This window comes from Saccharopolyspora sp. SCSIO 74807 (assembly GCF_037023755.1).
Taxonomy (GTDB): domain Bacteria; phylum Actinomycetota; class Actinomycetes; order Mycobacteriales; family Pseudonocardiaceae; genus Saccharopolyspora_C; species Saccharopolyspora_C galaxeae.
In genome coordinates this window covers 622,501-680,171 of sequence record NZ_CP146100.1, presented here as the reverse complement: position 1 = coordinate 680,171, position 57,671 = coordinate 622,501, and the positions used below count along the sequence as shown (strand labels likewise).

Here is a 57,671-nt window from a genome sequence, read left to right as displayed (position 1 = left end):
GCAGGCCGAGCCCGGCGGGCAGCAGGGTGCCGTCGGTGATTCCGTCCGGTCCGGCGAACGGGATCTCGCCATCGGGTTCGGCTTCGTCCGTCCGGTCGCGGCGCAGCACGTGCGCGAGTGCCCGCGTCACCTCGGTCCCGTCCTGGTGCAGCACCACTTCCAGCACGCGCAGCCGCTTGCCCTCGCGCACCGTTCTGGTGTGCACGGCGACGCCGGTGCGCCGCGGAACCGGGCGGTGCAGATCGACGGTGAGACGTGCGAGGAACAGGTCCGGATCGGACAGTTCGCGCTGCACGGCGCGGGCGATCAAGCCTGCGACGGGGCCACCGCCGGTCAGTTCGCCCCACGGATTGCCCGCCGAGTCGGTGGGAAGGAACAGCTCGCCCGCGGGCCGGAAGAGGGTCTCGTCTTGCACGCCCGAATGCTACTTGCCGGTAGCTTACTTTGGGTAGGCGTGCTGCGTTCGGTCGTGCCGCTGCGAACCTTCGGCGGAATTTCGCCGATGTCCGTGTGATCCGATTCCGCGCGGGAGCGATTTAGTTGAACTTTCATGCTTAGCTGGCGGCGCCCACCGACCCGGGAGGAAAGCCGATGCACCGGTACCGCGACCTGACGACCCTGCTGGCCAGGCTGGTCGTCGGGGTGACCTTCGTGCTGCACGCCTACCAGAAGCTGGCGATCAACGGGATGTCCGGCGTCAGCGCCGGGTTCGAGCAGATGGGCATCCCGCTGCCCGCTGCCGCGGCCTGGTTCACCGCGCTGGTCGAGCTGCTCGGCGGGCTCGCGCTGATCCTCGGCGTGCTGCTGCCGGTCGCCGGTGTGCTGCTGGCTGCCGTGATGCTCGGCGCGCTGGTCACCGCGCACTCCGGGGCGTACTTCGCCACCGATGGCGGCTTCGAGTACGTGCTGGTGCTGGCGGCGGTGAGCCTCGCGCTCGGCTTCAGCGGCCCGAAATACACCCTGCAGGCGGCCTTCGCCGCGCGGAAGGACTCCGCGCCCGCAGCTGTCTGAGCGCGGCCAAGTCGCTGGGCGGCAGGGCGGGTCGCTGCGTCTGAAGGAGTTCGGAGTGCTGCGGCGGGCCGGTGGTCGACCGGCCCGCCGGTGTTCACAGCACCGCGCCGAGGTCCACAGTGGTCTTCTCGGTGGTGCGCCGCTGCGCGAGCTTGTCCGGGTCCGGGTTGCTGACCTGCACCAGCGAACTCCGCGCGGACAGCACGGCGAGCAGCCCGTCGTAGACCCCGCCGGGCAACGTCCACTCCAATGTGGACAGCACGCGGGAGTCCGGGCCGATGCCCAGGGCTTCGGCCCGCTCCGCGGCCACGCCCAGCACTTCGTCCACTGTGGACCCGACGAGCGCCGGAGCGCTGCCGGGAACCTGTTGGCGCGGGCTGAACTCGTCGCCGTGCACCCGGATGTCGCTGACGTAGTCCACGGCTCCTTGCGGCAGCTCGCGCACCGGGCCGCCGAGCGCGTCCAGGCCCACCACGGCGGTCACGTGCGCGCCCGCGCCGGACTCGGGCGCGGCGGCCGGGACGAACGCGACCTCGGCACCCGCCGGGTCGTCGACCACGTGCGCACCGCACCACCAGGAGCCGAGCAGCACTCCGAGGGTCTGCCAGTGCGCGGGCAGCGCCACCGAAACCGGCGTGCCCGGCTCCAGGTCGAGCTCGTCCACCAGCCAGTTCGCCGTCTTCGCCGCCCAGTTCGCGACCGTCGCGCGGGACAGCTCGACACGGGCTCCGGTGGCGTCGTCGTAGTGCGTGATCAGCGGGCGCGGGGAACCGGTTGCCAGCATGGGTGCGAGCAATGCTTGCGTGACGCTCATGCCGCGACCTTATGGCGTAGCCCGCCGCCCGCGGCGAAGGGGACCGAGCGTCCCACCGGCGCGAAGGCGCTCGTCACCGCGCGTACCGCGAGGAATGAAGGACCCGTTCGACCGGCCTATTGGCGCGAAGGAGCCCCTCGATCGGACCGCGCGGGAGGTGACGTCGGGGGTGAGCGACCCGATCGCTCGGTCTGTTGGGGCGAAGGAACCCCTGCCTCGGATCGGCTGCGGCTAGTTGATGCAGGGGATGCCGTCGGAGGTGATCGGGTCCTGGGCGGGTGGCGCAGGCTGGCGCCGGGCCGTGCCGTCCAGGTCCAGCGGGGCGTTCGCGGCGAAACCGGTCTTCGGCACCAGGCCCGCGATGAACGAACGCACCTGCGCGGGATCCACCTTGACCACGCTCTGCCCGTGCTCGTCCCTGCCGCCGGTGGAAGCGACCGGCAGCGTCACGAACCGCACGCCGCCGCCCGCCAAGCCCTGCATCTGCGCGGCGAACCCGGCCACGTCCCAGTTCTCGTCCAGCACCACCGAACGCCGCGCCGCGTCCTGCAATCCGGCCAGCTTCGCCGGATCGGTCAGCGTGCCGGTGGACAGCAGCTTGTTGGCCACCGCCGCCATGAAGACCTGCTGGCGCACGATCCGGTCCAGATCACCGCCCGGCAGGCCGTGCCGCTGCCGCACGAACGACAGCGCGTCGCCGCCGGAGATGGTCTGCCTGCCCGCGGCGAAGTCGGCGCCGGAGTCCTTGTCGCTGGTGGCTTGGTTCAGGCACACCTCGACGCCGCCGAGCGCGTCGGTCACCTCGTAGAAGCCGAGCAGGTTCACCTCGGCGTAGTGGTCCACGCGGACGCCGCTGAGCCGCTGCACGCTCTGCAGCAGCGCGCGCTGCCCGGCCAGCTGGGCCTGCCGCTCGGCCAGCGCCGAGTCGCGGCCTTCGATGGAATCCGCGGCGGCGCTCTTCGCCAGGCCGTACACCGCGTTGATCTTCTGGGTGCCGCCGCCGGGCATCGGCACCGAGGTGTCCCGCGGCAGCGAAACCGCCGTGGGCGGGCCGCCGTCGTGCGGGATCCGCATCAGGATCACGGTGTCGGTGTTGAGGCCGTTGGTGCTCTCCGTGCGCAGTTCGCGCAGCACGCTCAGCGGCAGCGGGTTGCCTTGCGCGTCGGTCCGGCTGTCGTTGCCGACCAGCAGGATGTCGGTCGCGCCGTCGTCGGCCGGGGGAGCTTCCGGCGTGTCGGCGAGTACGCGGGAGGTGCTGACGTCGGTGTCCAGGCGGTCCAGCGCGACCCAACCCGCAGCGGTGACCGCCAGGACTCCGGCGGAGATCAGCGCGACCAGCGTCCGGCCCGCGATCAGCCAGCCGCGGTGCTTGCGCGGGGCGGCAGCGGCGCGCTCGGATCCGCCCGCGTCGTCCGGTTCCGAGCCGTCCAGAACTGAGCTGTCGGCCGCCGCCGCGCCGTCCGATCCGGTGCTGCGCGACGCGGCGCTGGCCGATGCGGCGCTTTGCGATGTCGTGTCGTCCGATGCGGCGCTGCGCGATGCCGTGTCATCCGAAGCAGCGCTGCGCGATGCGGTGCCGCCCGATGCGTCGCCGGGCCAGACGGTGCCGGTCCAAACCGTGCCGTGCCACGCGGTGCGCCCCGATGCAGTGCCGTGCGAAGCCGGGTCGCCCGGGTCCGAGCCGCCACCCGCCGCGTCCGCAGCGCGCCCGTGGTCGGGTTGCGCGGCCCGCTGCTCGTCCGGTTCCCGCGAGTCGCCCGAGCCCGCGGTCGGCACGTCTTCCTCGGCCACGTTCCCTCCCCCTGGCGGCCTGCCACCGGGACCGGACCGGCGGCCCGCCCGCGCGGGTCCACCTTCCGGCCGACGCGCGCGATCAGCTTAACGCGGCGCGGAACCCGGTCAGTTCACGCAGGGGACGCCGCCCGCGTCGATCGGCGTGTCGCCGGAACCGGACTGCTGGGCGTGCAGCGGTGCCGCGGCGCGTTGCCCGCCGTCGAGCTGGACCTGCTTGTTCCCGGCGAACTGCTGCGCCCCGGGGCCTTGGTAGTCGCTGCCCACGTACACCTCGACGTTGCCGGACTGCAGGTTGCCGCTCGGTTGCAGCGGCAGTCCGCCGAGGGTGGCGGCGACCTGGCCGGCGGCGGCCTCGTCGCCCGGTGCGTGGTAGACGACCGACTTCGCCATCGAGTCCGAATTGGAGCTGCCGCCCTGGGTGAAGCCCGCTTCGCTGAGCGTGCTCAGCACCTGGCCCGCCAGACCGCTCTTGCCGGTGGCGTTGAAGACGTTCACGGTGGTGCCGCCGCGCTGCTTCTCGGCGGCCTGCTCGGCCTGCTCCTTGGCCGCGCGCTCCTGCGGCGGCAGCAGCAGCCCGTCCGCGAACTGCTTGACCTCGCGCGGGTTCGCGGTGACGTCCTCCGAACCGGACTCGCCCTCCAGCTCGATCGGGATCGTCTGGAAGCTGATGTCGCCGCCCGCGATGCCCTGCATCTGCTGGGCGAAGTCGACCACGTCCCAGCCCTTGTCCAGCACGACGGACTTCTTCAGCGCCTCCATCAGGCTGGTCAGCTTGGCCGGGTTGCTCAGCGTCCCGCTGGAGAGGATCTTGCGCGCCAGCCCGGACATGAACACCTGCTGGCGCACCACCCGGTCCAGGTCGCCGCGCGGCAACCCGTGCCGCTGCCGCACGAACGCCAGCGCGTCCGCGCCGGCGACGGTCTGCGGCCCGGCCTTGAACACCGCGCCGGAGTAGTCGCTGTCGTTGACCTCGTCCTTCAGGCAGACGTCGACACCGCCGACCGCCTGGGTGATCTCGTAGAAGCCGAGCAGGTTCACCTCGGCGTAGTGGTCGATGCTCACCCCGGAGAGGTCTTCCAGGGTCTTGATCAGGAACTTCTGGCCTTCGGCCTTGGACTGCAGTTCGAGCTGCTTCGGGTCGGTGACGCCGCTGGCCTGCAGCTTCTGCTTCGCGTCGGACTTGGCCCTGGGCAGCGCGGAGTTGAGCTTGTTCTCCCCGTACCCGTTGCCCATCTGCACCATGGTGTCGCGCGGGAAGGACATGGCGCTGGCGCGCCCGCCACCGTTCGGGATCCGGATCAGGATCATCGTGTCGGTGAGGTCGCCGCCTTCGTCGTCGGTGGTGCGCAGCGTCTTGAGGATCTCGTCCGGCAGCGGGTTGCCGTCGGCGTCGGTGCGGCTGTCGTTGCCGATCAGCAGGATGTCGGTGGCGCCGTCCGGTTCGCTCAGGCCGCCACCGATGACGTCGCTGCCGGAGAGGTTGCTGTTCAGATTTCGCAGGGTCGCCCATGCGTAGCCGGTGAATGCGAGCACCAGCACGGAAAGCAGGGCCACGAACGTCCGCCCGACGATCATGCCGTTGCGGCGGGCGTTGCGGCCGCGGTTCCAGGTGTCCTCGGGCGGCGGCGGAGCGGGCCGCTCCGGCCGCGGTTCGGGTCGTCGCTGCTGCTCGCCCGGCGGGCGCTGCTGCGCGCGGGCGGGCCGGTCGGCCGGTGCGGGGCGGTCCTGGGAGGGCTGGCGGGGTCCGCCGCCGGGTGCGGGACGTCCGGCGGGGCCGGAACCGGGGCGGGGCTGGCGCTGCGGTCCGCGCGGTGGGACGGGCCTGCCCGGTTGCCCTGGTGGGCCACCTGGCCGTCGCGACCGGTCGTCCACGCCGAATCCTCCTTGGGACTTCCTGCGAGCGTTACACCTCGCCGGGGTGATTTTTCGGCGAAGCCACCACGCAGGCTAACGGTGTTCCGCCGTCGGGGTTGCGAGCGGGCGGAATCGCCGCAGCCGCACGTACTTCGTAGTCGGAAGATCACTGCGAGTGGTTCGCCGCTTGCACTCCGCGTGTTGTTCGGCGGCGCGGACGCCGCTTTTCGCACTGCGTGGTCGGCGCTGACCACGCCCGGCCGACAGCGTGGCAGACTGCTTCCGGGCGACGTTCGGTCCCTGCCGATCCGCCCTGCGGCGGAAGGGAAATCCCCATGGAAGGTGGCATGCGAGTACTGATCACCGGTGGGGCCGGCTTCATCGGTTCGCACTACGCGCGGCAGCTGTTGCAAGGGGCCTATCCCGCGTTCGCGGACGCCGAAGTGGTGGTTCTGGACAAACTCACCTATGCGGGCAATCAGGAGAATCTGCGCCCGGTGGCGGAAAATCCGCGGCTGCGCTTCGTGCGCGGGGACATCTGCGACGCCGAGCTGGTCGCGGAGCTGATGACCGGGGTCGACGTGGTGGTGCACTTCGCCGCCGAGTCCCATGTGGACCGTTCGATCCTGGGCGCATCGGACTTCGTGCGGACCAACGTGGTCGGCACCGACACGCTGCTGCAGGCCGCGCTCGCGGCCGGGGTGGGCAAGTTCGTGCACGTCTCCACCGACGAGGTGTACGGCTCGATCGAGACCGGTTCGTGGCCGGAGGAGCACGCGCTGGAGCCGAATTCGCCGTACTCGGCGGCGAAGGCCGGCTCCGACCTGATGAGCCGGGCCTACTTCCGCACCCACGAGCTGCCGGTGTGCGTGACCAGGTGCTCGAACAACTACGGCCCGTACCAGTTCCCGGAGAAGCTGCTTCCGCTGTTCATCACGAACCTGCTGGACGGCCACCGGGTTCCGCTCTACGGCGACGGCGGCAACGTGCGCGACTGGCTGCACGTGGACGACCACTGCCGGGGCATCCAGCTGGTCGCCGAGTCCGGGCGGCCGGGCGAGGTCTACAACATCGGCGGCGGCACCGAGCTGACCAACCGGCGGCTGACCGAGCGGCTGCTGGAGGCGATGGGTCAGGACTTCTCGATGGTGCGCCCGGTCGACGACCGCAAGGGGCACGACCGGCGCTACTCGGTGGACCACACCAAGATCGCCGCCGAGCTCGGGTACCGGCCGCGGGTCGGCTTCGACGAGGGACTGGCCGAGACCATCCGCTGGTACCGGGAGAACCGGTCGTGGTGGGAGCCGTTGAAGCAGGTTCAGAAGTGAGCGCGAAGCGCCTCGCGCTGCTCGTGCCGGGCGGGCGTGGTCAGCTCGGACGGGAGCTGGCGCGTTCGGCGGTGCCGCTGGTGCACGCGCCGGGATCGGGCGAACTGGACCTGCGCGACGCCGCGGAGGTCGGCGACGCGGTCGGCTCGTTCGCCGAGACCGCGCTGGACAACGATCTGCGCCCGGTGGTGGTCAACGCCGCCGCCTACACCGCCGTGGACGCGGCCGAGAGCGACGCGGACGCGGCGCGGTCGATCAACGTGGACGGAGCCGCTGCGTTGGCCAGGGCCTGCGCGGCCCGCCGGGTTCCGCTGGTGCACATGTCCACCGATTACGTCTTCTCCGGCGATGCGGATGTGCCGTACGAACCGGACGATCCGGCCGAGCCGCGCACCGTTTACGGCCGCACGAAGCTGGATGGGGAGCGGGCCGTGCTGTCCGCGGGAGCCCGCGCCTGCGTGGTGCGAACCGCGTGGGTTTACGGCGCAGGCGGGCAGAACTTCGTGCGCACGATGTCCCGCCTGGAACGGGAGCGGGACTCGCTGTCCGTTGTGGACGATCAAGTCGGGGCGCCGACCTGGACCGGTGATCTGGCGGCGGGAGTGGTGCAGCTCGCCGGATCGTTCGCCGAGCGCCGCGACCCGCAGCGCCCGGTGCTGCATTGCACCAACGCCGGGCGGACCAGCTGGTTCTCCTTCGCCCGCGCGGTGTTCGCCGAACTCGGCGCCGACCCGGAGCGGGTGCAGCCGTGCTCGACGGAGGAATTTCCGCGGCCCGCGCCCAGACCGGCGCACTCGGTGCTGTCCGGGCGCGCATGGGCCGCGGCGGGTTTGACGCCGTTGCGAGACTGGCGATCGGCGCTCACCGCCGCCTTCGAGACCGACGGTGCTGCGCTGCGCCGTTGACGGCGTCCTTTTCCACTGTCCGCAGTGGACATCAAGGTGGCCGTGGCCGCGGGAGGAGTTCCCGCGGCCACGGCGCAGGTGGAGCTGATCAGCTCCGTCGGGTTCACAGCCCGAGGATGCCCAGCAGGCCGCCGTCCGAGCCGGAGTCACCGCTGCCGGAGTCCGAGCTCGAGCTGGTCTGCTGCGTCGCCGCCCCGTCCGGGCCGGCGACCGAGTGGCTCTCCTCGTAGGAGACCCGGCCGTCACCGTTGGAGTCGGCGCCCGCCGTGGTCTGGCTGGACTGCACACCTTCCGGACCCGCGACCGACTGGGTGCCCTCGAAGTCGGCGGCACCCGCGACCCCGGCGAACCCGAGCACCAGGGGGGCCGAAATCAGTCCGGCTGCGATTCCACGGTTCAGCTTGCGCATGAGAACTCACCTCTTCCGCTAGCTCGTTTCCTCGAATCCGTTCCGCTTTCAGGTACGGGACGAATCCGGTAGGTGACGAGACCGTCGATCGATCTCGCAGCCGGTACAACACGAGATCCCGTCGATCACTTCCAGGTTTTCCGGTGTGGAACCTCACAGGACGGACGGCGAGCGGCGGGGTTTGCGCCCACGAACCGATCGGGAACGCGGGAAAACTGTCGGTCAGCGGGTCACGGACGATCTTCTCGAGCTTGCCCGGGAGAATCCAGGCAGCAGTCGCCGAGGCATTCGCGCAACCGCAGCAGTCCGTCCCGCAGCCGCGTTTTCACCGTCGACGGCGGAATGCGCAGCTGCTCGGCCGCTTCGCGATAGCTCAGTCCCCGGTAGTAGGTGAGCAGCACCGCCTCGGACTGCAACGCGGTCAGCGCGGACAGGCAGCTGCGGACCTTCAGGTGCTCGCAGTGCGCCAGCACCGTCTCGGTCACCGAGTCGTAGGCGGTCTCCTGCGAGCCCGCCGCGAACCGGTCGTCGCGTTCCCGCACCGCACGCGCCGAGCGCAGCCGGTCCACCGAACGCCGGCGCGTCATGGTGCTCACCCAGCTTTGCGCGCTGCCGCGTTCCGGGCGGTAGCGCGGCGCGGTGCGCCAGACCTCGATGAGCACTTCCTGCGCGACCTCTTCGGCCTGCGCGTCGTCGTCGAGCAGTTCCCTGGCCAGCGTCCGCACCGGTCGCACCGTGCGGTCGTAGAAGGTATGGAACGCCCGGAGATCTCCGCTGCCGATCTTCACCAGCAGCTGCTCGGTGCTGACTTCCCGGTCGATCGGACACTCGTCCATCCGCCACCTCCCGTGCCTGGCAGATGCGCACCTGCCATCAGGGTTTCGGAGCCGGTGGCCGGGCGGATTGGTCAAAGATCTCAATTCTTCCACAAAGGATGAACAGGACGCGAAAACGGGGGCCACCGCAGCGGCGTCGCACCGCTGCCGATGACCCCCGTCGATTGCGTACCCGGCAGATCACCGGGTTAGTCCTGCGAGCGGCCTCAGCCGCCCGCCGGCGGGAACCTCGGACCGGTACCGCTGAGCGGCCCGAGGTCCCGTCGTTCGGCCGATTAGAGGCCGAGGCCGCCGGTGACGTCGTGCAGGCCGCCGCCCGCCTCTTCACCGACCGGGCCTTCGGCACCGGTCAGCGGCGCGGTCAGGTCGGTCATCCCGCCCGCGACGTCGCCGCCTGCAACGTCACCGCCGGCAACATCACCGACCGGCAGGCCGCCGGTGACGTCCTGCACGTCCGGGGCCACGCCACCGAGGTCCTGCAGGCCGCCGGTGACGTCGCCACCGGCGATGTCACCGACCTGGCCGGTCAGGCCGTCCAGCTGCCCGGCGACGTCGCCGCCCTGCACGCCGCCGACGGCGTCCTGCACGCCGCCGACCACGTCGGTGACGCCGTTGCCCGCGATGTTGCCCGCGTTCAGGTCACCGGCCACGCCGCTGATGTCACCGGTGTTCACGTCGCCGATGACCTCGTTGCCGTTGCCGTTCCCGTTGCCCACCGGGCTCTCGTTGCCGTTGCCGCCGTCTTCGGTGCGGGTCATCTCGGTGCTGTTGTTGCTGTCCTCGGTCGAGCTCGCCTCGCCGCGCAGCATCGAGTCCACGTCGCCGAGCGGGCCGAAGATGTCGGGGGTGGTCATGTCCAGCTCCATGTCGTCGGGGCCGTTCACCAGGAACGGCATCAGGTCGTGCGCATCGACTCCGGGGCCGTCGGCGGCGAGTTGGACCAGTGCCGGAGGCAGCGTCCGGAAGTACTCGTCGACGAGCTCGACCGGTGCGTGATCGAGTGCCAGCGAAGCCGCGTGCACGACATCGGCATTGCTCAGCTCCGCCAGTCCTGCCTGGTCCAGGTGGGCCCGCGGGTCCTCCTGGAACGACGCGCGATCGGCCGCGTCGGTCACGAGCCGGGACAGGAACTCGTGCACCGTCAACATCGCCGTCACGCCCTTCGCCGAGCAGGTGGGGAGGTGGCCGGAACGCTCCGGCGATCATCGGAATCCGGCCCGCACATCCACTCGGCGAACCGGTCTCGTTCGCCCGCCGGAATTCCGATCGCACCGCGACTCGCGCCACCAGCGCGTTCCCGCCACGACTCGAAGATTAGGCGCGGATCCGCGCGATCGGACATGGGGCCGATCCCCTAGCGCTCATTCGACTATTAGGGGGTCGGGCCGAATGATCTTCATCTGAGCAGCGGACGGCGCATTTCCCGAATCGATTGGTTTTGATCTTGTGCTGTTCCGCACTGCGTTCGCGGGTGTGGCGAAAACCAGCGGAGAAAATTCGGCGACCGGCCAATCGGAATGCCCGCGGGCTCCGAACGCGCCTATTCCGGAACTGCGGGGTTTTGTGTCGCCGAGCACGGGGAACCTTCCCACGGCCATCCGCGCCCGGAGGTCACGATGAGGAAAACCCGGTGCACCGGACGTGTTTCAGCGCGCGAGCTCGTAGGCGCGAAGCGTCGCGCGGGCGCAACCGCGCCAGGTGTAGCGGGCCGCGTGGGCGCGACGTGCGGCGGCCGCCCGGCGGTCCACCGGGCGGGACACGACGTCGTGCAGTGCCGCCCGCAGCGCGTCGACATCCCCGTACGGCACGAAATCCGCGTGCCCGCCGGTGATCTCCCGCAGTGCGGGCAGCTCCGCGCACACGACCGGAACGCCGCACGCCAGCGCCTCCAGCGCGGGCAGCCCGAACCCCTCGTCCCGGGACGGCAGCACCAACGCCCGCGCGCCGGCCACGACGCTGCGCAGCTCGCGTTCCGGCAGGTAGCCGGTGTGCAGCACCTTCGCTTCCGGCCGTTGCTCGCCGGGGCCCGCGAGCACCAGCGGCGGCAGGCTCGCCTCGTGCGCGCGCAGCAGCACGTCGAGTCCCTTGCGCGGGCCGTCCGTGCCGACGAACACCAAGTACTGCTGCGGCAATCCGAGCCGGTGCAGTTCGGGGCCGGGCGGTGCCGCCTCGAACCACTCGTTGTCCACGCCCAGCGGGGTCACCACGATCCTGCGCTCCGGCACGGAGAACCGTTCTTGCACGGCCTCGGCCACCGCGGCGCTCGGTGTGCAGACCACGGCCGCCCGGCGGGCGCAGGTGCGCACCAGATCGGCGAAGCCGGGCTCCGGAGCCTCTTCCGGCACGTCCAGGAACGCCAGGTCGTGCACGGTCAGCACGCCACCGGCGCGCACCGACGGCGGCAGCACGAAGTTGGTGCCGTGCACGACGTCGCCGCGCCCCGCGAGCAGTTCGATCGGCGGGAACGGAACCCGGCGCCACGACGCCCGCAGCGCTCGCGCGGGAACCGGGACGCCGCTCGCCCGCACCCCGGGCGGAACCGCGTCGCGCAGGGCGCGATGGCCGCGCGCGGTGAACCCGACCGCTCGAACGTCCACATCGGACATCCGGCCGAGCTCGCGGGTCAGCGCGGCCGCGTACCGGCCGATCCCGGTGCGCGGGCCGAGCAGCGGGGTGCCGTCCAGCAGCACCCGCAGCCGGGCACTCACCGCCCTCGCAACCGTTCGCCCGCGAGCCTGCGCAGCCGCCCGGCGGCGCGCTTGGCCACCTCGACCGGACCGCCCGCGTCGAGGTATCCCCGCAGCAGCGCCGCATCGCGGCGCACCGCCTGCAACCGGCTCGGCCGCGGCGTGCGGGTCAGCGGTGCGGCGGCCCGCAGCCGGTCGGCCGCCGGGCGCGGGTCGCGGCAGAACTCGGTCAGCGGCGCCAGCACCGACTCCCAGGTGAACCGCTCCCGCACCGCGGCGATCCGCTCGCGGCACGCCGCGGCGAACTCCGCGTCGTAGAGCACCCGCTGCAACGCCTCGGCCAGCGCGTCCGGGTCCTCGGCGGGCACCACCACGCCGAGCCCCTCGTGGCGCACCAGGTCCGCGAACGAGTCGCCGTCCGTGGTGACCACCGGCAGCCCCGCCCACAGGTAGTCCAGCACCCGGGTGCGGAAGGCGAACGTGGTCTCCACGTGCTCGAAGTGCGAAGTGACCCCGCAGTCGGCGTCGAGCAGGTAGTTCTGCCGCTCGCCGTAGGGCACCCAGGTCTCGTTGAAGAACACGTTCTTGCCGGTCAGCCCGAGGCTGCCGGCGAGGTGCCTGGTGCGCTCGGCCATCCCCATCTCCGGCACGTCCGGATTCGGGTGCTTCATGCCCAGGAAGAACAGCCGCACGTCGTGGTGGCGTTCGGCGAGGCGGTGCACCGCGTGCAGCAACGTCAGCGGGTCGAACCAGCTGTAGACACCGCCCGCCCACAGCACGACCTTGTCGTCGGCCCCGATGCCGGGCTGCGCGCCCTTGATCGCCGGCCCGGTGCGCCGCGGCGCCACCGGCGACAGGCCGAACGGCGCCACCTCCAGCAGCGAGCGCACCGTCGGGTCGGTGTCGTAGAGCCCGGGTGTGAGCCTGCCCAGCGAAGCGAGGTGGCCGAGCCAGAAGTGCCGCTGCCGCTGCGAGGCGCACAGGAAGAAATCACCGCGCCGCAGCTGGGAGTTCAGCACCTTCGTCACCCCGCGCAGATCGGCCGCGCGGCGCTCGTCGTCGGTGTCCCGGCCCTGTTCCAGCAGCTCCAGGTGCATCGGGTCGTAGATGTCGCAGACCACGATCTTGGTGGAGTCGACGTGCTTGAGCGCGGGCACCATCTCCAGCACGTGCCCTTGCAGCACCACGATGTCGGCCCACTCGACGTGCGCGGCGAGTTCCCGCGGTTTCGCCGCCACCACGGGAAAATCGGACTCCGGCGGGTCGACGTGCGGGTTCGCGCTGACCAGCCGCACCCGGTGTTCGCCGCTGAGCACCTCGGCCATGTGCCAGGCCCGGATCGCCGGACCGGCCATCCGCGCGGCCACCGAATCCCCGGTGAGCACCGCGATGTTGCGCGGGCGCCCGAACACCTCTTCCAACCCGAACACGTCCACCAGCACGTCGTGCGCGGCCAGGTAGCGCGGCAGCGGGTAGGCGGGCTCCATCGCCTTGCGCATCAACGGGACCAGGTCGGCGTCCGAACGCACCCGAGCCGCCTGCTCCACCTCGCGGGCCTGTTTGAGCTGCGGCAACAGCTCCACGAACCGGTCGATGGCGAGCATCCCCGCCAGCGCGTCCCGCGAGATCGGCACGTCGTCGGAGTGGTCCACCCCCTCCGGTCGCCGCGTCATCTCCAGCTGCTCCGGGTCGACCTCGCCGCGCGCAGTCGCCCTGCGCACCGCCAGCGCCATCGCCGCGGGCAACGCCTTCGCCAGCGTCTCTTCCGAGGCGTTCTTGTACAGCGCCGCCAGCGCGTTGCGTTCCAACAGGTAGTTCTCGCGCGCCGACGAGACCTCGCTCATCGACGCGTGGTGCCGGTGGTAGGCGACCGACCGCGGCTCGTACCGCACCCGCCAGCCGCGCAGGTTCAACCGCCAGCCCAGGTCGACGTCCTCGTAGAACATGAAGAACCGCTCGTCGAACCCGCCCAGCGCGGCGAACAGCTCCGCCCGCACGAACAGCGCCGAGCCGGTGCCGAACAGCACGTCGCGCGGGGCGTCGTGGCCGCCGTCGTCGAGCTCGCCCGCGTGCCGCTTGTAGCCCATGCCGAACCAGGTGAGCCCGGCGTCCACGAAATCGACGTGCTCGCCGGAGAAGTCGAGGACCTTGCTGGCCACCGCGCCCGCCGTCGGCTCCGCCCGCAGCGCCGAAACCGCCGCGCGCACCCAGTCGCGGTGCGGCCGCGCGTCGTTGTTCAGGAACGCCAGAACCTGCCCCGCGGCCTCCCGCGCAGCCAGGTTGCAGCCGCCCGCGAACCCGAGGTTCTCGCCGGACTCGATCAGCCGGACCTGCGGCTGCGCCTCCCGAATGCGCTGCGCACTGCCGTCACCGGAAGCGTTGTCGACGCAGAGCACCTGCAGCCGCTCAGCCGGGTAGTCCAGCTCGTCCCGCAACGCGCGCAGGCACTCGATCGAGTCCTGCGCACCGCGGTAGTTCACCACGACCACGGAAACGACCGGCAGGGCAGACGAATCGGACAGCTCAGCCACACCCCAAGCCTGCCCTACGCGGCGGGCGCACGTGCACAGCGCCCGCTGATCCCCGGTTTCTCCAGCGGTGTTTCTCCAGGAGTGAACGGACCGCTAGCCCGATCTATTGGGACCAGCGGTCCGTTCGCTCGCGCAGTCCGCTCACGATGCGCGGGTGTGTCGGCTGCGTGCCTGCACCAGCGCGCAAGCCGGGTTCCGCGAGGAGTGAACGGCCTGTTCGGCCAATCTATTCGGACCAGCGGTCCGTTCGCCCGGATCCGGGAGGCGGGTGTTCGCCCGACCACTTGGACCACACGGCGTGCCGCGCAGCGGCGGAGCCGTGTGCGCGGCGGGCGCGGAGCGCCGCGGGGGCAGTGGCAGCCACCTCAGCCAGTACGCGGAGCCGCAAGGCGACGCGGAAGTTCGGTGGAGTGCGGGGGAGTGGCGGAGCGCGGCGCGCGCGGGAGCGCGCGGGTAGCGCGCGGAGGCCGGCGCGGCTGAGCCGGTGCGACGCGGAGCGGAGCGGGAGCGCGCAGGTCACGGCCGCGAAGCGGAGAAGTTCGCGGGTCGCGATCGGGGCGGGAGCGCAGCGCAGCAGCGTGCGCAGGCGGTTGAGCTCGTTCCAGCGGTGGAACCGCGGCGAGCCGAGGCGAGAGCTGGCGCCGTGCAGGTGCGTGACGCGGGCTGCGGGAACCGACACGACGCGGCCTCCGGCGAGGCGGAGCCGCCACGACGTGTCGGTGTCCTCGTAGTAGCAGAAGAAGTTCGCCGGGACGCCGCCCACCGCCCGCACTCGCTCGGTCCGCAGCAGCGCCGCACCACCGCAGAACCCGAACACCTCGAACGCTGCGCCGGAACCGGTCTCACCCAGCTCGGAAGCGGATGCGCCGAGCCCGGTTTCGCCGGGTCCGCCCGCATCGGTGCCAGCTTCGAGGATTCCTTTCTCGCCGGTCTCGGCCGCGCCGGTTCGAGCAGCACCCGAGCCGTCTCGCGCCGCGTCGCATCGATGGGCCCCGCCGACTCTCCCGCCGGGCGCCTCGGCGAGATCCGCCCCGTGCCCATCCGCAGTGAGCCGCACCCCGACCGACTGCACCGCACCGTCCGGCGCCCGCAGCACCGAGGCGGCAGCCCACGCTCCGGAATCCGCGTCCAGCGCGTCCTCCAGCGCCGCGAGCCAACCGGGCTCGGGAACCGCATCGTCGTTGAGCCACGCGACGAACGGCGTGCTCACCTGCGCCAACGCGGCAGCGATACCTCCCGCGTACCCGCGATTCCGGGACAGCCGCAGCACTTCCGGCCGCGACGGGTGCCGTGCCAGCAATTCCGCGGTCCCGTCGGCCGACGCGTTGTCCACCACCAGAATCCGATGTGGACGGTCCTGGGCGGCCACCGCGTCCAGGCAGTCCGCCACGTGCGCCCGCCCGCGCCACGTGACGACTACGACGGTGCTGCGCAGGGTTCCCATCCGGCGGAGCCTAACCCGGCGGAAGCGCGATCTCCCGGTTCGGCACCATCGCCGCTGGTCCCGGCAAGAAGATCGAACCACTGCGGACTAGGGTGACCGCGTGCCCGAGCTGCTGGTGATCGCCGAGCAACTGCTCGCTCCCGTGCCCGGCGGAACCGGCCGCTACACGCGAGAACTGCTGCGCGCCCTCGCCGCCACGGCACCGGACGACTGGGAAGTGACCTCCGCGGTCAGCCGCACAGCACATCCCGGCAGCGCCGCGGTCGACGGCGTGCACGGCCCGAAAGTCCTGCCACTGCCCCGAAAAGCGTTGATCGGAGGCTGGGAGCGCGGCTTGCCGTGGTGGCCCGGCGGCGACTCGGTCCACGCGATGACCCCGCTCGCCCCGCCGCGCAGGCGCGGCCGCGGACTCGTGGTCACCGTGCACGACACCGTCCCCTGGACCCACCCCGAGACGCTGACCCCGCGCGGCGTCCGCTGGCATCGCCGCGCGGTGCGCCGCGCCGCCGCGCAAGCCGACGCGCTGATCGTGCCCACCGAAGCGGTCGCCGCCGACCTCGCGGGCAGGGTGCCGACTCGCGCGGAGATCCACGTGGCAGGCGAGGGGATCGCGCCAGCACTGCTCACCGAGCCCGAGCCGGACTGCTCGCGGGTGCTGGCCGCGACCTTGCCACCGCGCTACATCCTCGCGATCGGCACGATCGAACCCCGCAAGGGCCACGAGCACCTGGCGCGCGCCCTGGCCCAGCCGGAGGCGCCGGACGTGCCGCTGGTCGTCGTCGGTGAGCAGGGCTGGGGCGGTGTCGACCTGCCCCGCATCGCCGAACACCACGGGTTGCCGCCCGAACGCATCCGGCTGCTGCGCGGAGTCGACGACGCGGAACTCGGCATCCTCATCCGCCGCGCCGCCGCGGTGGCCATGCCCAGCCTCGCCGAAGGTTTCGGCCTGCCGGTGCTGGAGGCGATGGCGCTCGGCGTGCCGGTCGCGCATTCCGACGACCCCGCGCTGGTCGAAGTCGCCGGCGGCGCCGGGATCGCGGCGCCACCGGGCGATCCCGCCGCGTTGGCTCGTGCGCTGCGCAGCGCCGTCGATGACGAGCCGTTGCGCGCCGAACTCATCGCGGCCGGGCGCCGCCGAGCCGCCGAGTTCGACTGGTACCGCACCGCCCGCGCCGTCTGGCGAGCCCACCTGCACCGCTGAAGCAGAGACGCGCTCAAGATTTGCGGAACCGGCCACGATCGCCTCCGGCGCCCCCGTACGCTGCACGCTGTGCAACGAGGTGAGCCGCATCTGCTCATCGACGCCACCGCCGTCCCCGCCGACCGCGGTGGCGTCGGTCGCTACGTGGATTCGCTGCTGGCCGCGCTCGACCAGGACGGCGCCCGGGTCAGCGTCGTCTGCCAGCCCCGGGACGCCGGGCTCTACGCCCGCATCGCCCCGAACTCGCGGGTGGTGCCCGCCGCCGAAGCCGTCGCCACCCGCACCGCGCGGCTGACCTGGGAGCAGACCACGTTGCCGCGGCTGGTGCGCAGGCTCGGCGCCGACGTGCTGCATTCGCCGCACTACACCACGCCGCTGGCGAATCCGGCCGCGTCCGTGGTGACGCTGCACGACGCCACCTTCTTCACCGGTGCCGCACTGCACTCCCCGGTCAAGGCCCGGTTCTTCCGCACCTGGACGAAAACCGCGCTGCGCCGCGCCACGCTGTGCGTGGTGCCCAGCGAAGCCACCGCCACCGGGCTCGCCCGCAGCGCCGGAGCGGACCGCCGCGCCATGCACGTCATGCACCACGGCGTGGACCCGGAGTTCTTCCACCCGCCGTCACCGGCCGAGATCCGCGCGGTGCGCGACCGGTTCAGCCTGCGCGACCAGCCCTACGTGGCGTTCCTCGGCGCGCTGGAGCCGCGCAAGAACGTGCCCGCGCTGATCCGCGGGTTCACCCTCGCCGCCCGCGGTCGCGCCGACGATCCGGCGCTGGTGCTGGCCGGGCAACCCGGCTGGGACGTGCGGGTGGAGCGGGCGCTGGAGGCCGTGCCGCACCGCATCCGGGTGATCCGCGCCGGGTACGTGCCGTTCGCCGAGTTACCCGGATTCCTCGGCGGCGCGCACGTCCTCGCCTATCCCAGCATCGGCGAGGGCTTCGGCCTGCCCGTGCTGGAAGCGATGGCTTGCGGCGCCGCGGTGCTGACCACGCGGCGGCTGAGCCTGCCCGAGGTCGGCGGTGACGCGGTCGCCTACTGCGGGATCCGCGCCGCCGACGTGGCCGCCGGGCTCACCGAACTGCTCGACGACCCCGCCCGCCGATCCGCGCTGTCGACCGCCGCGCAACGCCGCGCCAAGGACTTCACCTGGGCTTCCTGCGCCACTCAGCACCGCGAGGCGTACGCCCGCGCGCATCACCTGCACCGCCGCCGGAGCTGATCGCGGCGAAAACCGGTTGCCGTGCTCGCTACGGTCGAAGCACGACCACCGCCGGACATCGAGGTACTGACGTGCTCCTTTGAGGCCGCGCAACGCGGGCGCGCGAACGCGCCGCCCATGGCCCGGAAGTCGCATCCCCGGGCCGCGTCACCAGTCGCGACCTCGACGGGAGCCCGCATGTCCGGATCCATCGTCTGCTCCGATCTCACCTTCGCCTGGCCGGACGGCGGTTTCGCGTTCGACCACCTCGACGTCGTGCTCGGCGCCGGGCGCACCGGCCTGATCGGGTCGAACGGCTCGGGCAAGTCCACCTTGCTGCGGCTGATCGCGGGCGAACTGCGACCCACCTCCGGAACCGTCAGCGCGCACGGGGAACTCGCTTACCTGCCGCAGGACCTGATCCTGGACTCCGAGAGCCGTGTCGACGAGGTTCTCGGGGTGGCGCAGGTCCGGCGAGCGATCGCGGCCATCGAAAGCGGCGATCCCCGCGAAGAGCACTTCGCGATCGTGGGCGAGCGGTGGGACGTCGAGCAGCGGACCCGCGGGACCCTCGACCAGCTCGGCCTCCGACAGGTACCGCTGGACGCGCACGTGGGCGCGTGCTCCGGCGGTGAGCTGGTGCTGCTCGGGCTGGCCGCGCAATTCCTGCGCGAGCCCGACGTGCTGCTGCTCGACGAACCGACCAACAACCTCGATCAGCGGGCGAGGGCAATCGCGCACCAGGCGATCGCCTCCTACGACGGCGTGCTGCTGATCGCCTCGCACGATCGCGAGCTGTTGCAGCGGATGGACCGCATGGCCGAACTCCGCGACGGCGCGCTCACCTGCTACGGCGGCAACCTCACCGACTACGAGCAGGCCGTGGCCGCCGATCAGGAAGCCGCCGAGCGCAGCGTGCGCGCGGCCGAGCAGGACCTCAAGCGCCAGCGCCGCGAGCTGGCCGAAGCGAGGATCAAGCTGGACCGCAGGCAGCGCTACGGCCGCAAGCGCTGGGAGACCAAGCGGGAACCCAAGGTCCGGATGCGCAAACGGGCCGAGGACGCGGAAATCGCGGCGGGCAAGTACCGCAACATGCACGACGACAAGGTGCGCCAGGCCCGGGAACGGCTCGAAGCCGCCGAGGAAGCGGTCCGCGACGACGACGAGATCCGGATCGACCTCCCGGCGACGGAGGTGCCCGCGCGCAAGGAGGTCCTGCGGCTCACCGGCGTGCTGCTGCGCAACGGTCCGCTGGTGAACTGGGAGGTGCGCGGACCGGAACGGATCGCGCTGGTCGGCGCCAACGGCGCGGGCAAGACCACGCTGCTGCGAACCATCATGGGCGAGCTGGAACCGGACGCGGGCGAGGTCCGCACGCTCGTACCGGCGCGATACCTGCCGCAGCGCCTCGACGTGCTCGACGAGCGGATGTCGGCCGTGGACAACGTCGTGCAGGCCGCGCCGTCGGCCACACCCAACGCGATCCGCGCGCAGCTCGCCCGCTTCCTGCTGCGCGGGGCGGACGCCGATCGGCCGGTCGGCAGGCTCTCCGGCGGAGAGCGCTTCCGGGCGGCGCTGGCCACGTTGCTGCTGGCCGAACCGGCACCGCGGTTGTTGCTGCTCGACGAACCGACCAACAACCTGGACGCGGCCAGCGTGCGGCAACTCGCGCAGGCCATGGAGTCCTACGCCGGCGCGTTGATCGTCGCCGGGCACGACGCCGAATTCCTGCGCGAGATCGGAACCACCACCCGGATGCGGCTCGACGACGAACTCCGGCGGTGCTGAGGGGCGTCAGCCCACCCCGGACCGTGTTCGGCAGAATGGGCCGCCGTGACCGCCTCCCGCAGCTACGGCGACGAGATCGCCGTCGTGATCGTGACCTACTCGCCCGGTGAGACGCTGGAGCGCAACCTCGACTCGATCAAAGCGGCGACCACCCGCCAGGCGCAGGTGGTGCTCGCCGACAACGGTTCGACCGACGGCATCCCGGAACGCGCCGCCGAAGCGCGTCCCGAGGTCCGGTTCGTGCCGACCGGGGCGAACCTCGGCTACGGCGGGGCCGCGAACCGCGGCGCGGCGGAACTCGGCGACGAAGTCGGCTGGGTCGTGATCAGCAACGCGGACGTGGAATGGCAGCCCGGTGCGCTGGACGAGCTGCTGGCCGCGGCCGACCGCTGGCCCCGCGGCGGCGCGTTCGGCCCGTTGATCAACGAGCCGGACGGCAGCGTCTACCCGTCGGCGCGGCTGCTGCCCTCGCTGGGCCGCGGCGCCGGGCACGCCGCGTTCAGCAGGGTCTGGCCGGACAACCCGTGGACCCGCGCCTACCGGCAGTCGGAGTCCGGGATCCGCGAGCGCAAGGCGGGCTGGTTGTCCGGATCGTGCCTGCTGCTGCGCCGCGAAGCGTTCGACAGCGTCGACGGATTCGATCCGCGCTACTTCATGTACTTCGAGGACGTCGACCTCGGCGACCGGCTCGGCGGCAAGGGCTGGCTGAACATCTACGTGCCCAGCGCCCGGATCACGCACATCGGCGGGCACGCCACGTCCCGCAATCCCGGGCCGATGCTCACCGAGCACCACCGCAGCGCCTACCGCTACCTCGCCGACCGGCACCGGGGAGCGGCATGGGCGCCGCTGCGGATCGGGCTGCGCGGCGCGCTCGCGGCGCGCGCCCGGTTGGAAGTCCGCGCGGCCGAACGCGAGAACTAGGTTCTGTTTGAAAAGCGGCGGCAGCCGCTTGCGGCGTCCGAGGACTCAGCCGGACCACCGGCGGGTTCTCAGACGTCTTCTGGCGAGGAAAGCTCGGACGCCGAGTAGGGAAGCTACTTCAGGATGAGATCCCGGAGCCGGAAGGCGTCTGAGGTTCCGCTACCCGACCCGCTACGCAAACCATTTCCTAAACGCTCCTAGGGGCCGCGGCCCGGGCGTCAGTACTGGTTGTGCTGCGCCGCCTGCGAACCCAGCGGGCCGAACTGCCCCGCGGGCCGCTGCGCCTGGTACGGGTTCGGCGGGAGTTGCTGGCCGAGCTGGTCCTGGCCGTACTCCTCGACCGGCCAGCCGTACTGCTCGGACTGCTGCCCGCCGCGCTGCTGCCCGTACTGGCCGCCCTGCTGTTGGCCGCCCTGCTGCGGACTGCCCTGTTGCTGGCCGTACTGCTGCTGACTGCTCTGCTGCTGCCCGTACTGCTGCGACGTGCCCTGCGGACGCTCCGGGCGCCCCAACGTCCGCGTGGCGTTCGGGTCGTGACCGGCACGGTCCGCGGCGTCCACCACATCGCGCGGGATCCGCACCGTGTTCGAGGCGTCCATCGGCGACGTGGCGCTGTCCGGCGTGACGACGAACCTGCCCCGTGCCCGCGCACGAGCAAGTGTTTCGTCGGCTCGGTCCCGCGGGTCCATAGCGGTGCCTCTCCATGCTTTCGCCGTCGGATCTTCCGCCGCGCGCTGCGTGCCCGCCGGGCGACGCCTCTTGGGCCGGTCCGCACCCGGCGCGCGGGGGCAGGGCCGGTCGAAGTCGTGGTGCGGCTTCGATGTTCGCGCTCATGTTGCCACTGCGACGTTGCCCGGTGCGACGCCGCCGCATTCGGTTTCGACTCGGTATCGGGGTTCGTTCAGGTCGGTCACGCGAGGCGGAACCGCTGGTGGCGGACCGCGGATGCCGGGCTCGTCGGAGTGATCCAGCCCACCGAGGCCGACCCTGGGTCCATTATGCCGCCGCTGTTGGCACAGTATTCCTCCCAACGGGTTTTCGTCAGGATCGACGCACGCCCGGCCGCGACCGCGGCCGGGTCGTCGCGGCCCGAGGCGGACCGCCGGGGCCGCGGCCGGCGGCTCGCCGGCCACCCGGCCCGGAGAAAGGAGGCCCGGTATGACCGCCGGACCCGCAGGTCCCGATCCGCTGCCCGGCGCGGAGGCGGTGGTGCTCGTCGGCGGCAAGGGGATGCGCCTGCGCCCGCTGACGCTGTCCGCCCCGAAGCCGATGCTGCCCACCGCAGGCGTGCCCTTCCTGAGCCACTTGCTGGCCCGCATCCGCGACGCGGGCATCGAGCACGTGGTGCTCGGCACCTCGTACAAGGCGGAGGTGTTCGCCGAGCACTTCGGCGACGGCTCCGAGTTCGGCCTCGACCTGGAGTACGTCGTCGAGGAGGAACCGCTGGACACGGCGGGCGCTATCCGCAACGTCGCGCACCTGCTGCGGGAGGACGACGTGCTGGTGTTCAACGGGGACATCCTCTCCGGCCTGGACCTGCGCGGGCTCGTCGACACGCATCGCGCGAACGCCGCGGAGGTCACGTTGCACCTGGTCAAGGTGGACGACCCGCGGCAGTTCGGGTGCGTGCCCACGGACTCCGACGGCCGGGTCGAGGCGTTCCTGGAGAAGACCGAGGATCCGCCGGTGGATCAGATCAACGCCGGTTGCTACGTGTTCCGGCGCCCGGTGATCGAGGCGATCCCGGCCGGGCGCCGGGTGTCGGTGGAGCGCGAGACCTTCCCCGGCCTGCTGGAATCCGGCGCGCGGGTGCAGGCGCACATCGACTCGTCGTACTGGCTGGACATGGGGACTCCGGCCGCGTACGTGCGCGGTTCGGCGGATCTGGTGCGCGGTGCGCTGCCGTCCGCGGCGCTGCCCGGTCGGCCGGGGGAGGCGCTGCTGCTGCCGGGAGCCGAGGTGGCCGCCGATGCCCGGGTCGACGGCGGCAGCACCGTCGGCTCCGGCTGCGTCGTGGCCCCGCGGGCGCAGGTGACGGGCTCGATGCTGTTCGAGGGGGCGCGCATAGGATCGGAGGCCGTGGTGGAACGTTGCGTGCTCGGCGCGGGCGCCCGCATCGGCGACCGGGTCACGCTGCGCGGCGCGGTGATCGGTGACGGTGCGGTGATCGGCGACGACTGCGAGCTGCTGGACGGCGCCCGGGTGTGGCCGGAGGTGGCTATCCCGGCGGGCGGAGTGCGCTTCTCCGCGGACCGCGGATGACCGAGCCGATGCGCACGAGCTGGCAGCCGCCGGAACCGTTCGACCTGGCCCGGGTGCTTTCGCCGCTGCGCCGCGGCCCCGGCGATCCGACCAGCAGTGTGGAACCCGGCGGCGCGTGGTGGCTGGCGACGACGACTCCGCACGGACCGGCCACGCTGCGCTGCACCGCGGACCGCGACGGTCGGATCACCGCGCAGGCTTGGGGCGATGGCGCCGAATCGGCGCTCGGCCGGGTACCCGGCCTGCTCGGCGCCGCCGACGACGACACCGGCTTCGTCGCCGCGCACGACGTGGTGCGGCGCGGCAGGCGAGCGGCCCGCGGGATGCGGCTGTGCGCCTCGGGACGGGTTTGGGACGTGCTGGTTCCCGCCGTGCTGGAGCAGAAGGTCACCAACCGGGAAGCGTGGCGTTCCTGGCGGGAGCTGTGCCGCCGGTTCGGCACACCCGCGCCCGGTCCTGCCCCGGACGGGCTGCACGTGGTGCCGAATCCGCGCCAGCTGCGGGAGATCCGGGATTGGGAGTGGCACAAGGCGGGCATCGACGGCGCCCGCAGGCGCACCTTGATCGCCGCCGCCGGAGTCGCCCGCAGGCTGGAGCGGGCCGTCGAGCTGCGCGGCGCCGAAGGCCGCGACCTGCTGCAGAAGCTGCCCGGCATCGGCCCGTGGACGGCGGCCGAGGTCGCCCAGCGGGCATGGGGCGATCCGGACGCGGTCAGCGTCGGCGACTACCACCTGCCGACGATCGTCGGAACGGCGCTGGCCGGCCGCCCGATGGACGACGCCGAAATGCTCGAAGCCCTCGCCCCTTACGCGGGCCACCGGCACCGCGCGGTGCGCTACCTCGGTGCGGCCGGCGTTTCCCGCCCCCGCTTCGGCCCCCGCCTACCGGCCCGCGACTACCGGGCCAGCTGATCACCCGGACGAGCGGTCGTGCCACGGCCCGGCATGTCTGACGCATTGCGGTGCATTGCATCGTGTTGACCATGGCGGAGGTCGTGGGAGACCGGCGAGCCTCCGGGACGTGCGACTACGAGTGATCCAGCCGGGCGCGGGCCGCGGTGACCATGCTGTCCAGGCCCGATTCCGGCGGTAGCCCGTCCAGCGGCCACCAGCGCAGGTCGAGCGATTCGGCGCTGCGCACCGGCTCCGCCCCGGCGGGCGCGCGCACCACGTAGCGGACGTCGAAGTGCCGCGTGGGCACCCCCAGCGAGCAGGTGATCGGGTGCACTTCCACGTGCACCGGCATCGGATCCACCGTCAGACCGTCCATCCCGGATTCCTCGGTGGCTTCCCGCAGCGCGGCACCGGCCAGCGATGAGTCCTCCGGCTCGCAGTGCCCACCGACCTGCAGCCACTTGCCGACCCGCGGGTGCAGGGTCAGCAGCACCCGCTCCGCCGCCGCGTCCAGCAGCACGGCCGATGCGGTCAGGTGGCCCGGCTCGCACGCGCGCAGGCAGGCGTCCGGGCGCGCGTCGAGCAGCGTGAGGAAGGCGTGCTTGAGCGTTTCCTGCGACCGTTCCGCCGGTTCCCACTCGCGGAGGCTGCGCGTCGCGTCCGCGTGCAGTCCGTCCGAGTCGTCCCGTTGGTTCGTCACAACCCCACCCAAAATCGTGTCCGGCCCGGTTCACCCGGGCCGCAGCTCGTGTCGCGGCGCACGCGCACCGTCATGTCGAGTTTCCCGCGCCGCCGTCAGACCCGGGTTCGGTTCCGGCTCGTCGCCGGACTCGGAAATCGCCAAGGGGCACATCCGCGAACCGGGACGTGCTCAAAGCTCCAGCAGCCCGTCGTCGAGGTCCCGCGGCGGCCGCGGCCCCTCGACCGGCTCGGCCGGGTTCCCGACCGCGACCGCGCCCAGCGGCTCCCACGAATCCGGCAGTTCCAGCGTCGCGCGCACCACGTCCGGGCAGAACAGCGTCGACGAGACCCAGCACGAGGCCAGCTCCTCGGCCGCCAGCGACACCAGCAGCCCCTGCACCGCGGCACCACCGGCGACGGTGAACATCGACCGCTCCGCCTCCGCGCGCCGCGCGTCCGGGTAGTCGTGCGCGCCCTCGCGGACCAGGAACGGCAGCACCACCTCCGGCGCCGCGTACAGCAGGTCGCCGCGGCCGGTCCGGCGCTGCGCGGACTCCTCGGACCGCCCGTCGCCGCGCAGGTCCTCCAGCCACGCGGTGCGCATCGCGTCCAGCAGCTTCGTCCGAAGTGGACGGTTGCGGAGCCAGACGAACCGCACCGGGCGGGTGTGGTGCGGCGCGGGCGCGGTCAACGCCGCACCCACCGCGCGGCGCACCGCGTCGGCGTCCACCGGCTCCGCGCCGAACGAGCGCTCCGAGCGGCGCAGCAGCACCGCCTCCTTGCGGCCCTGCGCGACGGCTTCCTGCGTGCCGAGCCGGAACAGGTCCTGCTCCACCGGGCGCACCAGATCGGAGGCGCCGGAGCCGTCGTCGTCCGTGGTCAGCCCGCGCAGCACCGCCACCGGTACGCCGCCGAGCTTGCCCTTGACCAGGTCCGCGGCCGCGGCCACCTCGTCGGCGATCGCGACCTCGGTGACCGCGAGCTCGTTGCCCTGCCCGTCCGTGCTGCCCGCGTACTGGTGCAGCACCCGCAGCCCGGCCGCGCCGATCGCCGTGTCGGTCTGCCCGTTGCGCCAGGTGCGGCCCATCGTGTCGGTGATCACCACGCCGACCTGCACACCGAGCCGCTCGGCCAGGCCCGCCCGCAGCCGTCGCGCCGAGGCGTCCGGGTCCTCCGGCAGCAGCGCGATCTGGTCCAGCGCCACGTTCGAAGCGTCCACGCCCGAAGCGGCTTGCACGATGCCCAGCCGGTTCCGGGTGATCAGCGTGTTCCGGAACCGCGCCAGCACGTCGGTGGCCTCCGAGCGCACCAGGTCGCGGCGCAACCGCTCCCGCTCGTCCGGATCGCGCGGGGTGCGGACCGTGCGGCCCTCCGCCTTGGAAATGATCTTGCTGGTGACCACCACGACGTCCCCGTCGGACAGCCACGGGGCGGTCGCCGCGATGCACGCCGCCACGTCGTCGCCGGGGCCGAACTCCGGCAGCCCGGGCACCGCGAACAGCCGCAACCCACCGGTCGCCGCGTGATCGGTCATGCTGCTCCCTCCGGCGCGGCCAGCCCGGCCACATCGAACGCCGCCCGCGCCATGTCCGCGGACGCGTTCACGTCGGACATCAGCAGCGGCACGTCGCGCACCGTCGCACCCGGCACGTCCGCGGAGTCACCGGTGTGCACCAGCCACGCGTCCAGGATGCCGTCCGCGGAGCGGGCGCCGTAGTGCCTGCCCACCGCCTCGGCCGAGGTCTCCACCCCGATCGCGCTCAGGCAGGCGTCGGCCATCCCGCGCAGCGGCTTGCCGCCGATGATCGGCGAGAGCCCCACCACCGGCGCCTTCGTCTCGCGCAGCGCCTTGCGGAACCCGGGCACCGCCAGCAGCGTCCCCACGCTGACCACCGGATTCGACGGTGCCACCAGCACCACGTCGGCCTCGTGGATCGCTTCGGCCACGCCCGGTGCGGGCTCGGCCTCCTCGGCGCCGACCGGCACGATCGCGCTGGCCGCGGGCTCCGCGCGGTGGCGCACCCACCACTCCTGGAAATGCACCGCGGCCGGTTCGCCCGTCGTCGGATCCTCGATCGCGACGTGCGTCTCCACCCGGTCGTCGGAGACCGGCAGCAGCCGCACCCCCGGCCGCCAGCGGTCGCACAGCGCCTCGGTCACCGCCGAGAGCGGATACCCGGCGCGCAGCATCCGGGAGCGGATCAGGTGCGTGGCGATGTCCCGGTCACCGAGCCCGAACCAGCTCGGCTCCGCGCCGTAGGCGGCGAGCTCTTCCTTCACCGACCACGTCTCGTCGACCCGGCCCCAGCCCTTCGCGGTGTCGATGCCGTCGCCGAGCGTGTACATGCAGGTGTCCAGGTCCGGGCAGACCCGCAGCCCGTGCATCCACACGTCGTCGCCGATGTTGACCACGGCGGTCACCTCGTGCGGGGATTCCTGCTCGCCCAGCGCGGGCATGCCCAGCGCCGCCTTGATACCCAGCAGGAACCGGGCGCCGCCGACCCCGCCGACCAGTGCTACGACCTTCACGCTCCGATCCTCGCACGTGGCCGACCCCGCGCCGTTCCCGCGCTCCGTTTCCGCCCGCTGCCGACGCGCCGGCGCCTTCCCCCGATCCGGGCGGATCTTGCGGAGTGAACGGCTCGCCGGGCCAGCCGGGCCCGCTCCGGGGCTCAGAACTCCCAGAAGCGGAACGCCTCCTGGCCGAGGAAGGCGTGCGTCTGGCTGCCGCCGACCAGCGCGAACACGAAGTAGGCGAGTCCGAAGAACGCCTGCCCCACCGGCCGCACCGCGAACAGCAGCACGAACAGCGCCAGCGGCGCCCACGGCCGCGCCTTCTCGCCCAGCTCGCGGGCGCGGCCGGACAGCCACGGCTCCAGCGCGCCGTACCCGTCCAGCCCCGGGATCGGCAGGATGTTCAGCACGAACGCGATCACCTGCAGGAACGCCAGGTAGGACAGCCCGCTGGAAAGCCCGATCGGCATCGGGAACACCGCCACCGACAGCGTCAGCAGCAGCCCGATCGCGAGGTTCGTGAACGGCCCGGCCAACGAGACCATCGACTCGTCCCGGCGGGTCCGAAGCGCGTGGTGGTTGATCCACACCGCACCGCCGGGCAGCGGGATGCCGCCTGCGATGACGAACAGCAGCGGCAGCACGATGCTCACCACCGGGTCGGTGTAATGCCGCGGGTCCAGCGTCAGATAACCCTTCGCGCGGACCGCGAGATCGCCGCCGCGGTAGGCGGTGATGGCGTGCCCGAACTCGTGCAGGCACAACGAGGTGGCCCAGCCGCCGAGGACGATCAGCACGATGCCCGTCACGCGGGCGACGGTGTTGTCCACGGTGGCGAGCACACCTCCCGCGACCGTGGCACCGAGCAACGCCAGGAACAGGGGACTCACACGCTTGTTCACGTCTCCCAGTGTCCACACCGCTCACCGCGCGCGGTGGGCGATGGGGTGATATGCCTTGATCACCGATGATCAGCACCGCCGTTCGGAGCAGCGGACCGAGTCCGTTCGGCCGGTGCCGCTGCGTCATGCGGGGCTCTGGCGGCGTCCCTCTACGGGTTGTCTCCGCTTGACCGCATGGAGCTACAACGGTGTAATCACAGCAGTGTCATTCCCCGCTGAAACGATTGCTCCCCGCCGCCTCGACCGGCTCTTCGGGTGCTCGCTCGAAGACGTGGGCGGGCCGGTGGCCCGGTTGATCGACCCGGTTGACCGGCGCTCCGGCGCTGGGTGGGCGGTCATCGGCGGCCCGTCCGGGTGCTCCCGGCCGGGCGGTGGAGTGCAACAGCGGCGAGGTCCATCGCAGGCGGGCTCCTCCGGGATCGGATCCCGGTAGCCGCCCGCCGCTGCGCCGGGGTGAACGACCGGCGGTGATCGGGCCTTCGCGGCGGTCGTCGGCGGGCGGTCGGGGAAGGGAGCCCCGGCCGGACCACGGTCGGACGGGCGGTGCCGGTGAGAGGGCCGGAACTGCGCCCGGCCGGCGATGCGGGCCGCGGTCCGCATCCGGAGTGCATCCCGAACGGTCCTGGGGAGGACCGCAGGGAAAGGGAGCGATCGGGGGAGGATCAGATGTGGGAGACAGGTCAAGCCCACCTGATGGAACAGGGCAGCTTGATGGAACAGAACCGGCTCACGCAGCCGCACTTGGTGCGGTGGGGGGATTCGCGCGAAGCGGACAGCACCGACGTCGACGTGCTCGCCCAGCTCTTCGAACTCGGCGAGCAGGAACAGGAATGGCAGGAGCGCGCGCTGTGCGCGCAGACCGATCCCGAGGCGTTCTTCCCGGAGAAGGGCGGCTCCACCCGGGAGGCCAAGCGCATCTGCGCCGGCTGCGAAGTGCGCTCGGAGTGCTTGGAGTACGCCCTGGAGCACGATGAGCGGTTCGGCATCTGGGGCGGTCTGTCCGAACGGGAACGACGCAGGTTGAAGCGGCGCGCGGGATGAGGTGCTGAGGCGGCCGCTTCCGGCCGCGGCCCCCTGCGCGCAACGAGAACCGAGACGGCCTGCGGGGTCCGGTCCGGCGCCGTGTTCGACTACCGTCGTGCCGAGATCGGTGAACGGCGGCAGGGGAGGACAGAGTGGTCGGGACCGCGCGCTCGGGCACCGCGCCGCGTCGCAGCACCGCGCCGGTGCTGGCCGTGCTGGTGTGCCACGACGGCGACACCGCGCTGGCCGAGGTGCTGTCCGCGTTGCGCGGGCTCACCGTCCGGCCCCGCCACGTGCTCGCGGTGGACACCGGTTCCGCTGATCGCACCGCGGAGATCCTCGCGGCCGAGGACGCGCTGGACGGGGTGCTCACGTTGCAGCGCGACACCGGTTTCGGCACCGCGGTCGCCGCGGCGGTCGAGCACGCGAACGCGCGTTGGGGCGATCCCGGCCGGTGGTTGTGGGTGCTGCACGACGATTCCGCGCCGGAACCGGACTGCCTGCGGAACCTGCTCGGGGTGGCGGAGCTGGATTCGTCGGCCGCGGTGCTGGGACCGCTCGGGCTGGATTGGGACGATCCGCGGCTCGTGGTGGACGGCGGGCTGTCCACGGATGCGTCCGGGCACCGGCAGACCGGCATCGGAGCGTCCGAATTGGACCCTGCGCTGGTGGGCGGTGCCGGTGAGTCCGAACTGGACGGTTCCGGGGGTTCGGATCGTCCGCTTTCCGGCGGTGTGCCGGAGGATTCCGGCGGGTCGGTCGACGCGGTCCCGGACGATCCCGGGATGGAGCGAGACGGCTCGGAGCCGGGTTCGGCCGACGTCGATGCGGGCGGCGCCGATGCGGGCGGCGCGGACCGGGCTGGTGCGGACTCGGTCGGCGAGGGCTCGGCCGACGACGCCTCGGTCCAGGACGATTCGGCCGGGGGCGATTCGGCCGGGGTCGAATACGCCGGGTCCGTCCCTAGTCGGTCGGTAGCCGTCGATTCCGATCCGGCGGTCTCCGTTTCGGTCTCCTCCGAATCGGCATCCTCCGTTTCGACCCTGGCCGATTCGACTCCGTCCGATGCCGCGTCCTCCGATGCGGCGCCGTCCGATCTGGCTCCGTCCGATCCGGCGCGAACCGATCCTGCCGAGCCCGATCAAGCCGAGGTGGATTCGCCGGACCGCGAGTTATCGGCCGCGGAGGCGGACGACGCCCAGCACGGTCCGGACCCGGTTGATCAAGCTGCTTCGGAACCTGCCGCGGAGCCGAGGACCGCGGGCCTGCCGGTCTCCGAAGTCCTCGCCGTGAGCACGGCCGGTGTGCTGATCCGCCGGGACGTGTTCGAGCGGCTCGGCGGCTTCGACACCGCTCTGCCGATCGGTTTCGAGGACGTCGACTTCGGCTGGCGGGTCAACTCCGACGGACACCTCGTGCTGTGCGTGCCGGGCGCGCGGATGCGCCACGCCGGTCTGCTGCGGCGCGGTGAGCGGGCGCCGGATGCCGCTGCGCAGCGCACCCTCCGGGCCGCCGAGCGGGTCGGAGGTGTCCGGACGTTCCTGGTGAACTCGGCGGCCTTGTCGTTCGTGCTGGGCGTTCCGCGCTTGCTGGTGCTCGCGACGCTGCGCGCCGCCGGGTTCGCGCTGCTGCGGCGCTGGCCGGACGCGGCCGCGGAACTGTCGGTGCTCGCCGGGATCTGCACCGGCCGGATGGGCCTGCGCAAGGCGCGGGCGGCCCGCCGCGAAGTCACGCCGCGGCGCTCCGAAGTGCGCGGGTTGCTGACCAGCAGGCTCACCCGGCTGCGCAACGGGCTGCGCGCGGCGTTCGCCTGGCTGGTGCGCGAGCGCGTGCGGCGCGATGTCGTGCTCGGCAGGGTTCCGTCTTCCGCAGCGATCCCCGGAAGCGCGGCGATCACCAGCAGCGCAGCGCCGCGCCCGGTCGGCCCGGAAGCCCTGCCCGCAGGTGCGCTGCCCGCGGGAGCTGCCGGACCGGAGAAGCAGCGCCGCGTCGCGGGCCTGCGACGCCCGGCCGGACCTGTCGTGGTGCCGCTGGAATCCGCCGAGGCCCCGGCCGAACCCGCTGCACCTCAGCGACCGTCGCCGGTTCCGCGCGGGGCGCGGCCCGAGCCCGCCGAACCGGACCGGCAGCTGCTGCTGGTCGAGGTGAATCGCTGGCGGGTGCTGCGGGAGCTGCTGCTGGCTCCACCCGTGGTGCTCACCGCAGCGCTGGTGGTGCTCGCGCTGATCACGCACGGGCTGGTCGCCGAGTTCCCCCGCTTCGGCGGCACCTTGCAGGGCGGGCGGCTGCTGCCGGTCGCGGACCTGAGCACCACCTGGCGCGACTACCTCGCTTCGTGGCATCCGGTGAACGGCGGGACCGGCTCTCCCGCACCCGCCGCGCTGCTGGTGCTCGCCATCGCGGGCACCGTGCTCGCGCCGATCGGCGGACCGGCGGCGGTGGTGGGGGCGCTGCTGCTGTTCGGGATACCGCTGGCCGGGCTGAACACTTACGCGGCCACTCGAGCGCTGCCGATGTCCGGCCGCAGCCGGGCGCTGGCCGCCGGTGCCTACGCGCTGCTGCCGCTGGCCACGTTGTCCGCGGGGCAGGGTCGGCTGGACGTCGTGGTCGCGCACGTGCTGGTGCCGCCGCTGCTGGCGGGTATCGCCGCGGTGATCGGGCTGACCCGGATGGCCGCGATGGGCCGCTCGCGGCATTGGCTCAGCACTGCCTGCCTGACCGCGCTCGGGCTCGCCGTGCTGGGTGCCTTCGCGCCGCTGGTGCACGTGATCCTCGTGGTGCTGGCGCTGGTCGGGTTCGTCGCGGTGCCGAGCGAAGCGCGCCGCGCGCCGCGCCGGGTCGCCGGGTTGGCCGCGCTGGTGCTGCTGCCGGTGGCGTGCCTGCTGCCGTGGCCGGTGGTGCTGCTGCGGCATCCGGAGATCTTCGCGCACGGGCTCGGTGCCCGGTTCACCGAAGCAGCGGCGGGTGGCTGGCTGGCCGCGTTGAGCCCGGCACCCGCGGGCCTCGCCGGTGCGCTGCTGGTGCTGACCGCGCTGTTGGCGCTGGTGCTCGCCCCGCGCAAGGCGATGCTTCCCGGCGCGGTCACCGCGCTGGTCGGCTGGGCGGCCGCGGTCTGCGTGGACCTGTTCGCGCTCGCACCGATCGGCGGTGGTCCCGCCACGACCGGTGCGACCGGGGCAGCGCTCACCGTCGCGGCGGCCGGGCTGCTGTGGATGACGCTGTCGGCGGGGCCGATCAACCGGCTGCCGCGCCGCGCGGGAGTTGCGCTGCTGACGGCCGCGCTGCTGGTCACGGGCGTGAGCGCGGTGCTGGCCGGGCGCGGTCCGCTGCGCACCGAGCCGGGCGGGGGAACCCCTGCGCTCGCCGCGGAACTCGCCGGACCCGGCGCGCTGCTGGTCCTGGACCCGGGGCCACAGCCCGCCCGGCTGGTGGACGGCAGCGGTCCGCGTTTCGGCGACGACGATCTGGTGCCGGTGAGCAGCGCGGTCGACTGGCTCCGGCAGTCCGAGGCGGACGTGCTCTCCGGCGATCAGCAGCGGGTGCGGTCGGCGCTGGCCGCCGCGGCCGCGCGCGGTGCCGGTCACGTCGCCGTGCCCGCCGCCGCTTCGGCGGAGGTGCAGCGCGCGGCCGGCGAAATGGTCGTGGAGCACGGCAGGCTCGGCGACGGCTCGGTGGTGCTGCGCGTGCTGCTGCCGACCGGGCCGGTGCAGCTGCTCGGGCCGGACCTGGCGCGGCAGGCGCGGCTGGAGGCAGCCCCGTCTCCGCAGGCCCGGCCCATTCCGGTGCCCGCAGCGACGCCGGAGGTCGCGGTCCGCGTGTCGGCGGGCGGCGTCGGGCGGGCGCTGGTGCTGGCCGCCGAGCACGAGCCCGGCTGGCAGGTGGTGATCGACGGTCGGGAGGCGCCGCTGGCGAAGGCGTGGGGGCACCAGGTCGCGGTGCCGCTGCCGGAGGAGGCGGGCGAGGTCCGGGTGGACTACAGCGACAGCTCGCGCGCCGCGCTGCTGGTGGTGCAGGCCGCTGCCTTGCTGTTCACCGCGATCGCCGCGCTGCCCTCCCGCCGCTCGCGTGAACCGCAGCGCCCGTCGGCGTGAGTGAACGGCCTGCTCGTCCGAACAGATCGGACCAGCGGTCCGTGCACTCCTTTCCGGCCGCGGGGAAGCGGCTACTGGCCCTCGATCACGTCGGGGTCCAGGCCCAGGTAGGTCGCCACCTGCTCGATCAGCACGTCGTGCAGCAGGTCGGCCATGTCCTGCCCGTCCCGGGCGCGCGCCTCCAGCGGTCGCCGGTACAGCACGATCCGCGCCCGGGTGGGCAGCCCGCGGCGATCCACCCCGGACGGCACCAGCCGGGCCAGCGGCACGTTCGCGTCGACCACCACGTCGTCGTCCCAGACGATCTTCTCCGGAGCGGTGGCCTTGACTTCCGGAACCTCATCCACCGCCACGTCGAGCTCGGTCAGCTCGGCGTGCCAACGCTGCTCGATCGGCTCCAGCGCCTCCAGCACCAGCGCGTCGAACCGCTGGGAGCGGCTGCGCGCGACGGGGACCGACGATGGGTACAGGGGGCCGCGCAGTCCGCGGCCTCGACGGTCCCGCCGGGCTAGCGTCCGGCGCCGATGTCCACGTGCGGTCACCACGGGCTGAGGGTACGCCCTCCGCCCCGCGGCGGGGATGCCCGTTCGGGCGCCTGTCGCGCCACGGTCGGTGACCGCAGCGCCCACCGAGGTGTTCAGCGCACCGCGAACAAACCCGCTCACCTGGGCGAACGCCGGGCGAACAGCCTTGAAAGGGCCCGCGGCGCGAGACGATTCCGCGTGCCTGCGGCACGCACTGGACCGAGGGCGCTATCGTGCGGGTCGTGCGGAGCGTGAGGCGGTGCTCGCGGACCGGGTGTACCAACCCGGCCGTTGCGACGCTCACCTATGCCTATGCGGACTCCACCGCCGTGGTCGGACCACTGGCCACCTATGCCGAACCGCACAGCTACGACCTCTGCGAAGACCACGCGCTGAAGCTGACCGTGCCGAAGGGCTGGGAGGTCGTGCGGCACGAGGGCGAGTTCGGCATGCCGGAAGCCTCCGCCGACGACCTGACCGCGCTGGCCGAGGCGGTCCGGGAAGCCGGCCGCGATTGCGACCCGCCGGACTTCACCGTTGGCGACGGCCGCCGCGGCCACCTGCGGGCGCTGCCGGACCCGCGGGACGAGTGATTCACCCACACCCGGCCCGAACGGCTCGCCGACCCCTTTCAAGATCACCGATCGCCGGTAGGCTCTGCAGCGCAAGCGAGGTTGGTCGGACTACGTAGGGGTGTGCCGCGTGCGGGACCTGTCGGAGATCGTCAAGGCGTACGACATCCGCGGGGTGGTGGACGAGCAGCTGGACGCCGACTCGGTGCGCGAGATCGGCGCGGCTTTCACCAGGCTCGTCGGCGGACCAGCCGTGATCGTGGGCCACGACATGCGCGAGTCGTCGCCCCGGCTGGCCGCCGCCTTCGCCGAGGGCGTCACCGGCCAGGGCGTGGACGTGATCTCGATCGGGCTGGCGAGCACGGACCTGCTCTACTTCGCCTCCGGCACGCTGGAGCTGCCGGGCGCGATGTTCACCGCCAGCCACAACCCGGCCCGCTACAACGGCATCAAGCTGTGCCGCTCGGGCGCGGCGCCGGTCGGGCAGGACAGCGGGCTGTCCGAGATCCAGGAGCTGGTCGCGCACGGCGTGCCGGAGTTCCTCGGCGCCAAGGGCAGCGCCACCGAGCGCGGCATGGTCGCCGACTACGCGAACTTCCTGCGCGAGCTGGTGGACCTGCGCGGCGTGCGTCCGCTGAAGATCGTGGTCGACGCGGGCAACGGGATGGCCGGGCACACCGTGCCGACCGTGTTCGAGGACCTGCCGATCGAGGTCGTGCCGCTGTACTTCGAGCTGGACGGCACGTTCCCGAACCACGAGGCGAACCCGCTGGACCCGGCGAACCTGGTGGACCTGCAGGCGAAGGTGCGCGAGGTCGGCGCGGACGCCGGGCTGGCCTTCGACGGGGACGCCGACCGCTGCTTCGTGGTCGACGAGAACGCCGACCCGGTCGCGCCGAGCGCGATCACCGCGCTGGTCGCGGTGCGCGAGCTGGCCAAGGAGCCGGGCGCGACGGTGATCCACAACCTGATCACCTCGAACGCGGTGCCGGAGATCGTCGCCGAGCACGGCGGCGAGCCGATGCGCACCCGGGTGGGGCACTCGTTCATCAAGCAGACCATGGCCGAGACCGGTGCGATCTTCGGCGGCGAGCACTCCGCGCACTACTACTTCCGCGAGTTCTGGAAGGCCGACTCCGGGATGCTGGCCGCGCTGCACGTGCTGGCCGCGCTCGGCGGGCAGGACGGCCCGCTGTCGGCGCTGATGGCCGACTACTCCCGCTACGCGGCCTCCGGTGAGATCAATTCGACGGTCCAGGACCCGGACGGCAGGCTGCGGGCGGTCGCCGAGACCTACCGGGATCGCAACGGAGCTCGAATCGACGAACTGGACGGGCTTACCGTGGAGCTGGCGGACGGTGCCTGGTTCAACCTGCGTCCCTCGAACACCGAGCCGCTGCTGCGGCTGAACGTGGAGGCACCGGACGCCGCGGCGGTGGCCGCGTTGCGCGACGAGGTGCTCGCGGTGGTGCGGGGCTGAGCGCCGCCGCAGCGGGTGCGATCTTGGGAGGGAAAGTGGCCGTGGACCTGGAACCGAAGTTGCTGGAGATCCTGGCCTGCCCGGGCGAGGGCGGTGCGTTGCGCGCCGGTTCGGCCGGTGACGCGCAGGCGGACTACCTGACCTGCAGCGAATGCGGTCGCGGTTTTCCGGTGCGGGACGGGATCCCGGTGCTGCTGCTGGAGGAGGCCGTTGGAGGCCCCGACGCGGGCGGTTCCGGGGACGCGGGCAGTCCCGGGGAGAGGTGACCCCCGGTGCTCGACGACAGCCTGTTCGACGACCCGGACCGGATCGCGGCGGCGGATGCGCGCGGACTGCTGCGCTCGGCCGCGCTGGCCGGCGCGCAGGTGCGCGCGACGGCCGAAGCGGTGGCCGGCTTGGACGACATCGCCGATGAGCGTCCGCGGTCGCTGGTGCTGGCCGCCCGTCCCGGTGTCGGACCGGCGGTGTGCGAGCTGCTGGCGGCGCTGACCGGCCCGTCCTGCCCGGTCCCGGTTTTCGTGGGGGAGCGGGTTCCCGCCTGGGTGGGCCCGCTGGACGTGGTCTTCGCGCACACCGCCGACCCGGGCGATCCGGTGCTGGCGGAGTCGGTGGCGACCGCGGCCCGCCGGGGCACGTCGGTGGTGCTGGCGGCTCCGGAGGAAGGGCCGGTCGCAGCTTCCGGAGCGGGCCGCGCGAAGGTCGTGGCGCCGCGGATCCCGGTGCCGGACGAACTCACCTTCGCGCACGTGCTCACCGTCGGTCTCGCCGTGCTCGACGCGCTCGGGCTGGTGCGCTGCGACACCGACGCGCTGGCCGACGAGCTGGACCAGGAGGCCGAACGCGCGAGCCCGCGGCACGAGCCGCTGACGAACCCGGCGAAGTCGCTGGCGCTGCGACTGGCCGAGCACGCGCCGTTGCTGTGGGGCCTGGACCCGGTGTCGACGGCGGTGGCCCGGCACGGCGGCTACGCGCTCGGCGCGCACGCCGGGATGGCCTGCGATGCGGTCGGCTACCAGCAGGCGGTGGCGCGTCCCGCGTTGTACCGGCAGGCGGCGGAGGCCGGTTCGGACGTGTTCGCCGACCCGGACGAGGTCTCGGCGGCCGCGCACCGGATCTTCCTGGTCAGCGCCCGCTACGACGCTCACGCCGAAGCGGCGGAGCGGGCCGCGGTGCAAGCGCTGCCCAGCGCCGACCTGATCAGCCCGGGCGAGGCGGTGCGCGACGACGCGGTGTTGCGCTCGGCGCTGCTGGCCGCGCGGTTCGACCTGGCCGCGGTCTACCTCGGCTTGGCGACGGGCACGCTGGGCGGGCCCGGCAGGCAGGCGCTGGCGGTGCACTGACCGGCGGTTCGCGCTGTGCTGCCGGAATCGACCCTGGTGCAGTGCTTACGCGAGTGGGCTCGAAGCGAGTGGGCTGAGGCGAGTGGACGGCGCGGCGGTGCCGCGGTTCGCGTCCGAGGAGAGCCGCGAAGGAAGCGAGAACGACTGTGGAGTTACTGCGGAACGCGGTGCGCCCCTACGCGTGGGGCTCGCGTACCGCTATCGCGGATCTGCTCGGGCGGCCCGTCCCCACCCCGCATCCGGAGGCCGAGCTGTGGATGGGCGCGCACCCGGGCGATTCGTCGAAGCTGGTGCGCCCGGACGGCACCGAGGAGTCCTTGCTGCAGCTGCTTGGCGCCGACCCGGCGCACCACCTCGGCGCGGAATGCACCGGCCGCTGGGGCCACCGGCTGCCGTTCATGCTGAAGGTGCTCGCCGCCGACGAGCCGTTGAGCCTGCAGGCGCACCCGTCGGCGGAGCAGGCCGCGGAGGGCTTCGAGCGGGAGGAACGCGCCGGGCTGCCGCGCAACGCCCCGGACCGCAACTACCCGGATCCGACCGCGAAGCCCGAGCTGATCTGCGCGCTGACCGAGTTCCACGCGCTGGCCGGCTTCCGCGACGCGCACCGCACCGTGCGGTTGCTGGGCGAACTGGACGTGCCGAGCCTGCGCGCGCACACCGGTCTGCTGGCCGCCCAGCCGGACGCGGAGGGGTTGCGCGCACTTTTCACGACGTGGATCACGCTGCCCGAGCACTACCTGCGCGAACTCATGCCGGAACTGTTGGACGCCTGCGTGCGGCACGTGCGCGAGCACGGCGAGTTCGCCCTGGAATGCCGAACGGTGCTGGAGCTGGGGGAGGCGTACCCGAACGACGCGGGCGTGCTGGCGAGCCTGCTGCTGAACCGGCTGGTGCTGCAGCCGGGCGAGGCGATCTTCCTGCCCGCCGGGAACCTGCACGCCTACCTGCACGGCACCGGTGTGGAGATCCTCGCGAACTCGGACAACATCCTGCGCTGCGGGTTGACGCCGAAGTACGTCAACGTGCCGGAGCTGCTGCGGGTGCTGGACTTCACCTGCGCGGACATGCGGGTGCACAAGGGCGAGTCGCTGGACGCGAACCTGACCGTCTACCGGACGCCCGCCGAGGAGTTCGAGCTGTCCCGGGTGGACTGGTCCCCGGCGGCTTCGGCACCGGTGCGGCTGGACTCGGGCGGCCCGCAGATCGTGCTGTGCACCAAGGGCGGGGTGCGGTTGCGCGCGCAGGACGGTTCGCTGCCGGATCTTCAGCTGGCCAAGGGCGAGTCGGTGTGGCTGGCCGCGTCCGACCCGGCGGTGCTGGCGACCCCTGCTTGCGTGGACGGCACCGCGCAGATCTTCCGCGCGGCGACCGGCAATTGAGGGCTGTTCGCCCGGTACGCGCGGATCCGCGGATACCGGCTCGGCGCCACGGGGCGCGCAGGTACATTCCCAGGCAACTCGTGACGATCTAGGAACTTCGGCGATCTAGTGGTTGGGGAGCGACATCGTGTCAGCAGGCGGCGGTACCAAGGCGATCCTGGCGGCCCTGTCCGCGAACGCGGGCATCGCGGTGGCCAAATTCGGCGGGTTCCTGTTCACCGGTTCCTCGTCGATGCTGGCGGAGTCGGTGCACTCGGTCGCGGACACCGCCAACCAGGGCCTGCTGCTGGTGGGCAAGAAGACCTCGCAGCGCAAACCGACCGAGGAACACCCGTTCGGCTACGGCCGGGACCGGTTCTTCTACTCGTTCGTCGTGGCGCTGCTGCTGTTCAGCCTCGGCTCGGTGTTCGCCCTCTACGAGGGCTTCCACAAGATCGAGCACCCGGAGCCGTTGACCAGCCCGCTGGTCGCGGTGGTGATCCTGCTGATCGCGATCGGGCTGGAGACCTACAGCTTCCGCACCGCGATCATGGAGTCCCGCGAGCTCAAGGGCGGGCTGAGCTGGTGGCAGTTCATCCGGCAGGCCAAGACCCCGGAGCTGCCGGTGGTGCTGCTGGAGGACGCAGGCGCGCTGCTCGGCTTGGTGTTCGCGCTGGGTGGTGTGGGGCTGAGCGTGCTGACCGGTAATCCGGTCTTCGACGGCATCGGCACGATGGGCATCGGCGTGCTGCTCGGCGTGATCGCGGTCGTGCTGATCGTGGAGACGAAGAGCCTGCTGATCGGGGAGGGCGCCGCCCCGGCCGTGCTGGACGACATCGTCGCCGGGCTGCGCGGTGACCGGGTGCGCAAGGTGATCCACATCCGCACCCAGTACCTCGGGCCGGACGAGCTGCTGGTCGCGGCGAAGATCGAGCTGGAGCCCGCGCTGCCGGTCGCGGACGTCGCCCTGGAGATCGATGCCGCGGAGGCCCGGGTGCGGGAGAAGGTGCCCGCGGCCAAGCTGATCTACCTCGAGCCGGACCTGGACCGCACGTCCGAGCAGAAGACCGCGAAACAGGACTGATCCGACCGCGCGACGAATGCGATCGGCCGCTTCTGCCCGGACCCCGCCGTCGCTTTCGCGGAGATCGCGGGAATACCGGGAATTTGTTCAGCCCCCGCGGCGCCTACCTGCGACGGCGCGGGTCGTGTGTGCGCAATGTGATCGATCGGTAGCAATCGGACGATCACGGTGTCCGCCGGGTGGCCGGAGCGGTCACAGAGCATTAACGAATGGTGCGGCCCACACTGTTTTTCAGCGCTTCCGGTGCAACACTCCCGCGTTAGGGTGCGTTCCACCATTCGGGTTGGAAGAGGAGGGCGACAGTGCCAGGAACTGGGCTGTGGCGGACCAAGTCGGTCGAGCAATCGATCAAGGACACCGACGAGCCGGACACCAAGCTGCGCAAGAACCTCGGCGCTTGGGACCTGATCGTGTTCGGTGTCTCGGTCGTCGTCGGCGCGGGGATCTTCACCCTCGCCGCGTCGACCGCCGGGGACATCACGGGGCCGTCGGTCTCGGTGTCGTTCTTGATCGCCGCCATCGCGTGCGGGCTCGCCGCGGTCTGCTACGCGGAGTTCGCCTCCACCGTGCCGGTCGCGGGCAGCGCCTACACCTACTCCTACGCGACGTTCGGCGAGTTCATCGCGTGGATCATCGGCTGGGACCTGATCCTGGAGTTCGCCGTGGCGGCAGCGGCGGTGAGCAAGGGCTGGTCGACCTACCTGCAGCAGGTGCTGGGCCTGATCGGGCTCGAGGGCGCGCAGACGAAGTTCGACCTCGGGCCGTTGCAGTTCGACTGGGGCGCGCTGCTGCTGGTCGCGATCCTGACCACGGTGCTCGCGGCGGGGACCAAGCTCTCCGCGCGAGTCAGCCTGGTGATCAGCACCCTCAAGGTGTTCGTGGTCCTGCTGGTCGTGGTGGCGGGTCTGTCCTACGTCAACTCCGACAACTACTCGCCGTTCATCCCGCCGGCGCAGGGTGCGGTCGAGGACGCCTCGAAGCTGGACCAGTCGCTGCTTTCGCTGCTGCTCGGCGGCACGACCAGCAACTTCGGCGTCTTCGGCCTGCTGGCGGGCGCTTCGCTGGTGTTCTTCGCGTTCATCGGGTTCGACGTGGTGGCCACCACCGCGGAGGAGACCCGCAACCCGCAGCGGGACGCCCCGCGCGGCATCTTCGGCTCGCTAGCCATCGTCACCGTGCTGTACGTGGCCGTGGCGATCGTGGTTACCGGGATGGTCAACTACACGCAGCTGGCCACGCAGGGCGATGAGAAGGCGACGCTGGCCACCGCGTTCCAGATCCACGGCGTCACCTGGGCGGCGAGCGTGATCACCGTCGGCGCGCTGGCCGGTCTGACCACGGTCGTGATGGTGATGTTCCTCGGGCAGGTGCGGATCCTGTTCGCGATGTCCCGCGACGGGCTGCTGCCGCGCGGGCTGGCCAAGACCGACGAGGAGCGCGGCACGCCGGTGCGCGCCACCGTGCTGGTCGGTGTCGTGGTGGCGCTGGCGTCGGCGTTCTTCCCGGCGGACAAGCTCGAAGAGATGGTCAACGTCGGCACGCTGTTCGCGTTCATCCTGGTCTCCGCCGGGGTGATCGTCCTGCGGCGTTCCCGGCCGGACCTGCCGCGCGGGTTCCGGGCGCCGCTGGTGCCGTTGATCCCGGTGCTGGCGATCATCTCCTGCCTGTGGCTGATGCTGAACCTGACCGCGCTGACCTGGGTGCGGTTCGTGGTGTGGATGATCGCCGGCGTGGTGGTGTACTTCCTGTACGGCCGCAACCACTCGCGGCTCGGTGCGCGCCAGCGCGGTGAGGTCTCCGCGGGCGGCTCCGTCTGAGTTCCGCTGCGACACGGCCCCGCTCACCCGGTTCGGGTGGGCGGGGCCGCTTGTTGTTCCGCAGCGTCTCCGCCGCGAGCCGCGCATCGCAGCTTCGCCCGGGGTGAACGACCTGTTCGCCCGTTCTTGTCGGACCAGCGGTCCGTTCGCCCCGGAACGGACTCTGCTGATCAGGTGGTGTGCGGGCGCGTCGGCCCGTTTCGGCGGGCCGGACGTGCCGTGAACGTGCGAACCGTTCGGGACGAGCCGTTCGAAGGAGCCACCGGGCGCGCGGCGTCCGCTCCGTTCCGCGCTCGCTCGCGGATGTGGGCGCGGGCCGACCGCCCAGCGGCTCAGTCCGCGCGCGGAGCGGTGCGCTGGGCACCGCCGCGTTCCCACGGGGCGACCCGGCCGCGCGGCTCGGTGATCTCCGGCAGCTCGGAACGCTCCGGAGCATCCGGCTGCGGCTCGTCCGCCGCGTCGTTGTCGAGCAGTTCCGGGAGCGGATCGTCGACCGGCGCCTCGGCTTCGGCCACGGCCGTCGACGTCGCGGCGGGCTTCGCCTGCCCGTGCTGCGCCACCGCCCCGAGCGGATCCGCCGCCTGCGCCACGGCCGGCGTGCGCAGCGGCAACGTCGCGCCGCGCACCGGGATCTCCAGGCCCGCGGCCATCGCGACCGCCCGATCCCATTCCGGATCACCGCTGTAATCCGAGTGCCCCAGCACCCCGGGAACCCACCGGCGGAACGAGAACGGCCCCCGCTGCGGGTCCGGCAGCCAGTGGTCCCCACCGAGCACCAGCGCTCCGGTCGGCCCGCGCGTGGCGGGCGGCAGCGGTCCCTGGGTGCCGTCGGGACGCAGTCCCACCCCGAGCAGCATCCCGTCGAAGACCTGCCGGTTCCAGGTGGTGACCGCCCCGCCGAGCGGATCGGTACCGCGGCACAGCGACCGCCAGCGGCCGCCGAGAGATCCGGCGAGATCCCGCAACGACCGGTGCGGCACCACGCCCGGGAACGCGCGCGGGTAGGCCCACTGCAGTTGCGAACCGGCGGTGACCAGGCCGACCCGTTCCCGATCGGCCTCCGGCAACGATTCCAGCAGCCGCGCGGTCGCCACCGCGGCGAGCAGGCTGCCCTGGCTGTGCCCGACCAGCACCACGCGGGTGTCCGGTTCGGCGAGGTGCTCGGCGGCTCGCGCGGCGAGTTCCGGCACCACCTTCAGCGCGTAGCACGGCGGCACCACGGGATGCGCCTCGCGCGGCCAGAACAACGTCAGATCGCACAGGATGCCCAGGTAGCGCCCGGCGGTCCGTTCCCGCGCGGCCATCTGCACCATCCGCAGCAGTCCGACCGCGAGCACGCCCAGCGCGAGCACGCCCAGCCCGCGGATCCAGTCCGCCCACTCGGCCCGCACCATCCACGCCCGCAACATCAGCGACAACGTGCTGCTGACCGCCAGCACCGCTGCCACCAGCAGCAGCACGTGGTGCGAGTAGCGGCGCTGCACGTCCGCCACGTGCCAGGAACCGGCCGCGCTGCGCTGGTCCTGCTGCCTGCCCGCGTGCAGCAGCGAGACCTGCTCGGGAACGCTGTCGTCCGGCTTGAACAGCAGCCGCCGGATCCACGCCCAGGCGCCGAGCCCGGCGCTGCCGAGCGCGAGCAGGATCGCCGCGCTGCCCCAGAAGAAGGTGACCTCGTCGTAGGAGGTGGGCAGCCGCAGCTGCTCGGCGCGCAGCGCTTGGCGCAGGCTCAGCGCCAGCCCGGAGCCGAAGCCGACACCGAGCATGGCGGCCAGCATCAGCATCGGCGCCGCCATCCAGCCGCCCGCCCACGGACGCAGCTCGCGCGGCACCGAGGACCAGTTCCCGCGCGCGAGCAGCGCGGCGGGCACCAGCAGCACCGCCACGACCAGGCAGACGACCAGCAGCGCGATCACGATCGCGCTGACCGTGGGGTCCGAGCCCGGCAGCGGCCCGTTCAGCTCGCCGGGCAGGACCGCCACGCTCGCCACCAGCACGGCCGCCACGATCATCGAGCTGCGTCGCGCCGCCTTGCTCAGCAGCCCGCGCAGCAGCTGCGCGAACGCGCCCGAACCCATCCCGGTCGGGTCGTCCAGCAGCACCGTGCCGACCACCGAGAGCACCAGCAGCGCTTCGGCCAGCACCCAGCGCGGATCGGGGCTCGGCGCGAGCGGGCCACCGAGCGCCAGCGACGCCAGCACGGCCAGCGCACCGGTCACGTGCAGCGCGCGCAGCGCCGGGGTGTCCGGGTCGGCCACGACGTTCGCACCGGGCAGCAGCGGTGCGCGGCCCGAGTGCTGCGCTTTGCCGCCTCGCTGGCCTGCTGTTTTGAACGCGTTCGACAACTTCCACGACACGCTGGAGAGCCAGTGCATCAACAGCACGAACAATCCGAGCAGGAGCATCGCGGCGATCGAACGCAGCGAGGTCAGTTCCCGCACCGACTCCGGCACGAAACTCAGGCACTGCGCATTCGGCCGGAGACATTGCGCAGCGACCATGTCCAGCAGCACCACGGCGAGCTGCGCGACGAACAGCATCGTCAGCAGCAGCGCGCCGAGCCGCAGCAGCGCCCGCAGCACCGTCCCGAGCGCCTTGCCGATGCGGTCTTCCGGCCGCGGCGGTGGCAGCATCCAGTGCGCGACGTTGCTCAACGCGAACGGGAACAGCAGCGCCCAAGTGGCCTTGGACAACCCGCCGGAAGTCATCCCGCCCCACACGTAACCTTCGACGATGCGCGGCACGGTGCGGTCGCCCGCGGTCAGCATCGGCCCGGGCACCGGCCGCAGCAGCCGGTCGGCGGGGCGCACGATGCGCCCCACCCCGTCGCCCGCGACGTCCACGGAGGCCACCGAGTCGGTGAGCTCCTCCCCGGTGGTGCCCAGGATGCCGTGCACCCGCAGTTCGACCACGCGGGTGTCCGGCCCCGGTATCTGCACTGTGTCCTCCCGGCCGCAAGGTGGATCATGATCACGTGCTGGTGATTGTCCACCGCGCATCGGCTCGTGGCGAGCGATTGGCCACTCGATTGTGGCGGCGCGGGCGCGGCGGTGTCCCGTTTTCGCGGCGAACGGTGGGAAAACCTCGCGCGCACGGCAGTGCCGCGGACGCCCGTTGTGCGCAAGATCGCGACGGAGTTCCCCTGCTCGCGCCGACGTCGACCGACGAACGCAACGGGACCGAGGAGCCGTCCCCGCCGCGGCTCCTCGGTCCCTTCAGGCGGGTTCCGCTGGAGGTGCTCAGCGGGACCCGGGTCCGTGTACGTCGCCCATCCGGCCGGCCTGGATCACTATTCCCGAACCGCCGTTGCCGCTGAATTCGTTGTGCACGTGCTGCGGCTTGTCCGGTTCGGTGCGGCGCTGCTGCGCTTCGGCGACGTCCTCGCTCTGCACCGGCGTCAGTCCCTCGATCTGGCCGAGCCGCTGCGGATTCGCCGACGGCTTCGGGGTGTAGAGGTAGCCGGTCCCAAGGTAGCTCTTGACCTGCAACGCGTTCTTGGCGAACTGGCTGGGCCGCTGCTTGACGTAGTCGCCTGCGACGACGTCGGTGTAGACCCGCTCGGACAGGATCGCGGCCAGGAAGGTCACGTCCGGGTCGGAGTCGGCGAGCACCGCCCGCACTGGCTCGGAGTCCAGCAGCCGGTGCGTCTCGTTCATCGCCGTCGCGGGCCCGGCTTCCGGCACCGGTCCGATGTGGACGCTCGCACGCAGCCGCAGCCGCAGGTCCCGGCTGCGCGCGCGGACGACCTCGTCGTGGGCTTCGAGCACTTCCTGCAGCTCGCCGAGGAACGGATCCACCAGGAACGGCGTGTCCACCGCGTCCACCCCGAAGTAGTAGCCATCGCCGGTGGACGAGCCGAACACCCGGTTGTCCCAGAGCCGCCCCAGTTCGCGCTGCTCGAACGCGAGCGAGAGCAGCTGCGGGATGTCCTTGCTGAGCTGTTCCTGGTGCGCGCTCGGGCTGCTGCTGAAATCCCGCACGTCCACCGCGAACACCGCGCGGTACGGCGGCAGCTGCTTGCTGCGGCGGATGTTCTGGTGCGGGTCGGGGTTCGGCATCGCGGGCGGTCCTCTCTGCACTTGCTGTTGGAAGCACCATCGGCCACCGGTGCGGTGGCTCGTGTCCGATCTCGGACGTGTGGTGATCGACGTCACTGTTGGCGGGAGCTTTGCACGTGCCGGCTCAGCGCGTCCACGTCCAGCAGGTGCACGCCGCCCGGCTCGGTGCGCAGCAAGCCCTCCGCGCGGAAGTCCGCCAGGCTCGCCGCCACCGAACTCCTTGCCACGCCGAGGAGTTCGGCCAGGTCGTGCTGGTAGAGCGGGACGAAACCCGCGGTGTCGCTGACCGCGACGAGCCGGCACAGCAGCCACGCGACCTTGGCCTTCACCGGAACACCGGCGAGTTCGGAGACCATGCTGCTGTTCGACCGCAGCTTCATGCTCAGGTAGCTGGTCAACATCTGATCCAACCTGCGGCGGTGCAGGAACGCCGTGAACTCGGCGTCCCGCAGCACGTGCGCCCGCACATCGGTGACCGCGTAGACGCTGGCCGACCTCGGCTGCCGGTCCACCACTGCGAACTCGCCCAACGTGTCGCCGGGCCCGCGCACCGCGAGCAGCACCTGCCCGCGGTCCGGGCGGGCGGCGACGACCTTGCACACCCCGCGGACCACGGCCAGCACGTGGTGGCCCTCTTCGCCTTGGTTGAGCACCGTCTGCCCGGGCTCGAAGCGGGCCTGGGTGCCGATGTCCAGCAGTGCGCGCCAATTCTGCGGACCGAGGTGGTCGCGGAAGCTGCGGTAACCGGGGGAGGGTGGGAAGGCCACGGACGGTCAGTGTGCTGCACGCCGATCGGCAAGTGAATGATCTTCGAGTCAGCGCAACCCTAATGGCGGCGTACGCGCGGGCGCTGCGTATCGTTTCCCGGCGTGGGGCGGCTCATCGTGATCGAAGGAATGGACGGCGCGGGCAAGCGCACGCTCGCCGAAGGTCTCGGTGCACAGCTGCGGGCGCGCGGGTTTTCCTCGTCGCACGCCGCATTTCCCCGCTACGACACCGATGTGCACGCCGAACTGGTGCGGGAGGCGCTGCACGGCGCGCACGGTGATCTCGGTGCATCCGTGTACGGGATGGCGGTGCTCTACGCCCTGGACCGCCGCGGCGCCGTCGAAGCGCTGCGCGCGCAGCTCGCCGAGCACGACATCGTGCTGCTGGACCGCTACGTCGCATCGAACGCCGCGTACGGCGCCGCCCGCTTGCGCCAAGGCGCGGACGGCGAGTTCGTGCGCTGGGTCCACGAGCTGGAGGTCGAGCGCTTCGCCGCGCCCCGCCCCGACCTGCAACTGCTGCTGAACGTGCCGGCCACCGTCGCGGCCGATCGCGCCGAACACCGCGAACGCCGCGAGCAGGACCGCGACCGCGACAGCTTCGAGTCGGACGCCCCGCTGCAGCAGCGCGTCGGCGAGGTCTACGCGCAACTCGCCGAATCCGGGTGGTGGTCGCCGTGGCTCGTGGTCGACGGCAGCGACCGGCCGGACTACGCCGAGCTGGCCAGTTTGCTCACCCGCTGACCCGGACTCGCCCGTTCGGCGGTACACCTCGCTCGCGGTTCGGTGCATACCCGGCGACCTGCGGTGACGATCGACGGGTGGTGCAAGACCCGGGAGTGAGAAGTGCAACCATGTGGGGCATGAAGGCGCGCGTGCTCGTGGTGGACGACGATCCGGCCCTGGCCGAAATGCTGACCATCGTCCTGCGCGGCGAAGGGTTCGAGACCGCCGTGGTCAGCGACGGCACCAAGGCGATGCCCGCGCTGCGCGAACTCAAACCGGACCTGGTGCTGCTGGACCTGATGCTGCCCGGGATGAACGGCATCGACGTGTGCAAGGCGATCCGCACCGAGTCCGTGGTGCCGATCGTGATGCTCACCGCCAAGAGCGACACCGTGGACGTCGTGCTGGGGCTGGAATCCGGCGCCGACGACTACGTGGTCAAACCGTTCAAGCCGAAGGAGCTCGTCGCCCGGCTGCGCGCCCGGCTGCGCCGCACCGACGCCGAACCGGCCGAGGTGCTGGCCATCGGCGACCTCAGCATCGACGTGCCCGGCCACGAGGTCACCCGCGAGGGAGTGCCGATAGCGCTGACCCCGCTGGAGTTCGATCTGCTGGTCGCGCTGGCCCGCAAGCCGCGCCAGGTGTTCACCCGCGAGGTCCTGCTGGAGCAGGTCTGGGGTTACCGGCACGCCGCCGACACCCGCCTGGTGAACGTCCACGTGCAGCGGCTGCGGTCCAAAGTGGAAACCGACCCGGAGCGCCCGGAGGTGGTCCTGACGGTGCGCGGCGTCGGGTACAAGGCAGGACCGCCGTGACCGCCCGCCGCGTGGTCCGAACAGGACTGTCGCGGTGAGCGGGCGGACCGTGCGCGCGAAGGCGGCGCTGCGCGAGCGGGCGCTGCTGCTGCGCGGTGAACTCCGCGAGCGCTGGCAGCGGTTCGAGCTGCTGTGGCGCCGCTCGATGCAGCTGCGCGTGGTCGTGAGCACCTTGGCGCTGTCGTCCGCGGTGATCTTCGTGCTGGGCATGGTGCTGCTGACGCAGATCACCTACCAGCTGCTGGAGGCCAAGGAGCGCGCCGCGACCTCGCAGGTCAGAAGCAGCGTGGGGGTGCTGGAGCGGGAGCTGACCGCGGTCGACCCGAACTCGGACGACGTTTCCGAGCAGCTGGAGCAGGCGCTGAACCGGCTCACCACCCCGAACTCCGGCCGGTCCACCGGCCAGCCCGTGGCAGGCGTTTTCGACCCGGTGCTGGTGGACGGTTCGTCCGCGGCCCCGGGCCGGCCGCAACCGGCCGCGGGACCGATCGGTGACGTGCCCGGTGAGCTGCGGCGGTTCGTCGAACGCGGCCAGCTCGCCCGCCAGATCACCACCGTCTCCCGCGGGCCGAACCAGGTGACGATGCTGGTGGTCGGCACTCCGGTCGGCAGCTCCACCCGCTCGCTGCAGGCGTACCTGCTGTTCCCGCTCAGCGCGGAGCAGCGCACGCTCGACGTCGTGCAGAGCACGCTGCTGATCGGCGGGCTCGTGCTGGTGGTGCTGCTCGGCGCGATCACCAACCTGGTCACCCGCCAGGTGGTGCGCCCGGTGCGGCAGGCCGCGCAGAACGCGGCGCGGCTCGCCGACGGCGACCTCGACCAGCGGATGCGGGTGATCGGCGAGGACGACGTGGCCCGGCTGGCCGAGTCGTTCAACGAGATGGCCGACAGCCTCAAGCAGCAGATCCAGCAGCTGGAGGAGTTCGGCCAGCTGCAACGCCGGTTCACCTCGGACGTCTCGCACGAACTGCGCACCCCGCTGACCACGGTCCGGATGGCCGCCGACGTGCTGCACGCCTCCCGCGAGCAGTTCCCGGCCGGGCTGGCGCGCTCCACCGAGCTGCTGGTCGACGAACTGGACCGGTTCGAGGCGCTGCTGGCCGACCTGCTGGAGATCTCCCGGCTGGACGCCGGAGTCGCCGAGCTCTCGCCGGAACCGCTGCACCTGCCCGAGATCGTGCAGGGCGCGGTCGATTCGGTGCGCGCCATCGCCGAAACCAGCGGTGTCCCGCTGCGGGTGGAGGTGCCCGGCGAGAACCAGGACCTCAACCTCGTCGCCGACGCGCGGCGGCTGGAGCGGATCGTGCGCAACCTCGTCGCCAACGCCATCGACCACGCCGAGGGCGGTCCGGTGGAGATCCGCTTCGGCTCCGGCGAGGACGCGGTCGCGGTGAGCATCCGCGACTACGGCGTCGGTCTGCGGCCCGGCGAGGCGGACCTGGTGTTCACCCGGTTCTGGCGCGCCGACCCGTCCCGCAACCGGCGCACCGGCGGCACCGGGCTGGGCCTGTCGATCAGCTCCGAGGACGCCCGGCTGCACGGCGGCGCCCTGGACGCCTGGGGCGAACCGGGCGCCGGGTCCTGCTTCCGGCTCACGCTGCCGCGGACGCCCGGGCAGGAGTTCGCCGAAAGCCCGCTGTCGTTGCCGGTCAGCCGCCGGATCGCCGCCCCGGGCGCGCTGCTGGCCCGCACCGTCGACGCGCCCAAGGAACTGGAGGCAGGCGAAGCCGAGGTCACCGACACCGGCCCGGCGCGGCTGTCCGAACCGGAACGTTCTCGGGAGGAGATCCGGTGACCGGCCGTGGACTCGTCGCGCTGTTGCTGGCCGTGCTGCCGATGACCGCGTGCGCCTCGATCCCGGAAAGCTCCGACCCGGTCGCGGTGTGGCCGATGGAGGAGGGCAGCAGCCCGGTTTCGATCAAGCCGCCGCCGAAGGGCGTGGACCCGCTGGACATCGTGCGCAGGTTCGTCGACTCCGGGGCGACCCCGGAAAGCGACTACGAGGCGGGCAGGCTGCACCTGACCGATGCCGCGCGGCGGGCCTGGCGGCCGTCGAACTCGCTCATGATCGTCGACGACGTGGACACCATCCCGGTACCGCCGGTGCCGAACCAGCCGGCGAACGTGCAGCTGGTGAGCCTGCAGGCGGACAAAGTCGGGCACCTGCGCCCGGACTCGTCGTTCGCCCCGGACAGCGGGCCGTACCAGGTGCAGCTGCGGGTCGAGCGGGACGCCGAAGGGCAGTGGCGGATCGCCTCGCCGCCGCCGGAGATGGTGCTCAGCCGCAGCTCGTTCAAGCAGGACTACATGCAGGTGCCGATCTACTTCGTCGACCACGAGCGCTCCCGGGTCGTGCCCGACCTGCGCTACGTCGTCTCGAAACCGGAGAGCACGCTGCCGCGGCGGGTGATCGAACTGCTCACCGCAGGGCCGTCGGAGGGCTTCCGCGGCGCCATGTACAGCGAGCTGCCGCCCGGTACCGACCCGAAGACCAACGTCAGCGAGGCCGACGACGCCGCACTGGTGGTCAACTTCAGCGAGCTCGGGGACCTGCCGCCGGAGACGCGGCGGCTGATCGCCGCGCAGGTCGTGCTGTCGCTGCAGACGGTCAGCAAGGCGCGGGTGCGGTTGCAGGAGGAGGGCGTGCCGCTGCTGCCGGACAAGCAGGAACTGCGGCCCACCGACGTCGTCTCCTACGAGAGCGCGAACGCGGTGAATCCGGAGCTGCCCGGTCTGGCGGTCGCCGACGAGCGGCTTTACGCGCTGGATCGGCCGGCCCGGCCGATCCCCGGACCGGCGGGAGCGGGTGCTCAGTACAAGGTCGTGGAGGCCGCCCAGTCCGCCGACGGCGGGCAGCTCGCCGCGGTCACCCGCACCGCAGGCGGCGTCGAGCTGCGCGTCGGTCCCTACGGCGAGGCGATGCCCGCGGTCGGCTTGCCCGGCAACTTCATGAGCAGGCCCAGCTGGCGCGGCGAGAACGAGGTCTGGGCCGTGGTCAACGGCCGCGACGTGTACCGCGCGGTGCGCAATGGCGGGTCGTGGACCGCAGCACCGGTGGACATCTCCGAGTTCGGCCGGGTCGGGGACATCAAGGAGTTGCGGCTGTCCCGCGACGGAACCCGGGCTGCGGCCGTGGTCGACGGCCGGTTGGTCGTCGCGGGCGTGGTGGAGAAGGACGGGCGGTTCGCGCTGCGGCACCCGGTGCAGCTGGGCGCGTACACGAACATCACCGGGGTCGACTGGCTCACGGACCGTTCGCTGGTGGCCACCACCGACAGCAACTCCTCGCCGGTCATGAAGGTGTCCGTGGACGGCTTCGAGTGGAACGAGTACGCCTCGGCGAACCTGAACCAGCCGGTGACCGCCGTGACCGTGGGGCCGGGACGCCGGGTCGTGGTCTCCGACCAGAGCGGGTTGTGGGAGGCCGGGGAGTCGGACCCGGTGTGGAGCCTGCTGGACGGGTGGCAGCTGTTGCCCGGGCAGAGCGGCGGTTCCATCCCGTTCTTCCCCGGCTGATCCGGCTTCTGACCGACCTGTTTTCCGGCTGGACCGGCATTCCCGGCTGACCTGGCGTTTCCGGCCGGCCCGGTCCGGAGCCGCGGGCGTGCGCCGACACGCGCGGGTGAGTCGGCCCGGTGGATCGCGCACGATCCCGGCATGACTCGATCGACATTGTCCGTGCGTCGACACGGGCCCCGAGGAGTGCGCGACCGCGCCTTCGGTGCTCCAGGCTTCTCCGGCTTGGCCACCGCGATTTCCGGCCTGGTGGACCTGATGCTGCCGCTGCGCTGCGCCGGATGCGGCGCGCCCGGAATCAGCTGGTGCCGCGGCTGCGCCCGTGAACTCGGCGGGCCGCGCCGAGTGCACCGGGAGCTGCCCGCCATCCCCGGAGCAGGACCCGACCCGCCGGTGTTCGCGCTGGGCAAGTACCGCGGCGCGCCGCGCCGGGCGGTCGTGGCCTACAAGGCTTCCGGGCGTCGCGACCTCGCCGAACCGTTCGGCCGAGCGCTCGCCGGTGGGCTCCGCGCGTTGCTCGATTGGGCGGAGTCGCTGCCCGCCGGTGCGGACCCCGCCGACCGGACGTCTGGTTCCCGCGAGGGAGCGCACCTGCGGTCGCCTTGGTACGTGGTGCCTGCACCGTCTCGGACGATCACCTCCCGTCGCCGCGGCGGTGCGCACATGACGCGCGTTGCGCACCGCGCCGTCGAGGAGCTGACCGCGCTCGGCCTGCACGCCTCGGTCGCGGACTGCCTGGTGATCCGTCCGGGAGCGCGCGACTCGGTCGGGCTCGACCCGGCACAGCGGCTGCACAACCTGAGCGGCCAGGTGCTCGCGCGGCCTTCCGGGCTACCTCCGCCCGGTGCCCCGGTTCTGCTCATCGACGACGTCCTGACCAGCGGCGCGACTCTGGCGAGCTGCGCGCACGCGCTGTCCGCGGGAGGCGCTCCCACGACCGTGGCGCTGCTGCTGACCGCGACTCCGGGGTAACTCGATCGGGCGTTGTCAGCTCGTACGGCGTGCGGGTGGAACTCAGCCCGGAACGCCATTCGTTGCTTGAGTGTGCGCAGTGCGGGCGGTACGACGACCGAAGTGCAGTGTCACGACGGCACGTGGCGCCCCGTAGTCGAGAGCCGGGCTATGTTCGCCCGATGGAGTGAGACGTGGTCGACGTCGAAGTTCGCGCAAGCACCGTTCAGTGCGTCCCGCATTCGCCCTCTCAGCCGTGCTCATCACGCTGGGTGGTGGCTTGACGTCGCTCGTCCCGGGGTCTGTTACCCGATCTCGAATCAAGCTAACGTGCAGCACATTCAGCTGTACCCGGGCTGTGGGAAGGAGTGAAGAACCCATGTCCCTGGCACCGGAGGCGAGCTGATCGCGCCGCTGTTCCGGTGCCCCGTGCGCATCGACCACGGATTACGCGAGGAACGGAGGTCGTGAATGGACATCGTCGTCAAGGGCCGTAACGTCGAGGTTCCCGAGCACTACCGGGAGCACGTCGCGGAAAAGCTGGCCCGAGTGGAACGGTACGACAGAAAGACCATCCGGGCGGACGTGGAGCTCAACCACGAACGCAACCCGCGCCAGGCGAAGAACTGCCAGCGCGTCGAGATCACCGTCAAAGGGCGTGGCGGCGCCGTGCGCGCCGAGGCTTGCGCAGGCGACTTCTACTCCGCCCTCGACTCGGCGACGACCAAGCTGGAGAACCGGCTTCGCCGAATGCACGACCGCAGGAAGGTGCACTACGGGAAGCGCAACCCGATCTCCGTTGCGCAAGCGACCTCGGCCAACGCCGAGCAGACCGTCGCCACGGCGAATTCCGGCGGCGTCGGCCTGCTGGAAGCGCCCGCCGAAGCTGCTGCTTCGGCAGGGTCCGGACAACAGCGGGAAGCGGCCGACGTGCCGACTGCCGGCGATCCCGGCACGGACGCGAGCAGCACCGCACCAGACCGCGCCGGGACCGTGCCCGAGCCGCGCTGGAGCGCGGAAACCCGCGAGGACGAACCAGGCCGGATCGTGCGGGAGAAGGAGCACCCGGCGACGCCGATGACCGTCGATCAAGCCCTCTACCAGATGGAGCTGGTCGGCCACGACTTCTACATGTTCTTCGACGCCGACACCGGGCGGCCGAGCGTGGTGTACCGGCGCAGAGGATTCGACTACGGGGTGATCCGACTCGCCTGCTGACCGAGCGGAGCCGGGCGCAGGCCGCGGCGGGACGCCGCAGGCAGGCATCGGCACCGCACCGGCCGTAGGCGACTCTGCGCCAAGGCCGGACCCCACTCGCCGTCCCCCGCGTACCGTGGTGCGCGGGGGACGGTTCACGTTCAGCGGCGCCACGCCCAGCCGTTGTGATCGAACGCCGCCCCTGCAACCGGCTCTAATACGATGACCATAAGGCGTCCGTGACGGACGCATCACGATCAGCTAGTGAGGTCGACCGGATGGTCCTGTCCCGACTGCTCCGCGCCGGCGAGGGCAAGACGCTCAAGCGCCTGCGCGCCATCGCGGCGCACATCAACGAGCTCGAAGACGGAGTGGTCGCGCTCTCCGACGCAGATCTGCGGGCCAAGACCGACGAGTTCAAGCGCCGCCACCAGGATGGCGAGTCGCTGGACGAGCTGCTGCCCGAGGCGTTCGCCGTCGCCCGCGAGGGTGCCCAGCGCACGCTGGGTCAGCGCCACTTCGACGTGCAGGTCATGGGTGGTGCCGCGCTGCACCTCGGCCAGATCGCCGAGATGAAGACCGGTGAAGGCAAGACCCTGACCTGCGTGCTGCCCGCGTACCTCAACGCCATCGCGGGCAAGGGCGTGCACGTGGTCACGGTCAACGACTACCTGGCCAAGCGCGACGCCGACTGGATGGGCCGGGTGCACCGCTTCCTCGGCCTGGACGTCGCAGCGATCGTGGCGGACCTGCCTCCGGAGCAGCGCAAGGCCGCGTACGCCGCCGACATCACTTACGGAACGAACAACGAGTTCGGCTTCGACTACCTGCGCGACAACATGGCTTGGAGCCTGGCCGACTGCGTGCAGCGCGGGCACTTCTTCTCCGTGGTCGACGAGGTCGACTCGATCCTCATCGACGAGGCCCGGACGCCGCTGATCATTTCCGGCCCTGCCGACCAGTCCTCGCGCTGGTACCAGGAGTTCGCCCGGATCGCGCCGATGCTGCGCAAGGACGACCACTACGAGGTCGACGAGCGCAAGCGCACGGTCGGCATCACCGAGGACGGCGTCTCGATCGTCGAAGACCAGCTCGGCATCGAGAACCTCTACGAGGCCGAGAACACGCCGCTGGTCGGCTACCTGAACAACGCGGTCAAGGCCAAGGAGCTCTACAAGCGCGACAAGGACTACATCGTCCGGGACGGCGAAGTGGCCATCGTCGACGAGTTCACCGGCCGCGTCCTGCACGGTCGTCGCTACAACGAGGGAATGCACCAGGCGATCGAGGCCAAGGAAGGCGTCGAGATCAAGGCCGAGAACCAGACCCTGGCCACGATCACGCTGCAGAACTACTTCCGGCTCTACGAGAAGCTCGCGGGCATGACCGGTACTGCGCAGACCGAAGCGGCCGAGTTCCAGGCCACCTACAAGCTCGGCGTGGTCACCGTCCCCACCAACGAGCCGATGGTCCGCGCGGACCAGCCGGACCTGGTCTACAAGAGCGAGGCCGCGAAGTTCGCGGCCGTCGCCGACGACATCGAGGAGAAGAACCGCAAGGGCCAGCCGGTGCTGGTCGGCACCACCAGCGTCGAGCACTCCGAGTACCTGGCGAAGCTGCTGACCAAGAAGAGCGTGCCGCACAGCGTCCTGAACGCCAAGCACCACGAGTCGGAAGCCGGGATCATCGCCGAGGCCGGGCGCAAGGGCTCGGTCACGGTGGCCACGAACATGGCCGGTCGCGGTACCGACATCGTGCTCGGTGGCAACGTCGACCACCTCGCCGACACCGAACTGCGCCGCCGCGGCCTGGACCCGGTGCAGCACCGCGAGCAGTACGAAGCCGAGTGGCCCGGCACCGTGGAGCGGCTCAAGTCGCAGGTCCAGGCGGAGGCCGACGAGGTCAGGGATGCCGGTGGCCTCTACGTGCTCGGTACCGAACGGCACGAGTCGCGCCGGATCGACAACCAGCTGCGCGGCCGTTCCGGCCGGCAGGGCGACCCTGGCGAGTCCCGGTTCTACCTCTCGCTCGGTGACGAGCTGATGCGCCGGTTCAACGCCGCGATGGTCGAGACGGTGATGACCCGGCTCAAGGTGCCCGACGAGGTCCCGATCGAGCACAAGATGGTGACCCGGGCGATCCGCAGTGCGCAGACCCAGGTCGAGCAGCAGAACATGGAGATCCGCAAGAACGTCCTCAAGTACGACGAGGTGATGAACCAGCAGCGTTCGGTCATCTACACCGAGCGCCGCCGGGTGCTCGAGGGCGAGGATCTCCGCGAGCAGATCCAGCACATGATCAACGACGTGGTCGGCGCCTACGTCAACGGCGCCACCGCGGAGGGCTACGCGGAGGACTGGGACTTCGAGAAGCTCTGGACGGCCCTCAAGGCCCTCTACCCGGTCCAGCTGGACTGGGAGGAACTGCTCGAGACCGAGGAGGACGTGACCAAGGAGCGGTTGCTCGAAGCGGTCCTCGCCGACGCCCGCGACGCCTACGACCGGCGGGAAGCGGAGGTCGACGGCAAGGTCGGCGTCGGCGCGATGCGCGAGCTGGAGCGGCGCGTGGTGCTCAGCGTGCTGGACCGCAAGTGGCGCGAACACCTCTACGAGATGGATTACCTCAAGGAGGGCATCGGGTTGCGGGCGATGGCGCAGCGCGACCCGCTGGTCGAGTACCGCCGCGAGGGCTTCGACATGTTCCACGCGATGCTCGAGGCGCTCAAGGAGGAGTCGGTCGGCTTCCTGTTCAACGTGCAGGTCGAGGCGGCCGAGCCGGAGCCAGCGCAGGAGCCGTCGGTTCCGGTGTCGGTGAGCAGTTCCGACGGCTCCGACTTCCCGACCGACGTGCAGCAGGCGGTTCCGCAGGCAGCCGGTGCGCAGCCCGCGGGCGGTGCACCGCAGGCCGCGCAGCCGAGGTCGAAGCGTTCCCGTTCCTCGGCCGGTCCGGCGCTGAGCCAGCTCGGCGACGCTCCGCAGGGCGGTGACGGCGCGAAACCGCAGGCGTTCGGCGGCCAGGGCTTCGAGCAGCCGGACCGCAGGCTCAGCTACTCCGGTCCCGCCGAGTCCGGTGGTGTTGAGACCAGCGGGGAGCAGAACGGCGGCCAGTCCGGTCAGAACGGAACCCGCCGCGAGCGGCGGGCGGCCGCGCGTGAAGCCAAGAAGAACAAGCGCAGCTGAACGTCGCCTGACGCACGAACATTCCCTGCCCCGCGCTCGAGGAGCGCGGGGCAGCGGTGTGTCCGGGCCTGGACCTCTCACACCGTGCACAGGAAGGTGCACAACCATCCGTGCGGACTCCTTTCCCAACGCAGCACGACCGCGCGGGTGCGCAGGTCGGATCCGATGACGGCGCAGCCTTCGACGTGGTCCGGCGTGATCGCGCAGGCGTGCAAGGAGCACAGCCGCAGACCCGGTTCACGCACCAGTCCGCGGAACGACGGTGCGTTGAGCAGGTTCTGCACCGGGCGGGTGATCCGCGGGCGGACCTGGCTCAGCGGCCGGCGTCCGAGCAGCACGTCCACGATCGGCCCGCCCAAGTAGCGGGCCAGTGCCGAGGAAGTACGGCCTGCCGGCTGGTCACCGTGGTCGGTCGGTTCCGGCCGAGCGGTCGAAGCCGGATCTGCCGGTGCGGGCGTCGCTTGCGGGGCGGCGATTGCGGCGGTCATCGGATCTCCTGGAACGCGGGGCGGATCGGCCGGCACTGTCCGGGCCTCGCTTGGAAGAGGAGCCGACGCCTCGATTGCGGACAGCTTCGAGGCGGGTACGACCCGAAGGTGTGAGCCAGGGTCGCCGGCATCGCCGGGTAGAACCGGCATGACCTGCAGCTTCCTCGCTAGGAGGGGGCCTTGTTCAAGCGTCCGTCAGCGTCCTGTAGATTTCTCTTCGCCAGCGCGGAACGGGCCGGAAACGGACCGGGCGGTGGTCGCACCGGAACCGAGTGTTCGGGTGGTCCTCAACTTTAGAGCAGGTCAGTGCATCGGCTGACCAGGTGCGGGTGACCGCGAGGTCGACCCCCCTGAAAAAGCCGAAAAACGGTCCTGCTAAAGTAGAGAACATCAGCAAGACGAAGAGATGACTCCCCGGGGTTTTGGTGCCTGGTTGGTGCTGGGGTTCTGGTGTGGGTGTGTTCTTTGAGAACTCAACAGCGTGCCGATGATGGTGAGTGGTAGTACTTACTTTGTTTTTGCTCTGACCATTGTTTTGGTTGGGGTGCCTCGTTTATTTTTCGGGGCAGGATTTTTCTCTGATCATTGTTGGAGAGTTTGATCCTGGCTCAGGACGAACGCTGGCGGCGTGCTTAACACATGCAAGTCGAACGCTGAAGCCCTTCGGGGTGGATGAGTGGCGAACGGGTGAGTAACACGTGGGTAATCTG

General features: G+C 71.7%; 45 protein-coding genes and 1 rRNA gene (2 of these 46 only partly in view). 26 read left to right on the top strand and 20 right to left on the bottom strand.

The features are described from left to right. A protein-coding gene (locus tag V1457_RS03025) for a thioesterase family protein (protein WP_200073402.1) crosses the window boundary here: on the bottom strand, positions 1-415 show its 5' portion. Its footprint begins 368 nt before the window's first position; the window shows 415 of its 783 coding nt (coding positions 1-415); it begins with the start codon at positions 413-415; its stop codon lies beyond the left edge, outside the window. 176 nt (positions 416-591) lie between these two features. On the opposite strand from V1457_RS03025, the gene V1457_RS03020 reads away from it, so the two are divergent. Further along, on the top strand, positions 592-1,011 hold the full coding sequence (locus V1457_RS03020; protein ID WP_200073401.1) for a DoxX family protein: 420 nt from the start codon (positions 592-594) through the stop codon (positions 1,009-1,011). A 94-nt stretch (positions 1,012-1,105) separates the two neighbouring features. Here V1457_RS03020 and V1457_RS03015 read toward each other — a convergent pair whose 3' ends face one another. The 3 genes from V1457_RS03015 to V1457_RS03005 all read right to left on the bottom strand — a co-directional run bounded on the left by V1457_RS03015 (position 1,106) and on the right by V1457_RS03005 (position 5,491). Further along, a complete protein-coding gene (locus V1457_RS03015) occupies positions 1,106-1,825 on the bottom strand; it encodes a TIGR03089 family protein (protein ID WP_200073400.1) in 720 nt (239 codons plus the stop codon). Positions 1,826-2,056: 231 nt separating this feature from the next. Further along, positions 2,057-3,616, bottom strand: coding sequence for an LCP family protein (locus V1457_RS03010; RefSeq protein WP_307850325.1), 1,560 nt, complete (start codon positions 3,614-3,616; stop codon positions 2,057-2,059). Between the two features lie 108 nt (positions 3,617-3,724). Beyond that, complete coding sequence (locus tag V1457_RS03005) at positions 3,725-5,491, bottom strand: LCP family protein (RefSeq protein WP_338599925.1); 1,767 nt, start codon at positions 5,489-5,491, stop codon at positions 3,725-3,727. Positions 5,492-5,820: 329 nt separating this feature from the next. Here V1457_RS03005 and rfbB point away from each other — a divergent pair, with 329 nt between their 5' ends. Both rfbB and rfbD read left to right on the top strand, forming a co-directional pair. Further along, a complete protein-coding gene (gene rfbB, locus V1457_RS03000; protein WP_200073433.1) occupies positions 5,821-6,801 on the top strand; it encodes a dTDP-glucose 4,6-dehydratase in 981 nt (326 codons plus the stop codon). Beyond that, positions 6,798-7,706, top strand: a complete 909-nt coding sequence (gene rfbD / locus V1457_RS02995) for a dTDP-4-dehydrorhamnose reductase (RefSeq protein WP_338599921.1) — start codon at positions 6,798-6,800, stop codon at positions 7,704-7,706. The genes rfbB and rfbD overlap by 4 nt, the downstream gene beginning before the upstream one ends. A gap of 103 nt (positions 7,707-7,809) precedes the next feature. Here rfbD and V1457_RS02990 read toward each other — a convergent pair whose 3' ends face one another. The 6 genes from V1457_RS02990 to V1457_RS02965 form a co-directional block, all read right to left on the bottom strand. Further along, a complete protein-coding gene (locus tag V1457_RS02990; RefSeq protein ID WP_200073398.1) occupies positions 7,810-8,115 on the bottom strand; it encodes a hypothetical protein in 306 nt (101 codons plus the stop codon). A gap of 230 nt (positions 8,116-8,345) precedes the next feature. Further along, complete coding sequence (locus tag V1457_RS02985; protein WP_338599915.1) at positions 8,346-8,951, bottom strand: sigma-70 family RNA polymerase sigma factor; 606 nt, start codon at positions 8,949-8,951, stop codon at positions 8,346-8,348. Positions 8,952-9,226: 275 nt separating this feature from the next. Then, positions 9,227-10,099, bottom strand: coding sequence for an IniB N-terminal domain-containing protein (locus tag V1457_RS02980; RefSeq protein WP_304611171.1), 873 nt, complete (start codon positions 10,097-10,099; stop codon positions 9,227-9,229). Between the two features lie 498 nt (positions 10,100-10,597). Then, the gene (locus V1457_RS02975) at positions 10,598-11,659 is read right to left on the bottom strand and encodes a glycosyltransferase family 1 protein (protein WP_307850323.1); all 1,062 of its coding nucleotides are present in this window, start codon (positions 11,657-11,659) and stop codon (positions 10,598-10,600) included. Further along, a complete protein-coding gene (locus tag V1457_RS02970) occupies positions 11,656-14,169 on the bottom strand; it encodes a glycosyltransferase (protein WP_338599910.1) in 2,514 nt (837 codons plus the stop codon). Before V1457_RS02970 ends, V1457_RS02975 begins: the two co-directional genes overlap by 4 nt. A gap of 226 nt (positions 14,170-14,395) precedes the next feature. Continuing rightward, a complete protein-coding gene (locus V1457_RS02965) occupies positions 14,396-15,613 on the bottom strand; it encodes a glycosyltransferase family 2 protein (protein ID WP_338599907.1) in 1,218 nt (405 codons plus the stop codon). A gap of 100 nt (positions 15,614-15,713) precedes the next feature. Here V1457_RS02965 and V1457_RS02960 point away from each other — a divergent pair, with 100 nt between their 5' ends. From V1457_RS02960 to V1457_RS02945, 4 genes are all read left to right on the top strand, one after another. Continuing rightward, positions 15,714-16,814 carry a glycosyltransferase family 1 protein gene (locus V1457_RS02960; RefSeq protein WP_338599905.1) on the top strand — a complete coding sequence of 367 codons (1,101 nt, stop codon included), beginning with the start codon at positions 15,714-15,716 and terminating at the stop codon, positions 16,812-16,814. 90 nt (positions 16,815-16,904) lie between these two features. After that, positions 16,905-18,035 (top strand): glycosyltransferase family 1 protein, encoded by a 1,131-nt coding sequence (locus V1457_RS02955; RefSeq protein WP_200073431.1) that lies wholly within the window; start codon positions 16,905-16,907, stop codon positions 18,033-18,035. Between the two features lie 177 nt (positions 18,036-18,212). After that, a complete protein-coding gene (locus V1457_RS02950; RefSeq protein WP_338599903.1) occupies positions 18,213-19,802 on the top strand; it encodes an ABC-F family ATP-binding cassette domain-containing protein in 1,590 nt (529 codons plus the stop codon). Between the two features lie 45 nt (positions 19,803-19,847). Further along, the gene (locus V1457_RS02945) at positions 19,848-20,726 is read left to right on the top strand and encodes a glycosyltransferase family 2 protein (RefSeq protein WP_200073392.1); all 879 of its coding nucleotides are present in this window, start codon (positions 19,848-19,850) and stop codon (positions 20,724-20,726) included. A 218-nt stretch (positions 20,727-20,944) separates the two neighbouring features. Here the strand turns inward: V1457_RS02945 and V1457_RS02940 are convergent, their stop codons facing one another. Then, positions 20,945-21,415 (bottom strand): hypothetical protein, encoded by a 471-nt coding sequence (locus V1457_RS02940; protein ID WP_338599901.1) that lies wholly within the window; start codon positions 21,413-21,415, stop codon positions 20,945-20,947. A gap of 469 nt (positions 21,416-21,884) precedes the next feature. On the opposite strand from V1457_RS02940, the gene V1457_RS02935 reads away from it, so the two are divergent. Continuing rightward, complete coding sequence (locus V1457_RS02935; protein ID WP_338599899.1) at positions 21,885-22,988, top strand: NDP-sugar synthase; 1,104 nt, start codon at positions 21,885-21,887, stop codon at positions 22,986-22,988. Further along, complete coding sequence (locus V1457_RS02930) at positions 22,985-23,899, top strand: DNA-3-methyladenine glycosylase 2 family protein (protein ID WP_338599897.1); 915 nt, start codon at positions 22,985-22,987, stop codon at positions 23,897-23,899. Before V1457_RS02935 ends, V1457_RS02930 begins: the two co-directional genes overlap by 4 nt. Before the next feature lie 115 nt (positions 23,900-24,014). Here V1457_RS02930 and V1457_RS02925 read toward each other — a convergent pair whose 3' ends face one another. The 4 genes from V1457_RS02925 to V1457_RS02910 form a co-directional block, all read right to left on the bottom strand. Continuing rightward, positions 24,015-24,581: an NUDIX hydrolase gene (locus V1457_RS02925; protein ID WP_338599895.1), complete on the bottom strand. Its 567-nt coding sequence runs from the start codon at positions 24,579-24,581 to the stop codon at positions 24,015-24,017. Positions 24,582-24,752: 171 nt separating this feature from the next. After that, complete coding sequence (locus tag V1457_RS02920) at positions 24,753-26,096, bottom strand: coenzyme F420-0:L-glutamate ligase (RefSeq protein ID WP_338599893.1); 1,344 nt, start codon at positions 26,094-26,096, stop codon at positions 24,753-24,755. Further along, positions 26,093-27,091 (bottom strand): 2-phospho-L-lactate transferase, encoded by a 999-nt coding sequence (gene cofD / locus V1457_RS02915; protein WP_200073525.1) that lies wholly within the window; start codon positions 27,089-27,091, stop codon positions 26,093-26,095. The genes V1457_RS02920 and cofD overlap by 4 nt, the downstream gene beginning before the upstream one ends. 143 nt (positions 27,092-27,234) lie before the next feature. Further along, on the bottom strand, positions 27,235-27,978 hold the full coding sequence (locus V1457_RS02910; RefSeq protein WP_307850340.1) for a site-2 protease family protein: 744 nt from the start codon (positions 27,976-27,978) through the stop codon (positions 27,235-27,237). A 711-nt stretch (positions 27,979-28,689) separates the two neighbouring features. Here V1457_RS02910 and V1457_RS02905 point away from each other — a divergent pair. Both V1457_RS02905 and V1457_RS02900 read left to right on the top strand, forming a co-directional pair. After that, the gene (locus V1457_RS02905; RefSeq protein ID WP_233628707.1) at positions 28,690-29,019 is read left to right on the top strand and encodes a WhiB family transcriptional regulator; all 330 of its coding nucleotides are present in this window, start codon (positions 28,690-28,692) and stop codon (positions 29,017-29,019) included. A gap of 134 nt (positions 29,020-29,153) precedes the next feature. Beyond that, on the top strand, positions 29,154-33,092 hold the full coding sequence (locus V1457_RS02900; protein WP_338599891.1) for a glycosyltransferase: 3,939 nt from the start codon (positions 29,154-29,156) through the stop codon (positions 33,090-33,092). A gap of 71 nt (positions 33,093-33,163) precedes the next feature. Here the strand turns inward: V1457_RS02900 and V1457_RS02895 are convergent, their stop codons facing one another. Then, positions 33,164-33,637, bottom strand: a complete 474-nt coding sequence (locus V1457_RS02895; RefSeq protein WP_200073526.1) for a metallopeptidase family protein — start codon at positions 33,635-33,637, stop codon at positions 33,164-33,166. A 221-nt stretch (positions 33,638-33,858) separates the two neighbouring features. Between V1457_RS02895 and V1457_RS02890 the strand changes: the two genes are divergently transcribed. The 7 genes from V1457_RS02890 to V1457_RS02860 all read left to right on the top strand — a co-directional run bounded on the left by V1457_RS02890 (position 33,859) and on the right by V1457_RS02860 (position 41,267). Next, the gene (locus V1457_RS02890; RefSeq protein WP_200073527.1) at positions 33,859-34,209 is read left to right on the top strand and encodes a DUF3499 domain-containing protein; all 351 of its coding nucleotides are present in this window, start codon (positions 33,859-33,861) and stop codon (positions 34,207-34,209) included. A gap of 109 nt (positions 34,210-34,318) precedes the next feature. Next, the gene (locus tag V1457_RS02885; RefSeq protein WP_200073528.1) at positions 34,319-35,668 is read left to right on the top strand and encodes a phosphomannomutase/phosphoglucomutase; all 1,350 of its coding nucleotides are present in this window, start codon (positions 34,319-34,321) and stop codon (positions 35,666-35,668) included. A 41-nt stretch (positions 35,669-35,709) separates the two neighbouring features. Next, positions 35,710-35,934 (top strand): Trm112 family protein, encoded by a 225-nt coding sequence (locus tag V1457_RS02880; protein WP_374220988.1) that lies wholly within the window; start codon positions 35,710-35,712, stop codon positions 35,932-35,934. Positions 35,935-35,940: 6 nt separating this feature from the next. Beyond that, positions 35,941-37,008: a hypothetical protein gene (locus tag V1457_RS02875; RefSeq protein WP_200073530.1), complete on the top strand. Its 1,068-nt coding sequence runs from the start codon at positions 35,941-35,943 to the stop codon at positions 37,006-37,008. Between the two features lie 146 nt (positions 37,009-37,154). Next, on the top strand, positions 37,155-38,387 hold the full coding sequence (gene manA, locus V1457_RS02870; RefSeq protein ID WP_295145846.1) for a mannose-6-phosphate isomerase, class I: 1,233 nt from the start codon (positions 37,155-37,157) through the stop codon (positions 38,385-38,387). A gap of 127 nt (positions 38,388-38,514) precedes the next feature. Then, a complete protein-coding gene (locus V1457_RS02865; protein ID WP_200073532.1) occupies positions 38,515-39,450 on the top strand; it encodes a cation diffusion facilitator family transporter in 936 nt (311 codons plus the stop codon). 302 nt (positions 39,451-39,752) lie between these two features. Further along, positions 39,753-41,267, top strand: a complete 1,515-nt coding sequence (locus V1457_RS02860) for an amino acid permease (RefSeq protein ID WP_200073533.1) — start codon at positions 39,753-39,755, stop codon at positions 41,265-41,267. Between the two features lie 332 nt (positions 41,268-41,599). On the opposite strand, the gene V1457_RS02855 is transcribed toward V1457_RS02860, so the two are convergent. The 3 genes from V1457_RS02855 to V1457_RS02845 form a co-directional block, all read right to left on the bottom strand. Next, a complete protein-coding gene (locus tag V1457_RS02855) occupies positions 41,600-44,203 on the bottom strand; it encodes a hypothetical protein (protein ID WP_338599885.1) in 2,604 nt (867 codons plus the stop codon). Positions 44,204-44,503: 300 nt separating this feature from the next. After that, on the bottom strand, positions 44,504-45,322 hold the full coding sequence (locus V1457_RS02850) for a hypothetical protein (RefSeq protein ID WP_295146594.1): 819 nt from the start codon (positions 45,320-45,322) through the stop codon (positions 44,504-44,506). A 92-nt stretch (positions 45,323-45,414) separates the two neighbouring features. Next, complete coding sequence (locus V1457_RS02845; RefSeq protein ID WP_338599882.1) at positions 45,415-46,089, bottom strand: Crp/Fnr family transcriptional regulator; 675 nt, start codon at positions 46,087-46,089, stop codon at positions 45,415-45,417. A 102-nt stretch (positions 46,090-46,191) separates the two neighbouring features. Between V1457_RS02845 and V1457_RS02840 the strand changes: the two genes are divergently transcribed. The 7 genes from V1457_RS02840 to secA all read left to right on the top strand — a co-directional run bounded on the left by V1457_RS02840 (position 46,192) and on the right by secA (position 56,473). Continuing rightward, entirely contained in the window at positions 46,192-46,833 is a 642-nt protein-coding gene (locus V1457_RS02840) for a dTMP kinase (protein WP_200073537.1), read from the top strand. A 119-nt stretch (positions 46,834-46,952) separates the two neighbouring features. Beyond that, on the top strand, positions 46,953-47,630 hold the full coding sequence (gene mtrA / locus V1457_RS02835; protein WP_233628696.1) for an MtrAB system response regulator MtrA: 678 nt from the start codon (positions 46,953-46,955) through the stop codon (positions 47,628-47,630). Positions 47,631-47,664: 34 nt separating this feature from the next. Then, complete coding sequence (mtrB, locus tag V1457_RS02830; protein ID WP_374220989.1) at positions 47,665-49,425, top strand: MtrAB system histidine kinase MtrB; 1,761 nt, start codon at positions 47,665-47,667, stop codon at positions 49,423-49,425. Next, positions 49,422-51,146 carry an LpqB family beta-propeller domain-containing protein gene (locus V1457_RS02825; RefSeq protein ID WP_307850342.1) on the top strand — a complete coding sequence of 575 codons (1,725 nt, stop codon included), beginning with the start codon at positions 49,422-49,424 and terminating at the stop codon, positions 51,144-51,146. The genes mtrB and V1457_RS02825 overlap by 4 nt, the downstream gene beginning before the upstream one ends. Positions 51,147-51,371: 225 nt before the next feature. Continuing rightward, positions 51,372-52,118 carry a ComF family protein gene (locus tag V1457_RS02820; RefSeq protein WP_338599877.1) on the top strand — a complete coding sequence of 249 codons (747 nt, stop codon included), beginning with the start codon at positions 51,372-51,374 and terminating at the stop codon, positions 52,116-52,118. Between the two features lie 450 nt (positions 52,119-52,568). Then, entirely contained in the window at positions 52,569-53,315 is a 747-nt protein-coding gene (gene hpf / locus V1457_RS02815) for a ribosome hibernation-promoting factor, HPF/YfiA family (RefSeq protein WP_295149900.1), read from the top strand. A gap of 257 nt (positions 53,316-53,572) precedes the next feature. Further along, positions 53,573-56,473, top strand: coding sequence for a preprotein translocase subunit SecA (secA, locus tag V1457_RS02810; protein WP_338599874.1), 2,901 nt, complete (start codon positions 53,573-53,575; stop codon positions 56,471-56,473). A 77-nt stretch (positions 56,474-56,550) separates the two neighbouring features. Here secA and V1457_RS02805 read toward each other — a convergent pair whose 3' ends face one another. Continuing rightward, a complete protein-coding gene (locus tag V1457_RS02805) occupies positions 56,551-56,961 on the bottom strand; it encodes an Rv3235 family protein (RefSeq protein ID WP_200073542.1) in 411 nt (136 codons plus the stop codon). A 585-nt stretch (positions 56,962-57,546) separates the two neighbouring features. Between V1457_RS02805 and V1457_RS02800 the strand changes: the two genes are divergently transcribed. Next, positions 57,547-57,671: ribosomal RNA gene (locus V1457_RS02800) — 16S ribosomal RNA — on the top strand; it runs 1,400 nt beyond the window's last position.

Coding starts and splice junctions, on each gene's coding strand:
- rfbB (WP_200073433.1), top strand. CDS start 5,821: ATGCGAGTACTGATCACCGGTGGGGCCGGCTTCATCGGTTCGCACTAC.
- V1457_RS02850 (WP_295146594.1), bottom strand. CDS start 45,322: ATGCCGAACCCCGACCCGCACCAGAACATCCGCCGCAGCAAGCAGCTG.
- secA (WP_338599874.1), top strand. CDS start 53,573: ATGGTCCTGTCCCGACTGCTCCGCGCCGGCGAGGGCAAGACGCTCAAG.
- V1457_RS02950 (WP_338599903.1), top strand. CDS start 18,213: ATGTCCGGATCCATCGTCTGCTCCGATCTCACCTTCGCCTGGCCGGAC.
- V1457_RS02985 (WP_338599915.1), bottom strand. CDS start 8,951: ATGGACGAGTGTCCGATCGACCGGGAAGTCAGCACCGAGCAGCTGCTG.
- V1457_RS02805 (WP_200073542.1), bottom strand. CDS start 56,961: ATGACCGCCGCAATCGCCGCCCCGCAAGCGACGCCCGCACCGGCAGAT.
- mtrA (WP_233628696.1), top strand. CDS start 46,953: ATGAAGGCGCGCGTGCTCGTGGTGGACGACGATCCGGCCCTGGCCGAA.
- V1457_RS02940 (WP_338599901.1), bottom strand. CDS start 21,415: ATGGACCCGCGGGACCGAGCCGACGAAACACTTGCTCGTGCGCGGGCA.
- V1457_RS02930 (WP_338599897.1), top strand. CDS start 22,985: ATGACCGAGCCGATGCGCACGAGCTGGCAGCCGCCGGAACCGTTCGAC.
- V1457_RS02920 (WP_338599893.1), bottom strand. CDS start 26,096: ATGACCGATCACGCGGCGACCGGTGGGTTGCGGCTGTTCGCGGTGCCC.
- V1457_RS02990 (WP_200073398.1), bottom strand. CDS start 8,115: ATGCGCAAGCTGAACCGTGGAATCGCAGCCGGACTGATTTCGGCCCCC.
- V1457_RS02965 (WP_338599907.1), bottom strand. CDS start 15,613: ATGGGAACCCTGCGCAGCACCGTCGTAGTCGTCACGTGGCGCGGGCGG.
- V1457_RS03015 (WP_200073400.1), bottom strand. CDS start 1,825: ATGAGCGTCACGCAAGCATTGCTCGCACCCATGCTGGCAACCGGTTCC.
- V1457_RS03020 (WP_200073401.1), top strand. CDS start 592: ATGCACCGGTACCGCGACCTGACGACCCTGCTGGCCAGGCTGGTCGTC.
- V1457_RS02935 (WP_338599899.1), top strand. CDS start 21,885: ATGACCGCCGGACCCGCAGGTCCCGATCCGCTGCCCGGCGCGGAGGCG.
- hpf (WP_295149900.1), top strand. CDS start 52,569: ATGGACATCGTCGTCAAGGGCCGTAACGTCGAGGTTCCCGAGCACTAC.
- V1457_RS02905 (WP_233628707.1), top strand. CDS start 28,690: ATGGAACAGAACCGGCTCACGCAGCCGCACTTGGTGCGGTGGGGGGAT.
- V1457_RS02980 (WP_304611171.1), bottom strand. CDS start 10,099: ATGTTGACGGTGCACGAGTTCCTGTCCCGGCTCGTGACCGACGCGGCC.